Consider the following 57,671-nt stretch of genomic DNA (forward strand, 5'->3'; position numbering starts at 1 on the left):
TCATACCAAATTTCTGGCTGTAAGATATAAAAATCATTATTTTGTTGGTGCCGATAATGGTATTTTTTCGCTGATGTTTAAAGAAACACCAGAGGAGATCGTTGAAATAAACATTATGCAGGATCTTAAATTTTTACATTTCCCATTGGCGGATATTTTTGTAAAAGCGGCATGCCACCTGGCTAAAGGCGGTAAGCTTAATGAGATAGGCATCCCGGTGCAGGACATTGAAAATAAGATGAACCTGCAACCTGTTATCGAAAAAAACCTGATCAAGGGTGTGGTTATCTATATCGATTCGTTTCAAAATGTGATCACCAACATCACCAAGGAATTTTTCAATAGCGTACAGCAGGGGCGTAAATTCGTGTTGAACTTTAAACGGAACGAAACCATCAACCACCTGAGCTGGCATTATAACGAAGTACCCGTTGGTGAAAAATTATGCCTTTTTGGTATAAGCGATCACCTGGAGATAGCCATTAATAAAGGTAACGCCAGTGGCTTACTAGGTTTAAATTTGAATGATAAAGTAATCATTGAGTTTCAGTAGTATTATCATTATGAAAAAATTCTTATTGATCGGCATCATCCTTTTTTTGTTTACTGATTTACAAGCGCAAACAAACGCGCAGGTAAGTGCCGATTCCATCGCTTATCAGTTGCAGCGAAAAAAAATAAACAGTATGCTGGATATGCGCAAAGTACGTTTTGGCCAGTACAGCCAGAGTCTGAATGAACATACCGGGATATTCGGCCTGCAAACAAAAAGCGATATCCGCCGGTCGAACGATATTTTGATGGATATTGTTAAAACTGACGATAACATTTATAAAGAGCTCAAGATCCTGCTGGAATACCGTGCCTTTCAGCAAAGGCAGATCCAAAGTCACTCCAAAGAGGCAGAAACCATCAATCAGAATTATATCAACCTGATCAGCAAGTTAAGGCAGCAAAACGCTGTTTTAAAAGCCAGCGCTCAAAAGGCCGATACCATGCAGTACGTCTATATTTTGATCATTGTTCTCATGATTGCGTCAATTTTATTTCTGATAAGCAAAAAAAGTAAAGTTAAGGTGTAATTTTGCGATCTTAACTATAAATGTATACATGGCAAGAGGACGACTGAATAGTGGCGCTAAAGCAGAAGCAGAATTACCAAAAGCAAAAATAAACCGGCAGAGCATACAGAACATCCGTAAGCTGCTCAACTACATTAAACCTTACCGGGGCAAATTTATAGCCGGACTGATATTTTTGTTTGTATCCAGTCTTGTAGGACTTGCTTTTCCTAAAATCTTAGGTGCTTTGATCGATGCCGCGCAAGGCAAATATCCTAACAGCTATTTACCGCACAGCCTTAATGCTATAGCTCTTGCCGGCTTTCTGTTATTGTTTGGACAGGCCTTTGTTTCCTTTTTCCGGGTGGTTTGGTTTGTTCAAGTGGCTGAAAAGTCATTGGCTGATATCCGTCGCGATACTTATTTTAAGCTGATCACCCTGCCAATGAACTTTTTCGCCAACCGCCGTGTTGGTGAACTGAACAGCCGCATATCAGCTGATCTTTCACAGATACAGGATACTTTAACCACTACTTTTGCCGAGATCATCAGGCAATTGGTGATCATGGTAGGCAGCGTTATTTTGCTGGCCGTAGTATCTATTAAGTTAACCCTGGCTTTACTGGCCATCCTTCCCTTTCTTGTCGGCTTCGCTGTATTTTTTGGAAGATATATCCGCAAACTATCACGTCAGGCACAGGACAGGCTGGCCGAATCAAATACCATTGTTGAGGAAACCCTGCAGGGTATTGCCAACGTTAAAGCTTTTGTGAACGAAGCTTACGAGGCTACCCGCTATGATAAAATTTTACGCATGGTAGTGAACATAGCCGTAAAAGGTGCCAAATTCCGCGGCATATTCGCGTCGTTCATTGTATTTTGCTTGTTTGGCACCTTTGTGGGTGTCATATGGTATGGCTCGGTACTGGTGAGCCACCACGAGATCCTGGTAGGCGACCTGACCACTTTTATCATGTACTCCATATTTGTAGGAGCCGCTATGGGTACCTTCCCTGATCTGTATGCCAACTTGCAAAAAGCTGTCGGCGCGAGTGAACGTGTACTGGAAATACTAGCCGAAAAAGGCGAAGACATCCACATGGTTGAAAACAATAACCAGGTAGATCAAAAAATTAAAGGCAACTTGGCATTTGAAAATGTGGTATTCGCCTATCCTTCCCGTTCGGAATTGACAGTTTTAAAGGGCATTTCGTTTGATGCAGCTGCCGGACAAAAGGTGGCTATTGTTGGGCCAAGTGGCTCCGGTAAATCAACTATGGCATCGCTTATCCTGCAATTTTATCATCCTCAAAGTGGTAACATTTTATTCGATGGTCGTGCTGCTTCAGATTTTTCCATTACCGATATCCGCAACCAGGTAGCCATTGTACCCCAGGATGTCATGCTTTTTGGCGGAACCATATCCGAGAACATAGCCTATGGTCGGCTCAGCGCATCGAAAGAAGATATTATACAAGCTGCTAAACGTGCCAACGCTCACCAGTTCATTACTTCCTTCCCTGAAGGTTATGAGACCGTTGTGGGCGAACGTGGTGTTAAACTATCCGGCGGGCAGCGTCAGCGTATCGCTATAGCCCGGGCATTGCTTAAAAACCCTTCTATCCTGATACTGGACGAAGCTACTTCATCCCTGGATTCTGAATCAGAACGCCTGGTGCAGGAAGCCCTGGAAGAATTGATGAGGGATCGTACATCCATTATCATAGCACACCGCCTGTCAACCATTCGCGAAGCTGATAAGATCATCGTACTGGAAAAAGGCGAGATCATTGAATGTGGTAATCACCTGGAGTTGATTAGCAACGAGCAAGGTCTTTATCGCTATCTGAACCAGTTACAGTTTGATGCGCAGAATGGCTAACTTTCGCTTATTTTATCGAAGATGTTTTACGTTGTGCTTTTTACGTAATACGTAAAAAGCAAAAAAAACAGATTTACAAATTATTATATTACACCACAAACGTAATAGCTATAACATATAAACTAACGTACCACGTATAACGTTATACAACAACCTCAAAAACGTAATACGTATAACGTAACACGTACAACCTAAAAAGTGTACCACGTATAAAAATGAAATTAACCATACACGGGGCAGCCCGGCAGGTAACCGGCAGCATGCATTTGCTGGAGGTTGACCGATATAAGATTTTAGTGGATTGCGGATTAGATTACGAGAAAGACCGCAGCATACAGGATAACGAGAACTTCCCTTTTCGCCCCGAAGAGATCGACGTAGTGATATTAACACACGCGCATATTGATCATTCGGGCAATTTGCCAACACTCATCAGGCTCGGTTTTAACGGCCAGATCCTGTGCACCCCACCTACTGCCGACTTAACCGAGCTATTACTGCTTGACTCAGTTAGCATTTTCATGAATAAGGCTAGTAAAGGCCATAGGAAACGCGGTAAAGGCAAATTCAATACCGGCGGAGGTCCTCAGCCCCTTTACCTGCAAAAACATGTGATGGATGCAGTTGATCGCTTTGTGACCATTGGTTTTAACCGGCCTTTCCGCATCAACGGCAATATTGAGCTCACTTTTATACCGGTTGGGCATTTATTGGGCGCAGCATCGGCAGTGCTACGTATTATCGAAAACGGGGAGGAAAAGTCTATTGCCTTTACCGGTGATATCGGCCGGAAAAACTATCCGGTATTAAATGATCCGCAGGAATTACCTCCTGTTGATTTCCTGGTTTCTGAATCAACTTATGGCGGGCGCTACCACACTAAAGACAAGTCTGTTGAACAAACCCTGATTGAGGTTATTGATAAAGCATGTGTCAAAGAACAGGGGCGGTTAATTATACCCGCATTTAGTATCGGTCGTACGCAATCACTGGTTTACTCTCTTAACAAGATCTTCAGCGAGGGTTTGCTGCCACCGGTTAAGGTGTTTGTAGATAGCCCTATGGCGACCATAGCGACGGGTATTTTCCGGAAATACCATAGTCTGGTAAACCAGGATGCCCAGGATTTCTACAAAGACAAAGGCGACGAGTTTGAGTTCGAAAACCTCACCTATATAGAAAATTTAAAGGATAGCCGCCAGATCTCCAATTATTACGAGCCCTGTATCATCATCTCATCCGCAGGGATGCTGGAGGGTGGCCGCATCCAGGATCACCTGTTTTATAATATCCAGAACTATTACTGTACCATACTTTTTATAGGCTATTGCGCCAAAGGTACTTTAGGTCACCGTTTGTTGCGTGGCGACTCCATAGTACACATCAAAGACCGCGAACTGGCCGTGTATGCAACCATCAAACAAACTGACGTACTGAGTGCCCACGGCGATCATAATGACCTGCTGGAGAACGTAAAACAGCAGGACAAATCAAAGCTTAAAAACGTTTTCCTGGTACATGGCGAAACCGAAAGCATGCAACTACTGGCTAACGACCTGGAACAGAATGGCTATACCGTTACTATACCTGAGAAAGATGTAGTTTACATGCTTTAATTAATATTTAATTATCTTTATAGCTAAACGCTGATCATTAATACTATGGCTATATTGATGGATCCTATAACTCGCAAGCATGTTAGTCGGGCACTTTTTTGTTTTGGTTTTATTGCAGTTTCCTATGGCCTATTACGAAGAGAAAAAGCAATGAAACATACAGTGGTTGTTATTGCCAAAGTTACAGGGTTTCAACACCCTAAAATTGATAGAACTGAAGTAGATATACAATACAATTATGATGGGAAGATGGTAAACAGCGATTTTTCTCTACGTCATCCAGATAGTTTAAAAGTAAATACTAAAATAAGGCTGCTCATTTCAAGTGTATATCCAACTGAATCTCAGTATATAAAATATATTGGAGTTGAAAATCAGTAATTTTTTGCCTTTTCTACTTACCCCAATATTATATCAATTATTTTCAAGTACATAATGGTAAAATGACCGGTGACCGCTATGTTCTGTTTGGGTAAGTGTAAAACCCAACTTCTCAATAACATGAACAGAAGCATCATTCCCTACCTCTATCATGGTAACAATGCGTTTGAGGTGATGGTCATTAAACCCAAAGCTGATCAGGGCGTGGCCTGCCTCGGTAGCAAAGCCATTTCTCCAGTATGGATAGGCAATATAAAGCCCCATGGAGGCATCCCCTGCTATGATCTCGCCATTATGGCCATAGTGAGGATATAAGCCGCATCTGCCAACGTATTGATCACCTACCTTCAATATGGTAGCCCACATGGCCCAGAAACCTTCATGGGGCTGCATGGGGCCATTAATAAACCTGTCTTCGGCCTCTGCCCGGGTGCGGGGCTTACCGCCTACATACCGCCGTACTTCGGGATCCTGCTCCATGGCACAAAAATCGTCCATGTCATCAAGGGTATGCAGCCGGAAGAGCAGCCTTTCCGATTCCAGAATTATTTTTTGTTGGTTTGGTTCCATGTCGTGATCATGGTGAAAACCCTAAGATACAAATCCTGCCCTAAAACTTTTTAAACCTTTAATTTTAACACTTTTCTGCCCGAAATTGGATGAAAATCGCTCTAAAACTGCTTCAAAAACCCTCATTTTAACACTTTTTAACAAATTTTAACGCAGTTTTAAGCAGTTTTGAAAACTTTAAAAAGTATTAAATAATTGATTATCAAATAACTAAATACCAAATGGTCGTTTTTTGGCCTTGTTTTATCCTTAACTAAACAGCCCGGATCTCTTCAAAAAGAGACCCGGGCTGCTATTATTATAAATATACGAAAAATTAAGGAGAATATGAAGTGCGTCGAGGCGTAGCCAGACTTACGAAGTTTTAAAAACTTCGTAAGTCTTTAAGCAACAAAGAAAATAATACTTGTAAACTAAATCATTTAGTCTTATTTTTAACTGTTACCTATTCCTGTTTACTACTGACAGTCAATTTGTTAATTGGCTAATCTGGGCAAGACCACTAAAAAGCCAAACCTGATAAAATCACATTTATGAAACGCAACTCATTCCTCAAATCATGCTTTACTTTGGGTGCAATTGCAGCAAGCCCAATCCCCCTCCTTGCTAAAACTATTTCCAAATTAAGGGTAAATAGCGGGTTTATGGTAGAAGCAGGTAAAAGCCGGACCGAAAAGGGTATTTCGCTTTTAGAAGGAGATACCTTTTATTCCAAAGTGTCAACAAAAGATACCGATGGTGACATTTATGTTTTTGAGTCTACGCGGATTAAGGAAGGCGGCCCCTCACATCATTATCATTTTACGCAGGATGAATGGTGGTACGTATTACAGGGTGAATTTTTGATCAGAATTGGAAATACCACCTACCATGCCAAGACAGGCGACAGCGTTTTTGGCCCCAGGATGGTACCTCATAGCTTTGCCAAAATTGGCGATACAGAAGGCAGACTGCTGCAGTTTTTTCAGCCGGCAGGCAAAATGGAAGAATTTTTTACCAAATTAAGCGAAGGAACAGCCAAAAACATGACTGAGGAACAACAAGACCGATTTCGCGAAGAACATGGCTTTAAACGCGTTGGCCCGCCTATCAAAAACTTTAAAAAATGGTAACCGTATCCCTATAAGTACAAAAATTATGGAAAATATAAAAAACTTGTCGAGATGTAGTCAACCTTACGAAGTTTTAAAAACTTCGTAAGGCTTTAAATAACGCAGGCTTTTATAAACAGCAACTCTTTCGGCATCCCATAAACCAGGGTATACAGCATGAAGGTTAACCTGTCCTGTGGGGTCCTGAAACAAGTTCCTATTCCATAAACCCCTTCCTCCCCTTCCCGAGGGAAGGAATCGCACGGCCCCGGGCTTTTTGGCGATGGCTGTCATGCTGAACTCCGTCGAAGCATAGTGGTGTGGCCTTTGCACTCTACCCTTCGACGGAGCTCAGGGTGACAGCCCAATCTTTTCAGAGGTCACTACTCAAACCAACCAAAAACAAAATAGCCAGGATCATTTACTGATCCCGGCTATTTGCGTTAATTGTAAACCTCGTATTTACTTTTACTTTTTGAAATGGTCAATGATCAGATTGGCCAATTCAACACCTATACGTTCCTGGGCCTCGTTGGTGGCAGCGCCAATGTGCGGGGTAAGGGAAATTTTAGGGTGTTTTAATATTTCTTCGCGCGGAGTTGGTTCATTGTCAAATACGTCAAGAGCCGCAAATGAAACCTGTCCGCTGTTTAAAGCGTCTATCAGAGCCAGCTCGTCAATTAAGCCGCCACGTGAAATGTTCACCAAACCAACACCTTTTTTGGTTTGGGCCAGTTCTTCGGCGCCTAAAAGGGCTTTGTCAATGAATGGTGTATGCAGCGTAATAAAGTCGGCTGTTTTGATCACCTCGTCAAGCGTAGCTTTTTTAACAGCTACTTTTACCGTAGTGCCACCGCCTAAAACGATGTCAAGCTCGGGGTTAAAATCAAAAAGGTCATAAGCTAATACATCCATACCAACACCGATAGCGATTTTTGCTACCTCCCTGCCAATACGGCCAAAACCTACAATACCTAATGTTTTACCGCGCAGCTCGATACCTTTAGCATAAGCTTTTTTCAGATCGTTGAATTTGGCACCGCCTTCAACCGGCATTTTGCGGTTGCTGTCATGTAAAAAGCGTACAGCGCCAAATAAGCTGGCAAACACCAGTTCGGCTACTGATAAGGAAGAAGAAGCAGGCGTGTTATAAACGCTCAAACCTTTTTCCCTGGCGTATTCTACGTCGATATTATCCATACCAACACCACCACGACCAATTACTTTCAGGTTAGGTGTAGCGTCAATTAAAGCCTTGCGAACTTTGGTTGCGCTGCGCACGGTGATGGCATCGTACTCTTTTAATTTTTCAGGCAATTCATCCTGAGGTATATTGTTGGTATCAACAAAAAATCCGGCATCTTCCAACAATTTCTTACCAATTGGATCTATACCATCGTTAGCTAATATTTTGATCATCTTAATTAGGGTCATTGAGTCATTTGTCATTAGGTCATTGCCATTATTAAAATGACTTAATGACCCAATGACCAATGACGGTAAAATTATTTATTGTTCTCTGCAAACTCGTTCATTACATCAATCAGCACTAAAATGCTGCTTAATGGTAACGCGTTATAAATTGAGGCACGGAAACCACCTACGCTGCGGTGACCTTTTATACCTATTATGCCTCTTTCGTCGCATAGTTTTAGGAAAGGTTTTTCCAGCTCAGGGTTTTCCATTACAAAGCATACGTTCATGTTTGAGCGATCTTCAGGAGCAGCTACCGCCTTGAATAACGGATTAGCATCGATAGCATCATATAATACGCGCGCTTTGGTAATGTTTTCCTGCTCAATAGCAGCCACACCACCTTTTGCTTTTAACCATCTAAGCGTTAACATAGATACGTAAATAGCGAAACATGGAGGGGTATTGTACATGGAACCACCTTCAATTTGTGTCTGGTAGTTAAACATTGACGGGATCTTACGGTCAACTTTGCCTAAAATATCATCCTTAACAATAACCAGGGTTACACCGGCAGGACCCATATTTTTCTGAGCGCCGGCGTAGATCAAACCAAAATCGGCCACGTTAACTTTACGGCTGAAAATATCTGAGGACATATCACAAACCACCGGGATAGGCGATTTAGGGAATTCCTGTAATTGCGTACCGTAAATAGTATTGTTGGATGTGATGTGGAAATAAGCGGCATCCGCAGGGATAGTATAATCCTTAGGGATGTAAGTAAAATTGCTCTCTTTTGAAGTAGCCACAATTTCAACCTCGCCAAAGTATTTAGCTTCTTTTAAAGCTTTGTTGGCCCATACGCCTGTTTCCAGGTACGCGGCTTTACCGTTTGATGGCAACAGGTTATAAGGAGCCAAAGCAAACTGTGTGCTGGCGCCGCCTTGTAAAAACAGTACCGAATAACCCTCAGGAACGCTGAATAATTCCTTCACCAAACTAACAGCTTCATCTAAAACTGCCTCAAATTCTTTTGAACGGTGTGAGATCTCCAATAATGACAATCCTATACCATTCAAATCAATTACCGCCTCAGCAGCTTGTTTTAAAACTTCCTGAGGTAAAATGCCTGGTCCGGCACCAAAATTATGTTTCATATAGTTAACAAATTGTAGGTTCTGAATACACGATTAGGAACTTCGTATTTAGTTGGGCCGAAGTTAATTAATTTGACAAAATTTATAGAGATTATTTGCATTTTTTGAAAAAATATACAATTAATCAACAAAAGGCCCTTTGATTGCAAATTTGTAATTTATCCTACTGACTTCGTAGAATTTATTACAATTGTAATAACTTTTCGGGGTATTTAAGGTGAGATATAGCGGCCGAGGGACTGGCCGACGAAAACACAGAACTGCCTGCAACCAACACATTGGCACCGGCATCAACCAGTTTTTGGATGTTATGCTGATCAACACCGCCATCAACCTCAATAAAAAGGTTTGGATTTTTATCGCGGCTCAGTTCTTTCAGGTCCTGTAGTTTTTTGTAGGTGTTTTCAATAAACTTTTGCCCGCCAAAACCAGGATTTACAGACATGATCAAAACCAGGTCCAGATCGGCAATGATATCCTGCAGCAAAGTAACCGGTGTATGCGGGTTCAAGGCCACTCCTGCCCTGCAACCCAGCTCTTTAATAGCCTGTATGGTGCGGTGCAAATGCGGACAGGCCTCATAATGAACTGTAATACCATCAGCACCGGCATCTTTAAATGCTTTCAGATAGCGGTCGGGCTCCACAATCATCAAGTGAACATCAAGCGGTTTGGTGGCGTGTTTTTTGGTAGCACTAACCACCGGGAACCCAAACGATATATTAGGCACAAACATGCCATCCATAATATCAACATGAACCCAATCGGCATCGCTGCTATTGATCATTTCCAGATCGCGTTGCAGGTTTGCAAAATCGGCAGCTAAAATTGATGGTGCTATCAGATGGTTCATATGCAAATATATAAAACCCTCCGGGGCTCTGAAGGCTGAGTTATAAAATTTATGTAAAGTTTTTTTGGGGTTATGACTAAATTAAATCCCATATGTCATTGCGAGGAGGAACGACGAAGCAATCTCCTCGTATGTATAAACGCGAGGAGATTGCCACGCTATCGCTCGCAATGACATAGTTGGGTTTAATATATAAGAGACAAGAAAATTTCAAAGGATAATTCAAAAACTCCCCCTTCAGGGTGCCGGGGGGCTTAATCGCAGTTAAGCAACAGGTCGTAGTATTTTTTCATGAGCACGGTATCGTAGTTTACCAGGGAGCTGTAAGCTTCGGATACCAGTTCGTTCAGGATAGATGAGCCTAATTGTCCGCCTCCATTGGGGATAGAGTCGTAATACACAATGAGATCTTTGACCCTAATGATCTCATATAACAACAGCTGGACAAGGTCGGTTTGCGCGCCCGACTGTATTCCATGCGGATTGTTATTTAGAAAATCTAAAGGATCATTAGTAGAAGAAGTCATGTTTTCTCTCAAGCAGGATCAGACTATGTGGTTTTATCAACTATCTCTCAATTTTACTAAAGTTCAAATAAGCCTGTTTTGTTTTAATTTTTTTTCAAAAAAAACGCTAACAAAACAGACTAAATAACAAAACCCTCGTAACGAGGGTTTTGTATGAAAAAATTCAAATAATTAATTCGCTTTTGGCGCTTCTGGCTTCGGTAATAACACTTTTCTTGAAAGTTTTAGTTTTCCTTGCTTATCAACATCAAGCAATTTAACCCTTACCTCGTCACCAATCTGGAATATACCATCCATCGTTTCGATACGACGGTGATCAATTTCAGAAATGTGCAGTAAGCCATCTTTACCAGGCATAATTTCAACAAATGCACCAAATGGCATAATTGATTTTACTTTACCTTCATATATCTCGCCAACTTCTGGTTTAGAAGCGATATTGCGGATACGAGTTAAAGCTGCATCGATAGAAGCCTTGTTATCGGCAAATACCTGAACAATACCCTGGTTGTCTTTTTCTTCGATAGAGATGGTAGCACCTGTTTCGCGCTGCATTTCCTGGATGATTTTACCACCGGGCCCGATAACAGCTCCAATAAATTCTTTGTCGATTTTAATGGTAACAATACGCGGAGCGTGTGGTTTGTAATCTTCACGTGGCTGGGTAATGGTTTTAGCCATTTCGCCAAGGATATGTAAACGACCATCTTTAGCCTGGTTCAAAGCATTGGTTAACACTTCGTATGAAAGGCCATTGATCTTTAAGTCCATTTGTACAGCAACAATACCATTTTCGGTACCGGTTACTTTAAAGTCCATATCACCTAAATGATCTTCATCACCCAGGATGTCAGAAAGGATAGCATATTTAGTACCCATTTCGTTGGTGATCAATCCCATCGCGATACCAGATACCGGCGATTTGATTTTCACACCAGCATCCATCAGCGCCAATGTACCGGCACAAACTGTTGCCATTGACGATGAACCGTTTGACTCCAGGATATCAGAAACGATACGGATAGTGTACGGATTTTCGTCTTCAGACGGCAATACTTGTTTCAATGAACGCATAGCCAGGTTACCGTGACCAATTTCGCGGCGACCAGCACCACGGTTAGGACGAACCTCGCCGGTTGAGAAACCAGGGAAATTGTAGTGTAAAAGGAATTTCTGGTAACCGTTGATGAAAGCACCATCGATCATTTGCTCATCGTCCTTAGCACCTAAGGTAACGGTGGTTAATGATTGGGTTTCGCCACGGGTGAATACCGCAGAACCGTGAGCAGATGGTAAATAACCAACTTCGCTCCATATCGGGCGGATCTGGGTAGTTGTACGACCGTCTAAACGTTTACCTTCGTCTAATACCAGGTTACGGATAGCGTCATATTCTACATCGTGGTAATATTTTTTGGCCAGGAATTTGGTCACATCATCTATCTCACCTAAAGTTTCGATATATGCGTCACGAACTTCTTTAAATTTAGCACTGCGCTCGTCTTTTGCAGATGCAGAAGAAGCGATAGCGTAAACCTGATCATAAGTAGCAGCGTAGATGGCTTTTTTCAACTCTTCGTTGCTGTTTTCATGGCTGTAAACGCGTTTTTGAGTTTTACCAACTTCAACAGTTAACTCTTTTTGAGCTAAACACTGTAATTTAATAGCAGTGTGCGCGAATTTGATAGCTTCAACCAATTCAGCTTCCTGAATTTCTTTTGATTCACCTTCAACCATGTTGATGTCATGCTCGCTACCTGCAACAATAAATTCTAAAGTTGCATTTTCAAGCTGGCTCAGGGTTGGGTTAATAACTAACTGACCATCAACTTTAGCTACACGAACTTCAGAGATCGGGCCGTTAAAAGGGATATCAGAAACCGACAGGGCTGCTGATGCTGCCAAACCGGCAAGGCAATCAGGCATAATATCTTTGTCGGCAGATATTAAAGAGATCATCACTTGTGTATCAGCGTGATAATCTTCAGGGAACATTGGGCGTAAAGCACGGTCAACCAAACGCGAGATCAATACCTCATAGTCTGATAAACGAGCCTCGCGGCGTAAAAAACCACCTGGTATACGACCAGTGGCTGCGTATTTTTCCTGGTAGTCAACAGAAAGGGGTAAAAAATCAACTCCCTCTTTCGCGTCCGGTGATGATACTACAGTAGCTAATAACATGGTATCACCCATTTTAATTACTACAGAGCCATCGGCTTGTTTGGCCAGTTTACCAGTTTCGATCTCAATGGTGCGGCCGTCACCTAAATCAATAACCTTTTTAATTACGTTTAAACTCATCTTGTTTTTGTTGTGATGCGCTTTTCATCTTTCGGAGCGCACCGGTTTTTTATGTGTGTATAATATTTGTTCAAAAGTAAAAAAGCCATCCTCTAAATCAGGATGGCTTTTAAATAAAAACGGAGATAATTACTTAATGATATCCCTTAGCTGTAAAGCTTTGATGATAGCACGGTATCTTTCAATGTCTTTTTTGAATAAGTATGCCAGTAATGCACGGCGTTTACCTACTAATTTTTGAAGTGATAACTGGGTTGAAAAATCGTGTTTGTTTTTTTTCAGGTGACCAGTTAAGTGTGCAATACGGGTGGTGAATAATGCTACTTGTCCTTCTGCAGAACCTGTGTCTGTAGCACCTTTACCGTGTTTTGCAAAGATCTCTGCCTTTGCTTCTTTACCTAAATACATTACTTGAATAATATTAAAGCGTGAATGATTAATTAATTGTGGGTGCAAAGATAGGTATAAGCTTACATATTTGCAAGGGGTTTAATAAGTAGACTTAATGAGAAAACCAGGTTATTTTTATAGAAGCGTAGCTATAGATATCATTGGGGCGTTGCCTGTGGCCCGGGCTTTCCGCTCATACGGCTGCGGGCCTTAGGCTCAAGGGCCGGTATCCGCTGCAATCCCTAACGCGTGAAGGCGGTAATTAAGCGCACCTGCAATTCAACTCAATCAACCTAATCAACTATATTTGCCTAATGAATACTCCTGCCCAATACAGCACCTTTGAAACCGAACTCCGTGTACGCCCTGATGATATCGACATGTTTCAGCATGTGCATAACAGCAAATATTTTGATTATGTGCTGGCTGCGCGGTATGATCAGATGGAACGCTGCTACGGCATGGCCATGGAAAAATTCATGGAGCGTGGCTTTGGCTGGGTAATACGTATTGCCCATGTAGATTATAAGCGCCCCCTGGCCATGGGCGATTACTTTATTGTAAAAACAGGTATCGAAACCATTAACGAAAAAGGTTGCCGGGTACAATTCAGCATTACCAATAAAGCTACCGGTAAAATAAGCTGCGATGGCTATTTTGATTACGTGATGATTGATATGGCTACTGGTCGCGGTGCTAAGGTCCCGCAAGATGTGATTGAGCATTACCTGATATAGTGATGGCAGAAGCTTGGAGCGTTTCTTTTTACTATCGTAATTAAGTTTTCAACAATGCGCTTTGTATAATATTGATTTAATAGATTAGACAAACTATGGGAACATTATTTAATCAACCAGTTAGAAAATGGTTTGAGTATGATGACAAAGACATTATCAACTTAATCGAAGAAATTAAAAAAATTTCAACTAAAACTAAATTACCAATAGACCAGGTGCTAAAAGTTTATGAAATCAAAGAGTTGGAAAGAAAAAATAATTTATTGAAAGCCAATGGAGACATTTACGATGAACAACAGATGGGTTTTGGTGAATTATTAGAAAAATTAATTTCGAGTATTGATGGATTATCAGAGGGTTTGGAAAGATAAATTAAATAGATAATTCAAGCCTACTCCTTACCCACCACTCCCTCATACCTATAATAGTTATTGAAGAAGAACAGATAGGCAATAACCAGATTCAGTGGAATCAGCGCCCATAGCAGGCGGAACATGATCACCCAAAACAGCACGATGAACAGCCCGAGAATCCATTGCAAGTATTTATCCATATTAAGGCCAAACCAGTAAAGCAGACTGTGGAACAGCAGGGCTATGCTTAAACCAGCCAGCAATAGCTCAACAGCCATTAGCGGATGGAACCTGCTGAAAAGCCACACGCCTTCGGGCAACAACAAAAAGAAATAAACCCCGGCAAAGTTTAAAAACAACCTGAACCTGCTGATAGGTAAATTACGGGCAAAGCTTAGTTTGGTTTCTTCAAAACGACGCTCTTCAAATATCAATATTACATGAGCGGTGATCACCGCCAGTATGGCTATGCCCGCCAAACGGGTATCCGTACTTACATCGGCAAACAAATAAAACACCCCGCTAATGATAAGCCAGGATAGCCCTTTAGTGATAAAGTAAGGTACTTTTTTATCGTCAAAAATATGATAGATATACAGGCTGAAATAAGGCTTGCCCCATTTGCTGCTCCATCTAAGCAATAGTGATTGTTTACTACCATCGATCAGGCCATCCATCACGCGTATATATAGCACGGCGCTGCACCAGATCATTACGCTTAAAAACAGGATGATCACCGCAGGTAGAATATAAAAATGATGTGCAAGCCCTACCCCAACAGCCAGTAACGCATAAATAATGACAGGGGCTAAAATGGCAGCTTGTGTATAACACCAACTTTTACGTTGTTCTGATCTACTCAATGATGTGCTGCTATAAAATAGGAATTGCTTGTCAGGTGCAAAAAGCTGGGTGCTTACATAATGCCAACTTTTGAATATATATATAAGCCAAACCGCCAATACCAATAACAACATTATAGGACTACCGGTCATAGCCAGCATTAACGATTTATGGTAGGTGATGAGTATATTGCCTGGCACGGTACCCACCATTATAAAAAACACAACAAACAATATCCCGGCATGCACCTGGTAAAAGCCACCGGCAAATACTTTAAGCAATACTTTGGTGAGTGGTTGCTGCATCAGGCAATAAATTTGAGGGTTTGATCTTCCACCAGTAATTCGCGGGCTATGGGTAGTTCTGCGTGTTCCAATGCCTGGTGCGATGACAGCAGGAAACTGGTGCCCTCCTGATTATACCGTTCAGCTATCCAGCTATTCAATATTTTTAAAGAAGCGGTATCAATAGTGATCAAAGGCTCATCCAGCAGGATCAGCTTGGGCTTACCCATAAAAGCCAGTACCAGCGATAGCTTTTTAAGCATCCCGCTGGAGTAGGTACCAACCGGTCGGTTTACATAAGCCTGCATCTGCATGGTATCAATATAATGCAGCTCCTGCCCTGCCGGCGCGTCTTTGGCCTGTGCAAATAGCGCTATCAATTCCTTACCCGTTAAAAATTCAGGGAATATGGGTTCTGCCTCGGCAAAGTTCACCAGTTTTCTGTATTCAACCGGTTGCTTTTTGATGCTGATGTTATTATCCAGCAAGATATCGCCCTCAAAAGATAATATGCCTGCGATGGATTTGAGCAGGGTGCTTTTCCCGGAACCATTTACACCTTTTATCCAGTAGATACCCGGATCGATGGAGAGTTCATCAACCTTCAGTGCTGGAAAACCGCCGTATAGTTTTTTGAATTTTTGAAACTTTAACATTGGTAGTTTGATAATGAACTGATAATCTTTGTTACAAAAAAGAGACGCAAATATGCGTCTCTACAATAATTCATTAATTCCGAAATCCTCAGATCGCTCCTTCTATCAGCGTGCTGTAAAACTCACCAAGATCTATACCTGCTGCTCTTACCTGTTGTGGTATTAGGCTGGCGGCCGATTGCCCTGGGGTAGTATTTACTTCAATAAAATAAAAATCGTTTGACCCTTCCAACAGAATAAAATCTATCCTCACCATGCCTTTGCAATTCAGGCGGTTGTATACTTCGGTTACAATACCGGCTATCCGTTCGTTTTGCTCTGCGCTGAGGTCGGCAGGTGTTATTTCTTCCGTTACGCCCGAGGTATATTTGGCCTCATAGTCAAAAAAGTCTTTAGAGGTAATGATCTCCGTTGCGGGTAAAACTGTTATTTTGCCATGCAGGCGGGCTATGCCGATGCTAAACTCCCGGCCTTTGATAAACTCTTCCACCAATATCTGCTGATCTTCATGAAAGGCTTTTTTTAAGGCATCGGGCAAACCAGCTACATTATAAACCTTGCTCATGCCCACGCTACTGCCACCATTATTAGGTTTGATGAATAGCGGAAATTTCAAAGTAGCGGCAATAATGGCCACATCATGCATATCCTTTTCAAACAATCGCATGGAATGAGCGGTGTGCAGGCCATGTATGCCATTTACCAGGGTTTTGGTGTAGGCCTTATTCATGGTGATAGCCGATGTGGTGGCATCGCAGGTATTATAAGGGATGCGCAGCATATCCAAATAGCCTTGTACCTTACCATCTTCGCCAGGGGTGCCATGTATGGTAATAAACGCGAAATCAAATTTTATCTTTTCACCGTTCAGTGTGATGGTAAAATCATTCTTATCCACATCAACCGGACCGTTCTCCGATTCATAAAACCACCTGTCGCGATTAATCAATAAGGTATAAATTTGATATTTTTCGGCTGGCAAAGTATTCGCTATGTTCCTGGCGCTGTTGATAGATACTTCATATTCACCGGTAAAACCACCGGCCAAAAGGGCTATGTTTTTTTTCATTTCGGATATCGGATGTTCGATTTGGGATTTAGTATTTCTGTTTTTATCGCAATTAGATGCTTTCTGTTTTTCGATTTCGAAATTAAGGATAAAAGTGATTAATATACCAGTCACATCAGCAAAAATCCGAAATTGAAATTCCGAAATCCGAAATTATGAGTATGTTTGATACTTAATTTGAAGCAAATACCAATGAGCAAATTTGGGGCTTACTTAAAAACAAAGTCATTTCGCAATAACATCATCATGGCTATTATTTCGGTAATAGTTATCGTTTTAATAGCTTTTTACAGCCTCGGATATTATACCCACCACGGAGCCGGCATACCTGTACCTAAACTCAAAGGACAGCTGATAGACAGGGCTACCGCGATGTTAAAAGAACAAGGCTTTGATTATAAGATCGACTCGGTTTATGTACAGGATGTAGCTCCGGGAACCGTTGTGGAGCAAGATCCAGACCCAGGCACCAACGTAAAGGAAGGCCGTGTTATTTACCTCACGATGGTTACCCTGCAAGCCCCTAATATTTCGCTACCGGATCTGGAACAAAGCAGTTATCGGGAAGCCACAGCAACGCTGTCAAACTATGGTTTAAAAATTGGCGACACTACTTATCGCTCTGATATCGCGCGTGATCGTATCCTGGAAGTTCGTTTTGGCGGCCAGGTGATCAAAGCGGGTACCAAAATACCAAAAGGCTCACGTATTGACCTGGTTTTGGGCGATGGCGAAGGTGCCAGTGAAGTGGAGATCCCGGAACTGGTTAAACTTGATCTGGACGCCGCTCGTTTTGCCATTAAGGGAGCAGGTCTTACTATCGGTACTATTACTTACCAGGGAACTATTACCGACTCTACCAACGTAGTTGTAGTATCGCAATACCCTATGAAAACCGATTCGGCCAGTAAAGCCAGTATTGGTACGCGTATCAACTTAACCGTAACTCAAGGTACCAAAACGCCCGATGCCCCAACAAATTAATGCTGCCGAGTTGTTGGCCCGCCTGAACAATGGTGAGCACCTGAACCTGGTAGATGTGCGCGGGACAATAGAATACCATACCTATAATATAGGTGGGCTCAATATTCCTTTACCACAACTGGAAGAAGTGATTAGTGACTGGGCCTACAACAAAACAGACGAGATCATCGTTATCTGCAAAGTTGGTTTGCGCAGCAAAACAGCTCAAACTATATTGCAGCAAAATGGTTATCTTGATGTTAAAAATTTAAGCGGCGGATTGATAGCCCTCCAAAAATTAAAATAATTGAAAATAAGAATCAAGATATAAGAGTCAAGAATTAAGAAAAACAATAATAGTCTGTTAATTTTGTCTGGGTTTAATATTGATTCAAATCATGCGGATTTTATAATTAACAAAGTTTTGTCCCGTCTTGATTCCTGACTCTTATATCTTGATTCTATAAAATAAATATCTATTTATCATGACTGAACAGAAAGCGCCGTCAAAGGGTATACTCAAAAAATTCATCATAGCCCTGGTGCTCGTTATTATTGTGCTGCTGGGCTTTACCGGTTTCAATTACTACTTAAAATATTTTGGCCCCAACGTTACGGGCAAACAAGAATACCTGTATATACATACCGGCTCCACATATGATCAGGTATTGAAAACCATACAAGAGCAGGATCTGGTGAAAGATACAGCCTCATTTAACTGGGCCGCTGTAAATATGAACTACCCTAAACGGGTAAAACCGGGCCGATACCACCTGCGCCAGGGTATGGGCAACCGCAAGCTGATCAATATGCTGGCATCGGGCACACAAGAACCCGTTCAACTGGAGTTTCATGGTTTAAGGCAAAAAGAACAGTTTGCCGGTTTTATATCCAAAAAGATCGAGCCCGATTCAACCGCTATCATCAATTTATTGGATTCTGCCAGCTATGTGTCTAAATATGGTTTTACTACCGATGATGTGTATACCATGTTCATGCCTAACTCCTACCAATTGTACTGGAATACATCTCCAGAGAAATTCTTTGAAAAGATGTATGCCAATTATCAAAAATTCTGGACACCGGAACGTAAACAACAGGCAGCCGCCCTTAATTTAACCTTGCCGCAGGTATCTATTTTAGCCTCTATTGTTGACGCTGAAGCGTTGCATGATGACGAAATGCCAACTGTAGCTGGTTTGTACCTCAACAGGCTTAAAAAAGGCATGACACTGGACGCAGATCCCACTGTAATCTTTGCCCTGAATGATTTTACTATTAAGCGCGTATTAACCCGTTATCTGTCATATAATTCACCATACAATACTTACTTGCATAAAGGCTTACCTCCAGGACCTATCATGATGCCATCGGTTAATGCGGTAAAAGCGGTATTGAACTATCAGAAGAACGACTACCTTTATATGTGCGCCAAGGCCGATTTTTCGGGCTATCATGCCTTTGCCACCAACGTGGCCGATCATTTGGTGAACGCGCATAAATTTCAACAGGCGCTTAACGAGCGAAAGATCATGCGCTAATGTTTGAGCATACTACTAAAATACGTGTCAGGTACGGCGAAACCGACCAGATGGGCTATATGTATTATGGCAACTATGCCGAGTTTTACGAGGTTGGCCGTGTAGAAATGCTGCGCAGCCTGGGTTTAACCTACAGCGGCATGGAGCAATCGGGCATTATGATGCCCGTGCTGGAGCTCAAATGCAAGTACCTGAAACCTGCACTGTATGATGAAGAGATCAGCATAAAAGTGATCATGGACAAAATGCCCGGCATCCGTATCCATTTCCGGTACGAACTGAATAATCCTAAAGGTGAACTGATCAACCATGGCGAAACCCTGCTGGTATTCATCAACATGAAAACAAACCGCCCATGCCTGCCGCCACAGGATTTCATTGATAAATTAGTACCGTTTTTTAAGTAGATTTGGTTTAATGAGATGGCTGCACCATTTTTTGCTCCGGTTTGGTTTTTACAGATACTTTGTTGACTGGACAAAAGTTATCATTCTGCCGGGCTTTCGTCCTTTGCCCCTATACACGGTTATTGTTTTTTTTTACAAGGAGATCGCCAATAGTTCACTGGTTAACCGTGCATCTTCATTAGCCTACAGCTTTATGCTGGCCATATTCCCGGCAACTATATTTTTGTGTACGCTGATACCTTATATCCCTATAGATCACTTCCAGGTTGAATTATTGCGGATATTATCGACCATTTTGCCTACAAACGCATATCTGGCATTCAGGGACACCCTCATTGATATCATCAAGAATCAAAATGGCAAATTATTATCCTTAGGCTTTTTATCTACACTATATTTTGCCACCAATGGGGTAACCAACCTCATGAAGGCTTTTAATAAATCGTCGCTGCTCAAAGACAGGCGCAGCTGGATAAAAAGACGAGGCGTGGCGCTTATGCTTACTATTGCCATCAGTTTTGCGCTTGTTATAGCCATAGGTATACTTGTAGCCGGGCAAACAGCTATAAAATTCATCAAACGACATTTGATCAGCAAGAGCATTATCTGGCTGTACTCCTTACTCGGTTTGGTGTTGAGCTGGATAGTGATCATCATCATATTTTTTGTAACTGTATCCATTTTATATCGTTATGGGCCGGCTCATAAAAAAAGATGGAAGTTCATTAACCCGGGCTCTGTTCTGGCAACCGGTTTAGCTGTATTAACATCAATAGGATTCTCCTATTATATTAACCATTTTTCATCATACAATAAAGTATATGGCTCCATCGGAACCATCATCGTAGTGATGATCTGGATGTATCTCAATTCGCTAATTTTGCTCATTGGTTTTGAATTAAACGCCAGTATTGAGCTTTCAAAACGCAACATTCGCATCGTAAAACCCCTTCACAACACCTTTCGGAGCAAAAAAACAGACGTTCCAAAAAATTAACCAACTGAGCATCAAATGCTTATTTGCCAATATTAAATAATTGAAAAAAAACGGTAAACAGATTTGTCAATTCGGTTCAGATTTGTACTTTTGTCGCCGGAGAGCTGGCAGAGTGGTCGATTGCGGCAGTCTTGAAAACTGTTGAACTGTGAAAGGTTCCTGGGGTTCGAATCCCTAGCTCTCCGCTCCTTACATCATCAAAAATGAGCAAAACCCTGTAAACCAATAGTTTACAGGGTTTTTTATTTGGCTCAACTGCCCAAAAAACACCAAAAATGCTCAAAAGTTCGTGGCAAAATCGTGGCAATTTTTATTTTGAAGAAAATTGCCACGAATAACCACTTAACTTGCTGACTATCAAGCTGTTCACGAGGTGAACATCTTGATTCCCAACCGCTGTATTTCGACATTTATTCACTCTTAATTGTAGCAATTATGTTGGAAAAAAGCTTTGGCTTACTGTTCTTCCTGAAACAGTCAGGAAACGAGCCTAAAAAGTACATTTATTTACGCATTACCGTAGATGGACACCCGGTGGAACGATCCACCAAAATGCAATGGTGGGAAAACCGCTGGGACCAGGAAAAAGGCCGGGCCACCGGCGTCAAGCAGGATGCCCAGGACTTAAATTTCTACCTGGATACCTTGGCAAACAAAGTATTTAAGGCACGGAAACAACTTATAGAGGATGAGGAAATCATCACCGCAGAGTTGCTTCGCGACATGCTGATTGGCAAGTACCAGCGAAAAACGATCATGGAAGTGTTTGCAGATCATAACAAGCAAATGGAGGCGCTTGTTGGTGTGGACTTCGCTAAGGGTACTTTAGAACGCTATGAGACCTCTTTTGATCATACCAGGGCATTTATGCATTGGCAGTATCAGGTGGAAGACCTAAGTATTCGCAAACTCGATTATTTCTTTATTGAACAATATGCATTCTGGCTGAAAACCGTTCGTAAATGCAATCATAACACTACGGTTAAATACCTCGCTAACTTCAAAAAAATCGTACTGATCTGTGTGAAGAACAAATGGCTGCCTGGTGATCCTTTTGCAAATTTTAAACTGACCAAAAAACCGGTCTTCCGTGAACCGCTTACCGAATGGGAACTAGAGACAATTATTAGAAAGGACTTTGAAAATGAACGCCTGAATAATGTTAAGGACATTTTTTTATTCGCTTGTTATACCGGATTAGCTTACGCGGATGTAAAAAAACTGAAGCGCTCAGAGATTATGAAAGGCGTTGACGGTGAGCAGTGGATATTCACACCACGTCAGAAAACCGAAACGCCCTGTCCCATTCCATTATTACCTGTAGCATTACAAATACTGGATAAATATGCCAGTCATCCAAAATGCGTTAACCAGGACCAGGCTTTACCAACGCTTTCTAATCAAAAAATGAACGCCTACCTGAAGGAGATCGGTGATATCTGCGGTATCCGGTTGGTGCTTACCTTTCACCGGGCACGTCACACTTTTGCAACAACTATCACCTTAAGCAATGGTGTGCCGATAGAAACCGTAGCCAAAATGCTTGGACATACCACACTGGCGCAGACTCAACACTATGCCAAAGTCATGCACGCGAAGATCGCCATGGATATGGCAGCGTTGCGCGAAAAATATGCGGTAACCGCTCCGGATGCGGAATTGGAGGATGTGACGGTGATATTGGAACCGGTTAAACAAATAAAGACGTTACCAAAATACAATTATGTGCTGGTGGCATCGTAGTCGATGAAATTTTATGGTCACATTTTGTGATCTTAAAATGAACCTTAAACAATAAAACTTGAGGTCGCAAAATGCGACCCCAAAGCTAAGGAACGTACCATTTTTAAGGTCGCAAAATGCGACCTTAAAAATGGAGATAATAGTTATTAATCGAATAAACAAACAATTACAATGAAAGATCAAATCTTGCCAGATGAGGCAATCACAAATAAAATTTACTTAATACGGGGACAAAAGGTTATGCTGGATAGCGACCTTGCAGAATTGTATAACACGGAGACAAGAACATTAAAACAGCAAGTGAAAAGAAATATCAATAGGTTTCCTGGCCATTATATGTTTGAACTAACTAAAGCAGAAAACGAAATCTTAAGATCACAAAATGTGATCTTAAGACACGGTGAGCACTCGAAATACCTCCCCTTTGCATTTACTGAACATGGTATTTTAATGTTATCCAGTGTATTGAAAAGTGAACGGGCGGTTCAAATCAGCATCAGAATAATTGACATCTTTGTTAGATTAAGAGAGATCTATGCTGACCAAACGGAAATATGGTTAGCCATAGAAAAAATCAAAGGAAAATTGGATAATCACGATAAAAGCATGGACATCATCTTTAGGTATCTTGATGAATTATCTGATCGGATACCACAGATACCTGAAACTGGGCAAAGAAAAAGAATGGGTTATAAACCATGAGAGGATTGATAAATTGGAAGTCATCATTTGTGACCTCCAATTTACTTTGATCTTAGAAAACCAAATCAGGCTTATCTGATAGCTGGCAGGCAGGCTTTTCGTTAAATCTTTTATTGTTCGTTCTCCACTTGACACAATCATATTGTTACAATTGTTAAGGGCTATGTTTTATAACTTGTACCGGTAAATCCATCCCTATATGTCATTTATGATCAAGGTATTTTGCACCAGCGTTCTGTTATCGCTATATGCGCTGCTTTCAGCGGCACAGCAAGTAGATTATCCTTCCACTGATCAGGTGGCGGCAGATTTTAAAAAGTTACTGGAGAGGCCCCGTGTTCCGCTGAATCCTGCTTTCGAGGTAACCAAAACCGATTCGGTTATCATCGAACATGGTTTTATTTACAGCGAAAAGAGCGAACGGGTGCCTATCCTGATCTATAAACCAACGACGGGAGCCAAATCATACCCGGCTGTTATTTTTTTGCACGGCACTGGTGGAAAAAAAGAGGATAATCAAAAATTCTTATACCAGCTGGTTAAAAGGGGTATTATAGGCGTTTCTATTGATGCGCGCTTTCATGGCGAACGCATTGCCGGGGGCGCACATGGCTCAAAAGAATATGTGGCCGCGGCTACCGCTGCCTGGGAAAATAAAGACAAAGCCCATCAAACCCATCCATTTTTGTTCGACACCGCGTATGACCTATGGCGGGTCACCGATTATCTGATCAGTCGACCGGATGTCGATTCCAATCGACTGGGTATGGGCGGTATCTCTATGGGCGGTATCGAAACATGGCTTGCCGCATCGGCAGATCAGCGGATCAAAGTAATTGTACTGGATATTTCGGTGCAAAGTTTTAGATGGTCTTTAGATAACGATAAATGGCAGGGACGTGCCGGTACGATCCAGGGTGCTCATCTGCAGGCTGCTAATGACCTGGGCGATTCGACATTAAACAAACGGAACGTGAAGGCGGTATGGGATAAATTGCTGCCCCATATTACCGATGAATTCGACTGCCCTTCATTACTACGGCTGATGGCACCACGGCCCCTCCTCGTTGTCGGTACTGAAAACGATCCTAATTGTCCGCTGCCAGGCGCGAATATCGCTTATGGATCAGCCTTACAGGCATATGCCTCTAAGAACGCGACTGACAAAATTAGCCGTGATGTAACCCCAAAACTATTCCACACGTCGACACCCGATCATTTTAAAATGACTCTGGATTGGTTTAGCAAATGGCTGTAGACATCACCTTAAAATATGTCAACATAATTATTGCGGTATTCGCTTGTTATTTAACCTATAATAGTGAGATTTGTCGTTAATTAAATACCTCACCTAATATTAGTATTCCAGAATCCCAATGACTGACATAACTTTACTCCCATTCCAACAATGTTATGATCCATTAGGCTATTTCTACAATCTTTCGTAAGGTGATGAAGTTTGCTGCGAAAACAGACAGGGAGTTGGTCGTGAATATTTTATCAGCATCTTTCGACAAAAATAGAAGTTTCAATACGATCATTAAACAAGACCGAAAAAGAGTAATTCGTATCAAAAAAGTCTTTGAATACTTTTTTGACACCTGGATTGAGCAAGGCGCTATTTATTTATCAGATAATTCAAGGGCATGCGCACTCATTACATTTCCGCACTTGAAGAAAACAACGTTTCGATCTCTGCTGATGGACTTAAAATTGTTATTCCTTATCGGAATTCCAAGCGCAATGAGAGGGTTTGCCAGAGAGGACAAAATTAAAACTAAACACCCTAAAACTCCTTTTTATTATTTGCTATTCATCGGAGTTTTGCCCGAATATCAGGGTAAAGGTATCGGTTCCACCTTACTGAGCGATCTGGTTGAGGATAGTAAAAGGAGGCAACTTCCGATTTATTTAGAGACTTATTTACCTCAAAATATAACCTTATATCAAAAATTCGGTTTTAATATTTTTGATGAACTTGATTTTGGATTTCCAGTGTACTGCATGAAGTTTGACTATAAATAAAGCACACAATTTATACATTATCAAATAATTAACAAGTAACATGATCAGCGCACCACTACACCCACGAGCTTACTTCACAGACCTTTCGTGCTTGTTTTTTGGCACGAGCAGACTTACATAGCTCCCGATAAAAGGGTTATAGGACGGGTTATAAATAATGTATCCGAATTCACGCAGCTGCCGGATAATCTTGTGGTACGTCACAATACTTCCGATATGCGTTTGCCCCATGATCTCGCTGCGTGAAATGGAAACAGGGTTTATTTGACCATTCAACAGCCACTTATGGAACAGGCTCATATATACGCTGAAATGCCAGACATTGATTCTTTGGTCAGCAGCCATTACCCTGAATACCTCATTAAATATGGACTGACTAATCATAGATATTTCCAGCATCAGCCAGCATTTTTTGTATATCCTTGTCACAATAGTAGTAAGTACCTCCAATTTTAGAAAAACGCAGTTCCCTTTTCGCACGCATCCGCAATAGTGTACCTGCGGAAATATTCAGCAGCTTTTTCACTTCTTTGGCTTTCAACCAAACCTTAATATCCTGCTTATCTTTTATCAGCAGGTTTCTAATGTCTTCCAGCAAGTCTCTCCGAAAAACCTGCAGGTCTTCTCTTGTTATGATCTCTACACTCATCTCTCCTCACTTATCTTTATTTGAGAATAAAAGTATACCTACTCAAAGAGCAGGTATACTTTACTGGGGCTGTTCCGTTTAAAGGACGGTTCGTAACGGATATAGCCGAAAGCATTTAAATCTTTCACCGTTTTATGATAGGTTGCATGAGCCGAAATTTTCGCGATCCGCATGACTTCGTGGCTATAAGCACAAAGCGGGTTCAAACACTCATGTTCCTGCCAATACTGCAGCAATGCGGCATAAATCCCGATATGGGTGATACTGACCCGGCCATCTTTTTCAATTGCGGCAAAAAAGTCAGCTAGCGGCTTTATTTTTTCCATATACGTCACCTATTGAATAAATTTCTTTTAAGAAACCTTCATTCGCTGCCTCCTTTTTTCCGTATTATCCTGTTTATTGTCACCAGCCACTTGCTTTTTATCGTCCTTTTGAACTGACTGCTTAACGGAATTTTCCACAGTGTCCTTGAGGTCAGAACTGACTTCCTGTTTTTGCACCTGTACCTGTTTAACCGAAATACGTTGCATATCGGCGTCGTAAAAATCAAAAGTTTTATTCAGCGGATTGGCAGTTATTGACACCTTAACGTCTTGTCCGTCCTGAACGATGGTTGCTTTTTGTGCGTTGCCCTTTTCCAGCGAACCAATCAGCCTGCTCTTCTCATAACTGTCTTCCAATTCTTTCACGGGAAATTTTGAAAGCGCTTTTTCGTGATCCCAAAACAACTTTCGCATCAGGAAATTACCCTGCGCATCCGTTTCTTTAAAATTGAGTGTCGCCCAGGATTTATAGCTTTCATCGGTCGCCTTAAACCTGGCCTCTTCTCCTTCTCCCACCTTTTCCAGCTTTTTAAACTCTTTAAATACTGATCTGTTATTCAACATATTATAACGTTCTTTTAAAGTGAGATTATTCTCCTTACCAATAAAGTAGGTTTGCTTTAGAATATCTTCAGATTGGAGTTGTTTGATCGACAAATCGTAACTGTTAAAAAAGTACAGCTCACCGGTTTTCGATTTTTCGAAATTGAGCGTAGAATTAACCTCGTCCTGACCAAATTTGGTCTGATGCGATAGTTGAAATGCGGGTAGCCCTTGTTCCAGTTTATCTTTTAATTCCTGATCTAATGTTTCGCCGAACCCGGTAAACTTTACCTGATTTTTCAGGTAATCATAATTCTTCATGTTGATTTCCATAATAATTGATTTATTAACTGTTAATTGTTCGTAATTAAAATATGCGGGATAAGTAGTTATCTGCGGTAGATCCAGGCTAGTTTCTTTTAGTCGGTCATCAAATAACACCAACTTGCCCTCGGTCTTCTGATATCTGGCGAATAAAAAATGTTTAAGTTTTATCGGATTTTTCAAATTATTGACCTCCGACACCTGCCATGATTTTATTTTTAGGTCCGTATCATACTGGTAGAAGGCAGTTTTAAGAGTAATCCCGCAGCTGTTGTCCGGCCAACCTTCCGGGTCTATCTGTAATGCCTGATTCTTGTATTGCCCTACAATCAGGTAGTCATGTTGTTCCTGGTTCCCGGGATGTTTTTCAAGCTGGTTTTGCAAAAATGTCTCCGCCTCTTGTATAGAAAAAAACGGCCCATATTGTACTGTGGAATGCCCGATCTCATACACTTGATGCCCGGGGTGATGGTGCCAGATGACATGAAAACGGTCAACATTGACTGACGGATCAAACTGTTTTTCCCATTGTACCGGAACGAATTGTCCTCTTTCTATTGAAGGAGACATATTCTCCGCCGGTTGCCCGTGTAAAAACTCAAGACCGAGATCACTCATTTGTGAACGGATCGAGTTCCATTGTATGTCCCCGATGTTCGGTACCTCATCCCCATCAAATGCTGCCGCTAAGGTTTGCACTGGTAGAAAACGATAATCTGCATTTTCCCAATCCTGAGCCGAAAAATTAAAATTCGTATTGCTGTTATTGCAAAATTCCACTGCTTCCACGACTGAATCAAATCCATGGAAAACATAAAAATCCTTGTCTGCTGCCCAATCGAAGGCAACCCAGTTATACCCCGATTCCTTTGCCTCAGCCAAAAAATCAACGATATTTCGTCGGTTCGATTCTTCTATTTCCATTTTATATAATTAATAGCCTTATTATTATAAATTAATTTTATCTAAACAATTTTATCTGCTGGCTTTGGCTTAGCTTACCTATTTTTGTAAATCCCTGATTCTTTTATTGTCCCGAAGCAATAACCGGTAGCCGTCGTGAAGCTTGGCTTTGATCCGTTTTACTTTCCTGGTGAAAAGACCTTTTGCAGCATTTATTCCTGCTCCGGCTAACTGCGTTCCGACAGAGGGATCAAAACTCATCAGCTCCAGTCCCTGTACACCGTTAGAGGCCCCATCCCTGACGGCATCCCCGGTGATGGCCTCGGGAACACAGATACCTTCCAACCCATCATTCATGTCAAACACGGTTAGATCCACTGGCAAAATACTGTTACCCATTCGAATCAATTTAATCGCCATAGTCAGCCTTTGGTTATACAATTGACCACTTCCATAGATCAATTGTCCTTTGGGGATCAATTGCCCGTTTATCGTTACAGTATCTAATAATTTGATACGAACAACGGTGCCCTCAGTAATCTTTTGTTTGCCTTCTATGACGGCGGGAATAGCTTTGAAGCGGTCATTATTTATGGGTACAGCCTGAGCATTGATCTTTTGGATAACTCTGTCCGGATGCTGGATGTCCAATATTTTTTCAAGTAGGCCACCCATCTGCGCCAGTTCCGGATCTTCATTATTAACCGGCGTATTTTTCGGTGATTTATCTACCTGCGTTTTTCCACCAGGTGTAGCATCTATACTATATTTCGGGGCTTGGGGACGTCTACTGATCACTGTTTGCAGTTGTGCGAGCCGCTGATAGGCCTCATTTACCTTTGCATCGGGGTTACCCTGATAAACCTGTCGGGATGCGTAGTCATTGCGCACTCCCCTACTTGTTGACGCCGGAAAATGTTCCGGGAAACGCAGGCTATCTTCGTTGACTTGATGATAATAGGGATCCGTCCTTTTTTGCTCTTTGATTTTCACAGAATCAGCCGCGGCCTGTTCGTAATAACTCATTTTATTGAATCCCCGGTCATCTTTTAACCTGGCGTTAGGAAGTTGATTGTTTAATCCTTTACGGACATTGGCCTCGGCATTCGATCCTTCCACACCCCCACCACCGAGAATAACAAATAGTAGCGTGGCAAATGGCAGGATAACAGCGGGTAACATTAAAAAGAATTTACGCTGACGGCGCTCTTTGAGCGATAATACTTTTGTTTCCATGATCTTAATTTTTAGGGTAATACCTCAGTCTTGGTTTTAATGGTTGATAATTTTTAAATCTTTGTTTTCCAACGTAATCCATCGCTGGATCAGAAAGCCATGCGGATTATTATCACTGCGCGAAACATTGCGCAATTCTCCTTCCGTGACCAGGCTACGGGTGACGGTACTGGTCGTCCGGATGATCGTTTGTTTCCCGAAAAACCGAAAATGGTAGGGAGCACTCCGTAGGTCAACGAATACGCTATCTGCCTGGACTTGCTGACTGACATTCCCGGCGATGATATTGGCGTAGTAGCCATTTTCAGTCAGGTTATCATATTCCTTTTTGGCGGATTCATCCGCCAGGTAGAGCGCTTTGGTCAGGTTTCCCTGTATAACTTTATCATCAGGAGCAAGCGTAAAGAAGTATTGGTGGAAGGTTTTCACATGGTCCCTGGCTTCTACGCCCAGGTTATCCTTCCGATCTGTTGCCGTTGCTTCCAGTACTTTTCCGTTATATAGTATATAAAGCCTGTTTTGAATGGTGGTGATTAATGACCTGGTCTGATATACGATAAAACCTATCGTAATAAAATAACCGATTGTCAATATGATTGTGAAACCGCGTACATGCTGAAAAGCGGTTTCGATATTGCGCATTTTTCTAAACATAATTCCTCCTGTTATCATCCACTCCTGCGAATATTTTTGATTTTTTTTTCAACTTTTACCTTGATCAGTTTACGATGATCCATTTCCCGCAAGCTTGTCACGGTTGCCCGAATTGCTGCCAGATCCTGAATTAGCTGACTGGCCTGACTGACTTGAGCGAGTACCTTTAAAATAACTTTTCAATAAGGCGCTTCCGGCATAGGTAACCGCCATAGAGGTCAGCGCACTGGCCTTATTAAATAGCGCGTGGCCACCTACATTCATGATATAATTGGCAACACTGGGCACCGTGAAATACCCCACAATTCCAATGAGCAAAAAGATCAGGTAAGCCGTATTCGTACTGTTAAAATCAAGTCCGCTCTGGTTACGCTCCAGGATCATATTTTCCTGGATTTTAGCGATGATCGCCCCAAAAATATTGGCAATGGGCAGCCACATAAAAACATTGACGTACCGGGCAATCCATTGCTTCAGGGTATGCTGAAAACCGTCGAAAACGCTCAATCCAAAACAGAGTGGCCCAAGAATGGCCAGCACAATTAATTTAAATGTCCGGATGGTATCCAGGCAAAGCGCTGCCGCCTGAAACAGCACATTCAATACCTCCGCGATAAACTTCCTGATCCAATTATTGATACTAAAACTTGAATAGGCATCCGAAATGGGATTATTGCTCGTTCCGTTTGCTGTGCTTTGATCAGGATGGCTATATTGATACCATTTATCCGGATCAGCTGTTGTGGACGATGGTTCCTGCCCCTGTGTTCCATCTAATGGCTTGTCTTTCAGCATTCGGGCAATAGCCAGGTTGGATTGAATAACCATGCCCTCGGTTGCCGTAACTACAGGCTGCAGGATTCCGTTGATGAGTGTCAGCACACTTTGGAAAAAAACGATACAAAAACCGAGTATAAATGGCCGCAATAGTGGCAGGACATCGACAGGTTCTGCCGCACTGATGTGTTTCCATATTCTTGAAGCGATGTACCATAGTGCCGCAAATCCGGCAATTCCCCTCGCGATGCCGATCATTCCACGACATAAGGGTAACATTTGGTCGTAAAGCTTTTGCAAGACGCCCTGGAGGCTGTGTAAATCGTCCCCAACACCTGCAGCGCGGGAAATTAAAGGCAAAAACGTTGCCGAGGTTGCCAGTAGAACAACCTTGATTATTTTCTTTTTCATCGTTAAATTACTTGATGCCGTATAAAATTTCTAGGGTTTGGGAATCGTTTGCATTACGGGCCCTTTGCAGCGCTGTTTTATACGCCCGATCGTTAAAACGCCGCAGAAACCCCAGCTGATCATGGCTATCCTGATATAGCTGATCGATGGTCTTTAACCTTTCTGCATCATTCATACGGAGTTTACTATCCGTGATTGCCATCGAAAGATCGTCCAGCGTCTTCAGGCTTTTCCCCACAAGGCGATTGTAAACTTGCGCCATATAACTGATCTCGTCCGGTTTAAAATGGGGATCATGCCGAAACGCGCTCGCGGCTGTTTTGTATTCACTAATAAGCGAGACCTGGTCGTTCATGATGTCCGCGACCCTGGGGTAATTCCGTATAGCCGGACTTACCACCATGAGCCCATCCAGAAATGCTTCATGCAGGTTAAAATTCCCCTGTGATACATCTTTTACCGCAGAATAGCCTTTGTTTAATACTGCATAGCCTTTATACATCTGCTGTAAAATACTTTTAAGACCCGCCAGCTTTTGATAATCCAGCGTGAGTTGCTCCAGGCACTGTGCCACCGACTGTGCCCGGCTGACATTCGCTGTAATACTTAATGACAAAAGCACCATCCATCCAATTTTAAATAACCTGTTCATCTTCCTCTCCTTTCTCTTGTGTTCAATTGATATCGTATACCTCCCGTATCCGCCGTTTTTCCTCTTGGGTCTGTTGCCTTTGCAAGGCCAGGTTATGGCATTCGGTCGTAAAATGCCCGGCAAACGAGCGCCTGTTTTTCATCCGGAGATATAACTGCCTCAACCTTTCGATTCTTTGCTGGTCACTAAACTGTAACTTACCAGGTGTTAACATCTGTATGACGGCATCCAAATCTTCCTGGCTTTCATCCAACAAGTTGGTGTAAACGCTTTGTAAATGGGTATACTCTTCCCGGGTTAACAACTTTTTCTCCTGTTGCCAGGCTATTTCCCTGCTAAACATGTCCACTATCTGCTCCTGTAAATCGTAGACCGCTTTTCCTGTGGGATCAGCCGCTATAACAGGATTAACTTCCTTTAGGGAATGGAAATAGGCAGTATGCAGACCATATGAACCATTCTTTAGCTCATGCGCGGTTTGCAACCCTTTTCCGGCGATTTGATACCCGGATTTGAGTATATGTAAATAGATCTCCAGATCAGCGATCTGTTCCATCATTAGTTTTGTTTTTTTACCTTGCTGGCCAAAAAGCTGGGCATTCGCTTGAGCGATGGTCAGGCTGGTGAAAAGAAAAGTAATTAGCATCGTTTTCATAGGCGTTTCCTTTCGTTTGTTTAATCATAGTTTAGGGCAGACCATATAGCTGCCTTACCGAAAGCCGGTCTTGTTCATCAGTGGCCCTCACCAGACTGATCGTGGCATTTTGCTGATTGAACTGCCGAAGGTGATCGAGGTTTGTTTGCATCGCCTGCGATGCCTGACGAACCTGTTGCATACGCTCGGCATCATCCATTTGCGTGCCCAGGTTGCTTGCCGCCAGGAGTACCTCATCCAGGTTGCGGATACTTTCCTGCACAATTCCATCATAGATATTTTCCATATAAGCGATTTCATCCGGGGAGAAATGTTTGTCCTGCCGAAAAAGCGAATAGGCATGTTGATATTCTACCAGTAATTGTTTTTGTCGGCTAATGATATTCTTCACTTCCGCAAAATCAGCGACGATGCTTTTTACCTGCACCAGTTCCTGGTAGTAGGATCGGTATAAATTTTTCTCTTTATCCAACCAGCCGGATATGTCCTGAAGTTTACCCAGGGAAAGGTTGTTCTCCAATTGTCGCGCTGCATTTTGCAAGGCAATGGTCTGGTTCTGTAACTTTTGAACTTTCAGGTCTATGGCAGTAATAATCTTCTTGATCGCGGAACCAAATAACCCCACAATGGGAATTTGTGCCTGAGCAGGTCTGACCTGTATCAAAAGGCAACATACCAGCAGACTAGTTATCATCCATCTTTTTTTCATGGTCCTATTTATTTTGATAATAGATACTCATCGTCTTTTCGTCGTCGATCCATTCCTCCAGGTACAGTAATTTTTCAGTGGGATCAAAAATCAAGTATCGACTACTTCCAATAGCCATCAGGTGACCGTTGGAATGCCAGCCATAAGTGGCAATCCAATTATTTTGATCCCTAAGCCACCCATTGACATAGAATTGCTGGGTAACCTGGTACATATTCCCTTGCTTTTTAATAGTGATTTTAGTAAGAAAATGGTCCCCCAGCTTTTCGTCGTGCCGCTCGTTAGCATATTCCTTTTTCATCGCTTTTTGACTGGATGCATGTGCCTCACAATATGCTAATGCCATTTTTAACGCCTGCCTGAACCGACAGATCAAGTTTTTCTTGCTCATGATATTATTTCTCAATATTTAACCTCTGTTTTTTGTTGCAGCGACCATTGCTTCAATCCCCCTTTGTACACTGCCATGTTTGGCGGCGAGCTCCAGTATTTCGACCCGTTCCCTGCCCTCGGTGGTGTAAGCATAATATTCTTCCGGACACAACTCGTTTTTGTATACTTTGATGACTTGCCCCCCGATGTCAATAAAGATCTCCCGGTTATCCTTGTTCACCGATAGCAAAATGGTTTTGCCCTTTTCAGACATACCCAGTACATCCTGTAGCTTTTCTATCTTACCCTGGAACTTGCGCATATCCATTAATATTTTGATATCTGCGTTGTTGATGATGGCGTCTTTGATCACCGGTGAGTTGATCAGATCATCGAGCTCTTGTGTACTCACGATGGGGATGCCGTTGAATTTTCGGATCGTTTTAAATGCATAGCGCAGGAACTCAGCCATACCGCTTTTGGCTATGGCCTTCCAGGCTTCATCTATTGTCAACACTTTGCGTACTCCTGGTAACTTGCGCATCTTAGAAATGAACAGCTCGGTTATGATGAGCGTGCATACCGGGAAAAGAATGGGATGGTCCTTAATCTGGTCCAGCTCAAAGACTACAAAGGGCTGACTGAGCAGTTCAAGGTTTTCAGTTGCGTTCAGCAGAAAATCAAATTCACCACCTTTATAGTACGGCCTCAGCACATACAGGAAGTTATCCATATCAAAGTCCCGTTCCTTGACCTGATGGCTTTCCAGCACTTTCCGGTATTCGGTTTCCAGGTAATCGTAAAACGAATTGAAGCCGGGGAATAAGCGGTTATTCCGCGCCAATTGTTCGTAATAGCCCTGCACGGCATTGGATAGCGCCACATATTCAGCCCTGTTAAACGTTTCGTTTTCTCCTTTCCATAAGGAAACCAGTAACGCTTTTAAACTTTCCTTTTTTTCAGTGTCGAGTACATCACCTTTGCCCAGGTAGAACGGGTTAAATTGAATTGGATTAGTTTCTTCATAGGTGAAGTAATAGCCGCCGACAAGCCCGCATAGTCCTTTATAGCTGCCACCAATATCGACGGTGACGCAATGCGCCCCCTGATCATACAGAGAACGAAGAATATGGTTGATCGTCATCGATTTACCGCCACCGGAAGTTCCGCAGCAAAGCACCCCCATATTGGAAGAGATCCCTTCCTTCCGTGGCCCGTCAAAAAGATCCACATATACCGGTTTTCCGGAACGGTCACAAAAACGGATGCCCTCGTTGGGTGCGACGCTTTTATAATTACTCTCCAGGTTCAGGAAGCAACAGGCTTGTTCGGCGAAAGTATCAAAGCTGTCATTTGCCGGAAAATCGCCGCCGTTTCCCGGGATACCGGCCCACCAGATCTGCGGGGCACCCACTGTTTCCCGTTTAGCAGCTGCATCCATAGAAGCCATAGCAGACGCCACCTGGTTTTTCATACCTTTTAGCTCTTCCTGATGATCCGACCAGATCATTACGTTAAAATGCGCTTTGACCGGAAGTCGCTGCTGGCTGATCGCCTCATTTAAAAAATTATTGGTGGCTTCCAGTGAAATCGCATTCTCACGAGAGTAAGCCGAAAGCGATTGCAGCCTGAGCCGCTTTTTTTCCAGCTGCTTAAGCATGGCCTGCCCGTCACCAATAAAAATGTACTGGTTGTAAATATGATTACAGGGTAAGAGTAGCCCCAATCCCGCTGCAAAACTGACCGGAAATTTGGTCTTGTCAGTCGAATACTGGTCATAATTGATCCTCGATCCACATAAGGACGGTAGATCTTCAGCGTCTCCCAATGTGTAAATGGCCACATGTTGATCTCCAATACGGATATCGGGTATGAACTGAATGTCATTATAAGCAACCTGCGACTCCTTTTCTGGAAGAAAGCAATAGCGTTCTATCAATCCTGGCTTTCCGGGATGGCTTTGCAAATCGCTGTTTTTCAATTGGGTCAGTTTGATCAGCCGGCTATCTTCCAGCAATCGTTTAAACTGTCCTGCCAAATCGAGGAAATCTCGTAGGGCAGCGGGTTTTAGGGTTTCCTCCGGTACCAGCGATGGTCGCAGCAAATTCGAAAAAACGGAACTACCAGACCGTCTGCCTGCCGGTTTTTTTATCAGCTGGATATAACATTCATGTTGCAGGAATGGCCTTCCGGTAAAATACCGTTCGCTGCTTTCCGTTAAAAACCCTTTATTTTCAGTATTGGCCTCAACACTATATTGCTTTTTCAGGAACCAGTCCTGCTTGTGTAATACACTGTCTTTGGGTAATACCTTAATGGCTTTTACCCAGGCCTGGTGCAATTGTTCATAATCATCATCTGATAAGGTAAATACCTCGGGCAGCTCCGCCTTATAAACCAAAGTAATTTCGCCCAATTTGGACAAGATACAATCATGTTCGACACCCATAATCGGTAGTAAATCCTTCAACTCCTTTTCCATTTTCACTTATCCTTCTTCAATCATATTACATCCTACCTCAACTCTTCTCATAACCTCTCTCTCCCGATAGCTATTGAGATGGAAAGGTCCAGGATGAGGTCTAAAAATGCGGCCGCTGTCTTGGCCGTATTCGCCTCGCGTTTTCTTCATGCTCCAGCTGTAACTTTTTGCGGTTCTGCTGGATAAGCCTCGGAACGTTTGTTTCACTGAGAGGAATAATTTCCGCTTTAAGATTTGGCTGAATTGGGTACCGGCGCAATAAGGCTTGTTCCTCGATACCATAAATTCGCGCGGTTCCTACCGGGTCAAGGCCTATCTCGTTGGGCAACTGAATCTTGACCACGCTGTCCGGAAATTCTGTCAAACCGGGATCAATGTCTACTACCTGCCTTAAAACGGGATGGTAATAGGCTTCATATTTCCATCCGTCGTGTGTTAAATCAAATGATCTCAGGCTGATAACCGGATGAAAATTATGAGCATGACGCAGCTCTTGCAAACGCAGATCGATGACAAATAACTCCCCGGCAATATTGATCATGGGTAGTGCACCGGCCATTCGCCGGTCCAGAGCTTCCTGATTTACGATAACTTCGAAATCTGTTTTCCCTTTGATTTGTTCTATGGTAAATCCGTATTTAGCGGCCATACCTTCTGGGTCAAGCTCAACCATCTGTGGAATTTTGATCCAGTTCCCGGAGACTGCATTTTCCTGAAGGTGGCTTACCTTGTCATGGGCCAGTTCATAATGGGTTCTCATATCCTTCATATCATCCAAAAAGGATATCTCTGTATTCAGATCGTTCGTTTGCCGCAATACCTGCTGTTCAATATCAACCAGAAAACTGGTCCCTTCAATGGTATAAATGGGCACCTGTCTCAAATTTTTCATCTGCTTTCTCTCCTTATCTACCTATATGTTGAAATATTTTCCGACTAAACGATTTCAATACGAGTGGTATTTGCCGCCTCGCTATCGCCTTCATTAAGCCATGTTCCCCAAATCTCCGGCTCATCGCAAAAATTTTTATGCTGATCAAAACACCGCCTGGGCCTATGATGGTCATTCCTATGATAGCCCCAACACCCAATATATACAGCAGTGCAAAAACAATCATCAACAGGATCACCATTCCGCCGAAATACCATATATATTGCGCTTTCAATCCACGGAACTCGATACTCCTATTAATTCCTTTGTTAATGGTGTAAATGCTGTATTTCATTGCCTGTTATTTTCGTATTCATAATAAACCGTATTGCTCTCTATATACTTAACCCCTTACTCTTCTTTAATTCGACACGTTCACGTGCCTCCGCGGGTTCCCTATCCATACCGTTAACAACTTTTACTGACCTGGTATCAACCGCGGTCTCCGGCGCATTCATTTGGACAATGACCGCATCTAACGACGATGCCTCGGATGGGTTATTCATATCCCGGCTCGCCCGCAATTGTTCATCTTGTAGTTCCTGCTTTTTCTGAATGCTGATAGCAATCTCCCTTTCGAGGCTGCTCAGTGAACCTTTCATTTGCTGTAATTCCGGTTCTTTTTCAAAAGGTTTAGCAATTAATGTTTCGAGTTTGGGGATAAGCTCATCTGCTTCCTGTATTTGTTTTTGATATTTTTCAACCAATCCATCTACCTTATCAATCGCATGCAGGAAATACCGGGCCGCCAACTTTTCACTATCGATATTGGGAATTCCTGAGGCATAGTCATATTTGATACCTGTTTCAGACCTTTCCGCAAAAAGCGAGTTATGATACACAGCAATGATTTTACCTTTGTGCTCAACCATTTCCTTTTCACGCCGGATAAAAAGGTCAAATCCATACTGGGTCCCAATTTTAGTTTTCCCGGTATGCCCGTCAGTTGGTTTCCAGGTTTTATACAACCTGATCAGGTGCGCGCCGATCTCGTCTGTTTTACCAGTTTTCAAACCGCCCAGGTCAATAATATTCAGTTTATTGCCATTTTTATCGAACTTCAGGTGACGTCGGTACACAGCGTGGTCGTTCATTAACCTGTCCCGCATTTGAGCCGAACGTTCCTTCCCGTCATGTAAATTTTTCAACTCGTTACGGGACCGGGCGATCTCCCTGAAATGGGCGGCCTTTAAACTTTCCATAACCGCAATCTTTTTCTCCAGCTTGGTCTTTTCCAGTAAGGAGGTATCCCCGGAAAGAATGGCAATGTATTCTGAGAAGTTCATACCGCTTTTTTCATCCATGGACCCTTCGTCAATGGAGCGTACATGTAAAGCGCAGTTCTTCATTTGGCTGATAAAGGTTTGTTTGTTCTTAAGCAGATTGAACTTGTAATTATCCAGCGATTGTTCAACTGCATAAATAAAGTTCTGTACTTTATTGCCGTAGTCGGATTTGGCCAGTTTATTTCCCTGGCGTGCTCCCCTACCGTTTCTTTGTTCGAGCTCGCTGGGCTTCCAAGGAATATCCAAATGGTGCATGGCGATCACTTTTTCCTGCACATTCAGTCCTGTCCCCGCTTTTTCTGTGCTGCCAATGAGTATTCGAATTTCGCCACGGTTCATTTTCCTGAACAACTCCGGCTTTTGCTTATCGGTCCAGTCATGGATAAAAGTGATGTGACCCGCCGGAATGTTCATGTCCTCTATTAATTTATCCTTCAGCGCGTCATAGATATTAAATACACCAGGCTTCGGTGTTCCGATATCACAAAAAACAATCTGTGTCCCGCGATGAATCTGGCTGTCCCGGTATAATTCGGCAAGTTTCCTGGCGCAAACATTCACTTTAAAGTCAGGGTGGTCTTCATATTTTGCACTATCGATCAGGCGCATATCAGCCGCCATCTTTTTGGCGTAGTTCGTCGCGATCAGCATCCTCCCCTTGTCTTCATCGCCCGTCAGTGGTGCCCGGCCAATCAAGGTAGCATCTCCGTTTTTAGCGAACGTCATCAGGTTCCTGATAAATTCACTTTGTTCCGGCGTAGGCCTGATATTGACCAGTTGCTCTTCCAATTCCGGTTTATCCAGGTTGATATGTCTGGCCGTCTTGTAGTCCGTGATCTCGTTATAAAAAAGCGCCAGTTCCGGAACTTTAATAAAATGGCGAAACCGCTCTTTGGCAATGATCTCATTGGTGACCGAGAATTCGAAATCTGTTGTCTTTTTCGCGAACACAGCCGCCCAACCGTCGAAATTCGAAACTGCTTGGCGTTCCATTTCTTTGGGCCGCAGGTATTTGAAAATAAGATACATTTCTGTGAGGCTATTGGAAATGGGTGTACCGCTCAGGAAGGTGACACAAAGGTCACTGTCAAATCTTTCCTGTAAGGTGCGGACAGCAAACAGCATATTCAACGCCTTTTGACTGCCTTCCATATTTCCCAAGCCCGCTACCCGGTCATGGCGTGTTGTAAAAGTCAGGTTCTTGAATTTATGCGATTCATCCACGAACAGGTGATCGACATCCATTTCCTTGAAATTAATACCCTTGTCCTGCTTGTGTTCTATTTCATACAACAGGCTTTTCAATTTCCCTTGTAAATTGGTTTTGCGGATCTCCAGGCCTTTCAGCATGCGCCGGGAGATCTCCCCTCCTTCTGCTTTTAGTGTTTGCAGATCAAGTTCCGTGTTGTCCAGTTCAGTTTGGAATATCTGTCGTTGGATTTCCGGTGATTGCGGGATCTTGCCAAACTGGTCATGGGTGAGGATGATACAGTCCCAGTTGTTGTTTTTGATCTCATGAAACAACCGGAGCCTTTTAGCGGGCACGAAATCATCTTCGGCCGGGGCCAGGATACGCGCGTTCGGATACGCTTTTCGGTAGGTTTCGGCGATCTGGTTTACATTCGCCTTTAAGGCCAAAATCATCGGTTTATGAACGATGCCCAGTCGTTTCATTTCCTGTGCCGCCACGATCATTGTCAGGGTTTTCCCCAGACCCACCTCGTGATCGATCAACGCTCCCCGGTTCTGCATGATACGCCAGGCGGCGTTCTTTTGGGAGATATACAGATCTTCTATACCTAAAGCCTGTTTATCCAAACCTGGAAAGGTCAGGTGATCGCCGTTGTATTCCCGCAACACGTAACAGTTGAAAGTTTGATTATACAGTTTTTCCAGGAATTTCCTTTCGGTGTCTGGCAGCTCATTTAGCCAGTTTACAAATCCGTTGCGGATACTTTCTATCTTTTGATGAGCCAGCTGTATAGCTTCATTGTCCGGGTAACGTTTAGTTTGCCCGGCACCGAGCGATACCTCATAGCTAAAATAAGGTGTGGTGTTCACCAGCGCATGTTCCAGCAAGGTGTAGGCATAGGTGGTATGGCTCCCTTTCGGACTGACGGCGTACTCCTTGACCACCTTCAGGTTACTTCCCTTCATGCCTACCTTAAAGCTGTCGCTCGATTTCATATAAGTGATCTGAACCGGTAGTTCAAAAAAATCTGTGGCAAAACGTTCATAGTAAGCCATCGGGAACCAACGTTCACCCAGATTAAAATCCAACAGTTCAAATGGAATGACCTCAGGCTGCACTTCGCGGATTGCATCCAAACTGCGTTGTATTTGCAAATCATCCGGCAAGGCAGCAGCTTGTCGTTCTGCCATAGTCAGCTTTTCAACTACGTTCCCGGACAAATAATTATCCACGGTCTCCCAAATGCGGTTTTCCGGGTTAAGATAAATATGCTTTCGCAGGCTAATGATCACTTCATCCGATGTCAGCCCAGTTGCAGAGGCGATAAATGCCAGGTCAACTTTGCCGGTATCATTCAGTCCCCTTGCCAATGCAGATACCGGGTCATCGGTCCTGTATTTTTCCTGTTGCGGAAAGACCGGTCCGTTCAAAATATCGGCAGGCAGATAGGTGTTGCCTTCTTTTCTTTCCAGGGAGGACAATACTTTAAAGCCGTCCAGATGGTCTGCCAGGATCAGTTTTCTGTTGAGCGGGCGGTTGAGTTCTCCGTATTGCAGAACAAATCTTCCATACGCTTGATTCAGCGCTTCCCGGATTGTCGGAAATGCAATTTGCTGACCCGTCTCTTTTTCATGGAGTTCGAGATAGCGATCTCGGATAACCAGGTATTGTTCATAAAAAGCTGGGTTCGTCTGGTCTTCCTGCGCTTGGAATGCCGCACGCACGTGGCTGAGGTCCGGCGCGGAGATCGTCCCGATCGTTCCCTGAAGGCTGACCAGGCTTCCCTCCCGGTGGAATACTTTTAAATCGCGATAATATTGAACCGGGTTTTGCAATAGGGCGAATGCGTTTTTAAGACTTTCGTCCCCGAAATAGAGATAGTCCTGATCATATTCTTTTAGCTGCTCCGATAATATCTTCAAACGGCCGCTTAATTGCGTCCCGGTAATCCAGAATGGAAATGCCGCGATCTCCTGGACGTTACTGATCAGTTTATATAGGTAGCGGCTTTGGGATTCATTTTGCGCGGCCAGCAAAATAATACTTTCATGCTCAGGTCGCTCTGTTGTACTGACCCTGCTGATAATCCGCGCAGTTTGCCTTTTGATCACCCGGTCATCGTGTTCCCGGAGATAGGCCAACGCACGGTTACCCTTATCGGCAGGAGTATTATCGAACAAGCCCAATTGTACAGTCTGTACCACCTCAGGCGATTCCGGCAAGTCTTGATAAGTAAATGTCTTTCGGTGAACGGCGGCCGAATTGATCAACTTCAATTGGCCTTGTTGAAAGGCTAACCGATTCCCCCGCATGGTAAGTGCAAATTTCAGAATCTCGGTCAGTTTGGTTTTGATACCGTCGATTTCATCGTTTTGCCATACCATTTCATGGGCCTGGCCATATTGATTTTTACCTGGTTTGATCTCATCTCCGCAGATTAATTCGGGATGTTTATCCAAATAGGCATTATAGCTGTAAGTACCGAATTCATTCCGGCGCTCAATAGTTTCAATCAGTTGTTCTTCCTCATGTGACAAACGTTCTTTGCCGGTGTCTTTTTGGACAAGCAGTAAATGGCTTGGTGCTTCTGTATTTCCAGTATCCTTCATAAGGTTATCGGGCATCACTACCACACTGATCAGGTTGGCATGATAAAAAAGGTACTCCCTGGCCAGCCGGTTTTCACCACTGTTAAGAAACGCCTGGGTAGTGATGTAAGCCATCAATCCTCCCTCGGCCAGTTTATCTAAACCTTTGGCAAAAAAGTAATTGTGGATCCTACCGCTAATTAATTTACTTGGAAATTCAGGGTCAAAGACCTGAAAATCACCAAAGGGCATATTGCTGACCAATAAATCTGATTGTCCGTTCTCTGATGATGACGTTTCCTCCAAACCACGGATCTGAACCTGCACGGGGATCGGAAGCGTAGCTCCCAGGGCCGTCAGCACCATTCCGGTTAATTTATCTTTTTCTATGGCGGTAACCTGTTGAAGTTCGGGAAAAACTGAAACGGCTTCCGTAACAAATATTCCCGCACCGCTGCTGGGCTCGTACACCCGTTGGGGATGGTATCCACATTCAATTAAAACGCTGTATATTGTCTGTGGAATGATTGCTGGTGTATAATAAGCGGTTAGAATGCTGTTTTTTAATAAATCCAACGTTTCTTTATATTCCAACGCTGTTAATTGATCCCGAAGCAATTCGTGAAGCTCCATGATCGATGGATATAAACGCAGGTCTGCCTGGGACGCATGCATTTCTATCCATTGCTGCTGATCACCGGCCGGGAATAATATGGCTTTAATGCCACCGAAACCAGCGTATTGCGCAAGTACGGCCTGGTCGCCTTCCTGAAGCGGTTCCCCGTTCCGGTAGGCTATCGCCACCTTGATCGCCGCGATATTATTCCTTAATTTTTCAAACTGATGGTAAGCCATTGTTCCGCACTAATCTTTCTACACTTATTTACTTATCGACTCAAGTACTCTTCGATCATGCCCATGATCGCATACTTTAATTCCCGGCTATCTTCGCTCTCCTCGCCAAACTGAAATACTTCGAAAATGGGTTCACAAGCACCGATCAGGTTGATGATCTCATAGGTGAGTATACCCTGATCACTCATGCGCCGAAATTCAGCTTCAAATTCTTCTTCCAGTAGGGCCCGCATATATTCGAAGCGCGATGGCCGCAGGTCCCTTGTCAGTTCCTCCATACACAGTGCCTCGATGACATAGACAGGCCGGTTCTCAGCGAGGAGGCCTTCATACAATTCGGTCACTGAACCAACCTTGTATTCGAGGTAATGATTCAGCCGGTGATCTTCCTGTAAGGAAATCAACAGGTCCAGATGATTTTGAACCAGGTAGCTGTACAGCTTATTGATCAATTGCTCTTTCATATTATAACCCAAAAAATGATTTAATAATAGTGGCCACCACGACCAGAAAAATACAGGAGCCAAACCAGGCGGCAGCAACTTTGGAAGTATCCTGGTCACCCGCATTCCACTTGGAATACACCTTAACGGCACCGATCAGGGCGAGTAAAGCACCGATTGCATACATCAGACTGGTGCCGGATTGAAAATAGCTACGTACCTGCGTGTTGGCTTCGTTAATACCGGCGTTCCCGTCCTGAGCATAAACCGCGAAGTTTATGATTATATAAAATAGGTTCATGATCACCAGCATCGGGATATACTTCTCTCCCAGCCAGGCCTTCCTTTTAAATTTCCCTTTCCACTTTTCCATCTTCACTGATCTTTTCTTTATATTTTATGAATGCTCTCCAAAAGCTTTCTTCTTTTGGTTAAAAATTGAGCAATAGTTTTCCAGCCCATGCCAGGCAACAGCCTTAACATGGTCACATCACCAGGTATTCGTTTTTCAATTACCGGTGTACCGTTATTAAATAATCGCGTGTTTAGCTAAACTCCCGGGTGGTGGTTCCCACCAAAGCGGCGGGAACCGGACCGGGAATCGCAAGCCATGCTAACTGCTCCACCACTGATCTACCTCTTCTTCCGTCAGCACGGCAGTGCCGGTAAGTTCACATTCCGAGACCACCATCTCCACGATTGCAGGACGATGCGGCGAGTTTTTGATCGAATGATGCGTTTGAAAAAGTGCCTTAATTTGTGTTTTTAAAGCATCCGGATAATAGGCTTTGCCAGATGCATCCGAAATACAATTTTTTAAACCGGCGATCAGCTGGTCTGCTTCGCGCATATCCTCGGGATAGTGATTATCGGGAAACTCGGCACTAAGGGTGGCTGGCCCTGTATCTGCAATTCCTGCATCGTATAAAAGCGGGTTTGCGGGTTTTGGAAACATGCCTGTTTGCGTTAAAAAACGATTCCACAATTGCAGGACGTCTATAGCATAAAAGCGTATGCCGATATAGACATAGTAGATAATTAATATGATGATAACGGCCTCCCAATAGCTGGCCCAGGATAGTTGTTTTAACATGATGCTTTTATTTTTAATACATTAATCTGTTTTTATATTCCTTCTTGATGTCTAGCGTGTTTGACGATACAAAGGAACCTAGAACTGCATCACTGTACAAGTCCAACTTTGGATTGTATCCATTTTGTATCCTTGTATCCAATTGATAATCAACTACAAAAAATCAATAATTTTCTTATATCAAGATTTCAATACCGGCGAATCATTTTTGCGGGATGTTGTAGCAAGAGAGTATTCAATCGTCAAGGCAACGAATGGGCAAAAAACAACCTCTGCTTCGAGAGGCCGGTAAAAAGTATCGGAGGGAAATGATAACAATACTTTGACTTAATGTCCGAAAGAGAAGCCCAAAAAGTAACCCATGAGCAGCGCCAGGATAATCAACGCCAACCAGATATATTGACGCTTGAGCAAATTGTTCACCTTTTGTTGAAGATTACTGATATCAGTCTCATGAGCCAGTTTTAGATTTTGCAAACGCATATTCTGTTGTTGCAATTTGGCGAGTGTCCCTCCGACAACGATCGGTCTCTGTTGCTCTGTCTGATAGCGCCTGGTGAAGCCGCCTTCCCTCAGAAACTTTTCACCTTTGAGTTTTAATATAAGTTTCTCGGGTAACTCAAAATCACCATGCTTTCCAGATTCGGCCACTAATCCTTCTCGGGTTAAGGCCTGCACCATGGCAAAAGCCGTAGACTCATCCTGATCGAAAAGTTCAAGCAATTGCAGACGCGTCAGGCTGTCCGGAATACCAAAGGCTTCCAGCATGGTGTCAAGCATCTCGCATTCGTATTCATTCAGGTCTGTCATGATCACAAAAATAACAATATCTTTTGTGTTGATTTAACCTGGGTATCAACTACGATCAGGCAGGTATTCGGGGTACTGACAATGTTAAGCAGTATTGCAAACGGGCTTGAACTGACGGAAATATCAGTAATTAAATGGTATGGTCAGCCCCCCAGTCCCTACCTATCGCCAGAGGTATATGGTACCGGCGGTTTATTTTTAGATCGCAATTGCTATTGGGGAATCATTTGTAGCCCCTGATCTTACTAATCAATTTCTCCAGGGCCTCGATCGCTATTTGTTTATCGTTTTCCTCCGGATGATAGGAATTGCTGCGCATGCTGTCCCATGAAATGTCTTTTTTGTTTTCCGTGGATAAATAAGGAACGACCGTTTTAAAGATCATACTGATAGATTTGGCTACGATAACTTTGGTGTCATCCGCTGCCCGCAAGATAATACCCAATTGATCGACAGTTAACCGGCAAAGCATTTTAAATATTGGTGGGGATGTAATACCTGGTAGGCCTGTATTTTCCGATTTAGACAACAAGGTTCCATATCGCTTTTGAATCTGCTCCTTCAATTCTTCCAGGCATACGATAATCTCCCGGATAATTGGCCGATAAGGGTTATTTATAGCGTAACCTGCTTCATTGATATGCGCCTGGTCAAGCAACAGCTGGACGGCGTGTAGATACCGGTCAGCGACGATCCGAACTTTCCGTTTCGAAAACAATCCAAATGTCGAACTTTTTAACGTTGCAAAGATTCGCCTGGTTTCCAATCGGAATTGTACAGAAAGATCTTGCTGCGGATAATTAATTGATTGTTCACTGACCGCACCTGGTTGAAGTGTAATTTCCACCACCTCATCCATCCATGAAAATGGATATCCTTTTTCATCCCTCATATGTTCCCGTCTCATTTAGGCCGTAGGGGTTCGACCCTGTTAATATTCCTTTTTTACATATTGCACCGGAAAAGATTAACAATCAATAAACAGCCTTGCAAAAACTTAAAAGTTTCAGGTGCTTTTGACATCTTCTCACGTATAATTGGTTGCTGGCACTAACAGCTTGATTTCGGATAATCCGGTGCTGTCATGTCCATCTTATTTATTTAAAAAAGTATTATTCGGAGGCACTGACAAGGATTCACCACATTCTTTTGGTGAGAATGCAGTAAATATCCTTCGCCTTAATCGAATACGGAGCCTGTTATCTATTCGCTGAATCATCATACTTAGGTTTAATGCCCTGCCTCTTCTTGTTGATAACTTCATTTATTGTCGTGGCTATAAGCTTAATATTATATTTATTAATTAATAGTTAACCACAAGGCAAAATTGCAGCTACCACACTGCTTAAACAATACGTATTTTGTCCTATTTAAATACGTCTTTAGGCATATTTTCCATAAATAAATAGGATTTTTTAAGATTCCGGTGCGAAAATCAGCTTGTGGATCAGTTCAACCCGGGAGCTGGCATGGGTTTTATGAAATAGATTTTCGACGTGCTTTTTAACGGTACCTGCCGAAATATTCAGGTTATCTGCGATCGCTTTATTCTTTAATCCTTTATGTATGAATTGCACAATTTCTATTTCTCTTTTGGTCAATCCGTAAGCAATACAATTCGCCTCAAAAAAAGTAGAGCGCTCCTGGCCGTACGATCTCAATGTCACTAAATCTGCGTATTCTTCTCTTGTTCTCCTGATTGCATTCAGGATATATATGATCGTGATCACGATGAATCCAAAATTAGTACATAAGACCTCCGTTAATTGGCTGACCTGGAACCAGGAAAAAACGGTCATAGCCGCCCAGGGTGAAACCGCACCGTAAACTGCGATCTCCTCGATTAAAGTTTTCCGGTCACTGCTTATTTTATAATGTTCATGTATCGCCCTTAATATGACCCACAATAAAATCATGGAATAAAGGAAAGGTACCACCACCCCTAATTTAATATCTACATTAAGATTTTTATTTAATGCGTAGATAATGACGAAAAATAACAGGTAGGGTAACATCAGGAACAAGGGCACACCGTATAGGGCATGCCATCGAAGAGAACGAAGGTTAAATGCTTTATAAAAATAAAACGGAAAATAAGATGCCATCAGAAAGCCGCTGCCATACGCGATAATATTCTGGGTAGTGATGGCCATATCAATTTTCGGATCGGGAAATAATCCGCCGGTAATATTATAGAATAAAAGCAGGGATAATAATATAAAATACCATAAACGAATTTTATCCTCCGGGCGGAATAAATAATAAAAAAACTGGAAGATGAACATCCCCGTTTCCAGTAATATAAATATAAAAGTGACGATGTGGATCTGCGTTCCGAATACCAGCATAATGTTTACTTTAATTCGGTGGATGTTTTAGAAAAAACAGCGTATAGTCCAGTTGGAGCTCACTGTAAATCACAAAACCATGTCTTTCATACCAGGGTATATTCTGTTGCGTCGAAGTCTCCAGGTATACGGGCAGGTTTTTCCCGCCGGCTTCCGCCTGGATCTCTTTCAAAAGTTCAGTACCGGTGCCCTGATGCTGGTGCTCCGGGTCAACTCCGATAAACCAAAGATAAGCCATAGGTATCTTAGGTTGAATGGCTTTGATTTTAGCTTCCCGGGATAATGCATTTGATATGCCCCTTAGGCCGATTGCCTGTACAATGAGTTTAATATCTAAAAAGATTGATTTTAAAGTGGTACGCTTAAGGTGAGGAAAGAGAATTAACGCGCAAGCTTTACGATTGTCCGCTATCCACACTTCACCATAACGAAGGCATACTTCAAAAGAATAATCCATTAGGGCATATATGCCTCTTTCTGGTATCCTGCTATATCTGACAATATAGTTTACACTTTTGTTTTTTTGAAATGACCGTGTTAACAGGTCAATTATTAAAGGCTTGTCTAGGGCAACAGCTTTAATCATTGTGTTAAGATTTGGGGTTGTAAAATAGTAGGAACGTAATATTATTCAATAATGATACACTGATATAAATATTAATTTACATTAAATTAATATTTATAAAATTTAACTGACAAGATAAAAACCATCGAAAACATTGGATTAATCTTTTACCATCAGCAAATGCTGTCGTACTGGTCGACGATAAAACAGCAGTTAATGCCCGGAATCGAATACAAAAGGATAGAACAAGTGGAGTATTAATAGGGATCCAATAAAGAAGTTACCGAAATAGCTAAGGATTTGGACAATGCAAACATCGTTCTGAGGGTTGGATTACCGGTCCCTCTTTCTATTCTACCGACCTGCGATGGTGGGATATTTGCCAGAATGGCTAATTCTAATTGTGTTAGTTTTTTTAAAGTGCGTTGTTGCCTCAGCCTTTCTCCAAAGACTTTACTAACGGCCGCACTTTCGATTTCTATCACAATATCGAAAATGAGGCATATATGTAATATTTAACGACGCATATATGCGCTATTTTCAGATTTTTATTATCTTTATATAGCGACTTTTAAAGACCAGTTATCGAAATTATTTCAGCTATGGACGTACAGATCTTACTCAACCAACCGATTCATGAGCTCGGATTAAGCGAGGAATTTTCGAAGAAATCGGGTAAAATGGGATACCAGACCATGCAGGATGTCATTAACGCCAGGCCCGAAGATCTGTTCAGTAAAGATGATTTTAGTTATACCTGGTTGGGTGAATTAACCAAGTTCCTGATTAAACACCAGATATTACACTTGCTACAACCAGCAGGGGGAAGAAGATACGTTTGAGGATAGTGATTAATCGTTGAAATAGAAGGATCATTTTTCCGCCGGTTACCTGCGTGGTACTATAATATTCCTTGGTGAGGCCTCCCATCGAGATCACTGCCTGTTTTTTAGAGCTGATGTGTTGGGTCACAAATTTGAAGACATCATGTAATGAAGTGCTTCCGAAACATTCGGCTTCATATAAAACCCGTAGCAGGCAGGCAATCTGCGCGACGGAAAGGTTGAGTGTCAATTTAAAAGGGGTAGTGTTTGTTCCTTTTTCGGGTTCGAAACGATGTTGCTCTTCCACATAAATAATCTGCTCACATAACCATTTATCAAGCATAACTACGATGGAGGGAAACTGGGTATGACATAAGGAATTTTCGTAGCCGGTAATAAGTTTCAGTTGATTCCGCTCATCTAACAACAACCGGATTTTATCCTGCGAAGTATCCAGAAAATGCAATTGGTTTCGGATCTGATCAAAACGGTAATCAATATATGGCAGATGATTGAAATTTAAATTGGTTAAAAATTGATTTAGCCGGCATTCATCATAGGCTTCCCTTTCCAGGAACTCAACCAGCTTCCTGACTAGTCGTCCGTAGTAATCTAAGGCGTGAAACGAATAACATCCCTCAAGGCCTGCGGTCCTCATTTCCTGCAAATAAGAATTGATCGATGAACTTTGTTCAACCGGCAAAACAGCATTGCCTATTCTTTCAATTAATAAACCTGTCACGACGGCGTTTTCTTTTAGCTCCTTTCTCCACCAAATTATAGGCGCATATTGTTGCATATTAAAAAAACGGCCATGATTCTCTTTTAAATGGGTGATCAGGCCCAACAACTGATCATTGATTTCCACCAAGATCTCCTGATCCAGATGAAAATGCTCATCATGTTGGGTTGATTGAAAAAGGGTATCAGAAAGTTGACTGATACCCTCTAAATGGAAATAAAAATAACGTTGCAGACTGTGATCGGGAGATTCTGAAAAGTAGGCATTTAACCAAGCCTCCTTCACCTGTTCACATACTTTGCAGATGGCCTGTAGTATCATTGGCCTATCAACTAAGGTAAACGTGTTTCGTTCCGGCTCAGTTAACGTCAAATCATTGACCAGGCTTTTTATCCTCTTCAACTCGTCTCGCAACATAATTTTTATTTTAAAAGAAGTGCGTTGATGCCACAGATTATTTTTTCAATAGATGTGATGTGGTAATCGTCGTAATGGTCGTTGGTTCAGTTGGCGTATCCACTAGCGTACTTGAAATTCCAATAAAATGTACGATTGATTTCGTTTTTTCTTTTGTTGGTTTGTTGCTTTTGATAATCATAATGTTTATTTTTTAATTAAATTAATGTTAAAGAGCTATTTGAAATTATTTTTTATTTAAACGACCGAATTAGCTATTTCAACGACCATTGAGCTATGAAAATTCAAATCCGGAAAATATATAATCCATCTACGAGAACAATTTTTGTCCATATTATTTGCTGGCTGGTATTCATTTTTTATGAACTAAGTTTTCTTTATTTTTCGGGCACTGTATTAGAATCACCCATGGTTTATGTTTTTTATTATTCCATTAACATCTTATTTTTTTACTTTTTTATCGGGGTTCTAAATACCATTTTTAGTGGTAAGAAATACGCAAAAGGCATTTTATTCCTGGCGTTGCTTTTTATCGGCATATTAAGCGTTAAGTTTTTGTTTTCTACTGCTTATTATCATTTACATTTTAATTTTACGGATCAATTTAAAGAACTACAAAAGTTCCTGATTTCTACATTTTACAGAACAGGATATTATGCAACTCTGGCGTCATTCTATTGGGTCGCGGGCCATATCGCTTTTTATAGGAAGCAGTTGTTGGAATCAGAAAAACAGGAGTTAATCGCCAAACAGGAAAAATCTACTGCTGAGATCCGTCTATCAGAAACTCGAAACGCTTACCTTCAGCAACAAATTAACCCACACATGCTGTTTAACGCTTTGAACTTCATTTACAACAGTGTGTATAAACATTCACCAGATGCCTCGCGCAGTGTTTTATTATTATCGGATATGATGCGATATAGTTTGGAGGCCGCTGGCCCGGACAATAAAACATTACTGGAGAATGAAGTAGAACAAATACAAAACCTGATTGAACTTAACCGTCAACGATATGATGAGCCGCTGTTTTTAAAAACGGAGATATCCGATGACCTGCAAAATTACCGGATCTTACCATTAATCCTGTTTACGCTTACCGAAAATCTGTTCAAACACGGCAATCTAAAGGTAGAACAGAGTCCTGCATTACTCCGGATACAGGTTAATGAACAAGGCGAGCTTTCTTATTATATCCGTAATCTTAAAAAATCAGTAAGCGAATTTCAACGTAATAGCCAAATCGGGATACAAAATATCAGAACTCGGATGGATTTTACGTATCCTAACCGTTATTCCTTGACTTTGCTTGACCAGGATGACTTTTTCGAAACAACTTTAAATGTTATTTTATGAATCTGACCTGCTATATATGTGACGATGAATTCCATGCCATTGAAATTTTAAGTGATTTTATTTCCAAAACTAACGGGTTGGAGTTGATGGGATCATCAACAAATCCGTTAAAAGCATTGGAAGAAATTTCATCAGGTATCCCGCCAAACATCACCTTTCTTGACGTGGATATGCCGGAACTCTCCGGACTTGAATTTGCCGGTTTGATCAATAACTACACCGCTGTTATTTTCACGACTTCCTATCGGGAATACGCGGTCGATGCCTTCGAAAAACAGGCGACTGACTATTTATTAAAACCTATTAGTTATGAGCGTTTTCTAAAAGCTATTCAAAAAGTCAGGAATCATTTGCCTGTACCCATTAGCACATCTATACCCGAGGAACCATTCTTATTTGTCAAAGGAGGGATCAAAAACAAGTTTATCCGTATCCAAATTCCGGAGATCAAATATGTCGTTGCTTCACAAAACTATATTGATATTTATGTCAAAGAACAAAAGATTACGACATACATGGGATTGAGCGAAATTTTGAATAAGCTTCCCATTTCATCCTTTCTAAGGATTCATAAATCCTATATCGTTAATCATCATTTTATACATACCGTAGAATATGGTCAGGTAAATATGTCTGATCAAGCCAAATTGCCTATAGGGCGCGTATACCGTAAGGACTTTCATCAAAAAATGAACACCTCTTTTTCTGGTAGCCGTTATGATCAATCCGAATAAATTTACCGACCGGACCTGGCTATCTTTGAACCGATATATTTATGTAAACAATAATATATTAACAACTCTTGTTGCCGCTGATTCGATTTAAAGTTGCGATTCAAATGCATATGGATCAGGTCAGCGATTAACTTGCTCTTTTCTTCATCGGTTTTAGCGATCATCGCCTTTGCGATAATTTTAGTCTGATCAACCAGGTTTTTAAATGCCTTTTCAAGCTCCCTGGTAAGCGTTTGTGCTAATGGGCGTTCCACCAAATCCGTCAGCCCGCCTTTTATTTCCCTGTATTTGCTATCCATATCCTTTCGCAACGTTTTATCTGTTTTATATCCGGATAGAAAGCTTTCCGCCATGTTACCCGTAAATATCCTGGTGTCCACCTGCTCCGCCAGGAAACAATTGATCAAATTAAATGCAGTAAAAAAACCAGCCTCAAACTCTGTTAAATAAAACTCCTCTTTTCCCCTTTCATGCAGCATCTTCAAAACAAAATTGCTGCTCGCTTCAAAATACTGTTCAACTGGCATCATCATGTCGGTTCCATATCGTTCTAACTCCCGCCGATAAGTGTCCCCCTGCAATTCCTTGATCAGCCGCTTTTGCCCGGTAGCATCCAGCTGTTTTCTAAGACCGGTAAGTAAGGTTCCGAGATGACCTCCCTCGGTATTTAACCGAACCCTCAGGTGATAGCCATGCTCATTATAGCGGATAAAGAACCATTTTTTAAGCTGTTTTTGATTTTTGATCAGAAATGGGCGAAGGGTATTAACCAGGATCTGATCGGCGGATTCGGGTGTGCAATAGATCTTAAGGTAAACCCATTCCGATCCCAATGGAAAGTCACGGGTGGCCTGACGATGGTCATTAAAATTACTGTTGGCAGGCATGGCAAAAACACGTTGTCCATGTTTCATAAAGGCCACATACTGCCCAGCCATAGGCCTGCTCCCTACTTTTACCGTCCGATCTGCCAGAAAATATTCCTGTATCATCACCTGTTTTAATCCGCTGATACACGTTAAAAAAAATCCGGCCTCGTCCCGGTTGCCCAGGTCAAATACCAATTGCTGATCGCCATGACCGATACTGATCCGTTGAGGCAATTGGTAACGTGTTCGGAATTCCCGGACCTGTCTGAAAGGATCAGGTTCATGACCTTCCTGCAAGGTCGCTAACTGGCTCATCGAAAATTTCCATTTGGCACAGCACAGGATGACATGCCCGATACAAACCCGGGGATAAAAGTCTAAATCCGGGAAAAACTGTTCGAGATCCAGAGAAAGGCTACTTTTCAATCCCTGGTACTGCAAGTCACCCAGCAAACGGAAAATAGCTAAGGCATTAAGGTGATAATTATACATCGTCGCTAATCTTGGTATCACCCGCTTATTTAAGCGTTTCGATTCCAAAATCAATTCACCACCCCGAACCGATAGGTACAAATCTTCAGGCCTGATCTGCGCCTCGTAGGCTAACGAGGAATAAACATTAATGGGGATTTCATAAGGATAGATCTGTTTTCGCCGGTTGATATTATCTACATGCTGATCCGTTAGTTGAGCGATATCCGCGAAAACAACTCCCGCATTCGACAAAGCTTCCTCATTGGCGATTCGCTGGCTAAGTTCATGGGTTTGCGTACTAAAAATGGAAAAGCGCCCGATTAAAGCTGTCGCTGTAATCCCACCAGCATGTTCAATCACTAATCCATTTTCGGTTTTTCGATACATGACCGTTATCGTAGGGGAATTTGAATTATGGTCTGTTTTATCCAGTTCTGCCAGTTCACTTTCTTTCAGGTTTAATGGAGTGTAATAATCGCGATCGCTGCTCATCCAGATTTTAAACAAGGCCCGGTGTAGCGTAGTCCACTCGTGAGTTGTGAGCAAACTCTCCTCCGCGGGAAACCGGATGTCGTTAAGCAATTCGTTATTTTCGGAGCCCGCCATGAGGTTACTGTAATTAATGCCTGTGTCGGGATCCAATGCCCTCAGTAAAGGCACTTTCTCCAAATCGAACTTGGCGGAAAACTGGGTTATAAATTGCTTCAGGGTAGTTGACTTTCCCGGTACTGATAAAAGTTGCAGTGCTCTTATACCCAATTTTATATCTTCCTGATCATCCAAACCCGGCCCCCCGGATTGATACGGTCTTTCGAGCGCGGCGTAAAATAATTGTTCTGATGCATCTGCACCATCCGTCAAATGTAGTTTTATCGTATCCGAAAGCTTGGAAAGCAGTCCAACCGACTTGACCGGATTTTGTCTTGCTTTCTCCCACCATGCTTCCAAACCAAGGGTATGTGCGCCTATTTCTTTTTTTTCACCAGGGTAAATGATTTTTCCCGTCTCTGGTTTAAAAAGGATCTGCTCTGTTACCAGGTATATTACATACTCCTCTGCTTCATCGGTGGTCCCGCTCAGAAGATGCTGGATCGACTCGCGGAGCCGTCCCATTGGAAAATACCCGTCTTTATTAAACAGGCTTATAACCTTTTGGTAAAAAGGTTCCGCCTTCAGCGCATTAACCGTAAAGTGATATTTTCCTTTTGGATCAGGAATGGACTTGATAAATCGGAATTCATTACCAAAACGATACAAGGTTGGGTTCCTTGTCAGGAGTACGTTATCCCCGTCGTCCTTTACATCGGCATTCAATCGGGCAATTAAGCCCTGGTCCGGATGCAGATGCAAAAACACCTGTTCATCATTTTCCAGATGCACGGTTGCCCCGCTCCCCCATTTCAGGTTAGTGAACGAAGCAAAACTCCCAAATGGAGTCGGCCGGAAACACATGCGGTTATAATATTTATACAGTGTGTTTTTCTCTTTTGCCAACAAACCATTAAAATCAAAATCCTTCCGCTCTAATTGCCTGTAGAAGCCGGGGCTGGCTAACCAAATTGCATTCCTAAATACCTGATCATCAATAATTTCAGACAACCTTTCCATATCATACCTCGCAAAGCTATAATAGGGCGTTCTTAGAAAAAGTTCCGGTAAAAATTCGTATTCCGCATCCATCATTTCAATCCTTAAAAAGGGTATAGTACCTAATTCATACTGTTTTGGCATTTGTCAGGCGCTTTACTTTGTGTCAATCAATTGCCAAAACATGAAAACAATTATCAAATCCATTTTATGTGCCCTGCTGGTCCTTCTATATATCTACGCAGCGACCAGCAAGCTGCTCGATTTTTCGAAATTCCGGCTACAATTGCATAACCAAACCTTTCCGGGCTGGCTTGACGAACCATTGTTATACGGTCTCCCTGCTATTGAAATCTTAACCAGCATATTGCTCTTTTTTCGACGTACTCTATTGATCGGACTTTATTTATCCCTAGGTCTTCTGGTTGCATTCACCGCCTACATTTCTTTGGTCATGCTCCATTTCTGGGAACGGGTACCCTGCTCCTGCGGTGGTATCCTCAGCCATATGTCCTGGCCATCACACCTGGCATTCAACTGGGTATTTATTATCATTAACGTGACCGCTATTTTGATCCATCAGCAAAAAACACCTTCGGTCCACACTCCAGGGACCGGACTGAAATATTACACAGGGGAAGCCGAAAACCTGCGAACAGAGTAGGCTCATTTTATTACCTAAAGTTTTTCGTTCGTTTTTTAGCAAAAAAGCGTTCTGCATCATGAATAATCTAAAAGTAAAACTGTCCCTTTTCGCCATGGTATTGGGTTTGGGTTCTGCGTTCGCTACTGCTAACCTGCACCAACAATTGAACCGGACCTGGGGTAAAGAGGCAGACGGCTCGTACACCGAAGTGACCGGCCAATCCTATCTTTGTACAGAGGATCCAAAAACTTGTACAGCGCAATTCCCGGCAGATGTCAATCCTAATGACCAGGCGCACGATGCGCATCCAGGTACTGTTCCTGAAAGCAATATCGAATTGGGTATCTTCAGCAACTAAACACTTGTTCGGGTTAATACAGCCGGTCTCACCAGACCGGCTGTTTTTGTTTGTGAAATTGTTACCGTTCATTTTGCTTCCAATTGTTGAATTTAAGTTCATCCTGTGCGATCGGATAGGTATAGCGCTTACTACCAGGTTCCAGTGTATAAGTCTGCCCATTGATACTCCTTGTTAAGGTTATCGCGAAACGGGGATCTAGATTGAGACGCCGCAAGTCGTACCACCGCAAGGTCCTTCCCGTTAGTTCCTTACGCCGTTCTGTGATGATCATCCGTAAGGCTGATTCTGCATCACCGGCTACAAATGGCTGAAAAGTTCCCCTTTTCCATCGCTTACTCAGCAACGTATTCAGATCTGCCATCGCTCCTGTGGTATTACCGGCCCTGGCACGGCATTCGGCCCTGATCAGATACAGTTCATCGCTAGCCGGACCTGCAAAGAAGTACAAGGAGCCGGCATAATTCCCCTTAAACCGGTAAGATCCGTCGGGCTGAATCCGGAAGAAGATTACTTTTCGAAGATCGTTTGCCGCATAGGAACGATAAAGCAGGGTATCGGACATCGATACGGCGGCCGATATGCTGTAGGAATAGGGAATTGGTGCCGAATAGAAGATCATTTCCGCGTTTCCTGCGGACAACGCCGCAGGAAACGGTCGTGTTGCTGTGGTGCTCAGCGAATTATAATCAATTAACCCGGGATGCAATTGCAGGCAGGAATCCGCGTAAAGTGCTGCCTGGTTATAATTTCCCATCGACAGATATACCCGCGCTAACAAAGCATATGCAGATGCGACATCCGGTCTGGTCAGATATGTAGTATGCTCAGGTAGCAGTAATCTGGCTCGCTTGAGATCTGCTATCAGCTGATCGTAACTTTCCTGAAGGTTTTTCCGGGAAACCTTTTGAGTGACATCCGAACTGAGCCGGATAGGTATCCCCTCTTTCACTGCGGCGGTACCCGCCTGATAGGGATCCGCAAATAATTGAACCAGGTTAAAGAAGGCATAACCCCGGTGAAAAAAAGCTGTTCCTTCTACCGTGTTTCGTTCTGCCGGACTATCTTTGGAACTGTTAAGGTCCCTTAAGCCGTCCAACACGATATTCGCATAAAATACCTGTTGAAACGGTGTATTCCAATCCGCATTAGTCGCATTTCCAAAAATATCTGCGGCCCAAATATAGCTGTTACGTTCCCCATCCGTATTAAAAGCTTTCCAGCCCGCTTCGGTCGTATAGGTATCACCATCAGCGATGCCGGCCAATCCCGGAGACAGATTAAAAACTTTA

At 42.5% G+C, this 57,671-nt stretch carries 57 protein-coding genes and 1 tRNA gene (2 of these 58 cut by a window edge); 23 read left to right on the plus strand and 35 right to left on the minus strand.

Annotated elements, in window-relative coordinates; genetic code table 11:
* From AC57BQ_RS09160 to AC57BQ_RS09180, 5 genes are all read left to right on the plus strand, one after another.
* Window positions 1–553 carry the 3' portion of an SAM hydrolase/SAM-dependent halogenase family protein gene (locus AC57BQ_RS09160; RefSeq protein WP_090468029.1) on the plus strand. It extends 224 nt beyond the left edge of the window, so the window shows 553 of its 777 coding nt (coding positions 225–777); its start codon lies beyond the left edge, outside the window; it ends in the stop codon at window positions 551–553.
* 10 nt (window positions 554–563) lie between these two features.
* Window positions 564–1,082 (plus strand): hypothetical protein, encoded by a 519-nt coding sequence (locus AC57BQ_RS09165; protein WP_496405977.1) that lies wholly within the window; start codon window positions 564–566, stop codon window positions 1,080–1,082.
* Window positions 1,083–1,110: 28 nt separating this feature from the next.
* Window positions 1,111–2,943 carry an ABC transporter ATP-binding protein gene (locus tag AC57BQ_RS09170; protein ID WP_496405978.1) on the plus strand — a complete coding sequence of 611 codons (1,833 nt, stop codon included), beginning with the start codon at window positions 1,111–1,113 and terminating at the stop codon, window positions 2,941–2,943.
* A gap of 215 nt (window positions 2,944–3,158) precedes the next feature.
* Window positions 3,159–4,559: an MBL fold metallo-hydrolase gene (locus tag AC57BQ_RS09175; protein ID WP_496405979.1), complete on the plus strand. Its 1,401-nt coding sequence runs from the start codon at window positions 3,159–3,161 to the stop codon at window positions 4,557–4,559.
* Between the two features lie 57 nt (window positions 4,560–4,616).
* Window positions 4,617–4,940 (plus strand): hypothetical protein, encoded by a 324-nt coding sequence (locus AC57BQ_RS09180; RefSeq protein ID WP_496405980.1) that lies wholly within the window; start codon window positions 4,617–4,619, stop codon window positions 4,938–4,940.
* A gap of 33 nt (window positions 4,941–4,973) precedes the next feature.
* Here AC57BQ_RS09180 and AC57BQ_RS09185 read toward each other — a convergent pair whose 3' ends face one another.
* On the minus strand, window positions 4,974–5,510 hold the full coding sequence (locus tag AC57BQ_RS09185) for a GNAT family N-acetyltransferase (RefSeq protein ID WP_496405981.1): 537 nt from the start codon (window positions 5,508–5,510) through the stop codon (window positions 4,974–4,976).
* 533 nt (window positions 5,511–6,043) lie between these two features.
* On the opposite strand from AC57BQ_RS09185, the gene AC57BQ_RS09190 reads away from it, so the two are divergent.
* Window positions 6,044–6,622 (plus strand): cupin domain-containing protein, encoded by a 579-nt coding sequence (locus AC57BQ_RS09190; protein ID WP_496405982.1) that lies wholly within the window; start codon window positions 6,044–6,046, stop codon window positions 6,620–6,622.
* A 447-nt stretch (window positions 6,623–7,069) separates the two neighbouring features.
* On the opposite strand, the gene AC57BQ_RS09195 is transcribed toward AC57BQ_RS09190, so the two are convergent.
* The 6 genes from AC57BQ_RS09195 to rpsO all read right to left on the minus strand — a co-directional run bounded on the left by AC57BQ_RS09195 (window position 7,070) and on the right by rpsO (window position 13,266).
* Window positions 7,070–8,020 carry a D-2-hydroxyacid dehydrogenase gene (locus AC57BQ_RS09195; RefSeq protein ID WP_496405983.1) on the minus strand — a complete coding sequence of 317 codons (951 nt, stop codon included), beginning with the start codon at window positions 8,018–8,020 and terminating at the stop codon, window positions 7,070–7,072.
* Window positions 8,021–8,106: 86 nt separating this feature from the next.
* On the minus strand, window positions 8,107–9,174 hold the full coding sequence (gene serC, locus AC57BQ_RS09200; RefSeq protein ID WP_496405984.1) for a 3-phosphoserine/phosphohydroxythreonine transaminase: 1,068 nt from the start codon (window positions 9,172–9,174) through the stop codon (window positions 8,107–8,109).
* Between the two features lie 184 nt (window positions 9,175–9,358).
* Window positions 9,359–10,027 carry a ribulose-phosphate 3-epimerase gene (gene rpe, locus AC57BQ_RS09205; protein WP_496405985.1) on the minus strand — a complete coding sequence of 223 codons (669 nt, stop codon included), beginning with the start codon at window positions 10,025–10,027 and terminating at the stop codon, window positions 9,359–9,361.
* 254 nt (window positions 10,028–10,281) lie between these two features.
* The gene (locus tag AC57BQ_RS09210; RefSeq protein WP_090468044.1) at window positions 10,282–10,554 is read right to left on the minus strand and encodes a hypothetical protein; all 273 of its coding nucleotides are present in this window, start codon (window positions 10,552–10,554) and stop codon (window positions 10,282–10,284) included.
* A 171-nt stretch (window positions 10,555–10,725) separates the two neighbouring features.
* Complete coding sequence (pnp, locus tag AC57BQ_RS09215; RefSeq protein ID WP_496405986.1) at window positions 10,726–12,858, minus strand: polyribonucleotide nucleotidyltransferase; 2,133 nt, start codon at window positions 12,856–12,858, stop codon at window positions 10,726–10,728.
* Window positions 12,859–12,987: 129 nt separating this feature from the next.
* Window positions 12,988–13,266 carry a 30S ribosomal protein S15 gene (rpsO, locus tag AC57BQ_RS09220; protein WP_076379122.1) on the minus strand — a complete coding sequence of 93 codons (279 nt, stop codon included), beginning with the start codon at window positions 13,264–13,266 and terminating at the stop codon, window positions 12,988–12,990.
* A gap of 296 nt (window positions 13,267–13,562) precedes the next feature.
* Between rpsO and AC57BQ_RS09225 the strand changes: the two genes are divergently transcribed.
* Both AC57BQ_RS09225 and AC57BQ_RS09230 read left to right on the plus strand, forming a co-directional pair.
* Window positions 13,563–13,985 carry an acyl-CoA thioesterase gene (locus AC57BQ_RS09225; RefSeq protein WP_496405987.1) on the plus strand — a complete coding sequence of 141 codons (423 nt, stop codon included), beginning with the start codon at window positions 13,563–13,565 and terminating at the stop codon, window positions 13,983–13,985.
* A gap of 95 nt (window positions 13,986–14,080) precedes the next feature.
* Window positions 14,081–14,356: a hypothetical protein gene (locus AC57BQ_RS09230; protein WP_496405988.1), complete on the plus strand. Its 276-nt coding sequence runs from the start codon at window positions 14,081–14,083 to the stop codon at window positions 14,354–14,356.
* A 20-nt stretch (window positions 14,357–14,376) separates the two neighbouring features.
* Here AC57BQ_RS09230 and AC57BQ_RS09235 read toward each other — a convergent pair whose 3' ends face one another.
* The 3 genes from AC57BQ_RS09235 to AC57BQ_RS09245 all read right to left on the minus strand — a co-directional run bounded on the left by AC57BQ_RS09235 (window position 14,377) and on the right by AC57BQ_RS09245 (window position 17,190).
* Complete coding sequence (locus AC57BQ_RS09235) at window positions 14,377–15,486, minus strand: hypothetical protein (protein ID WP_496405989.1); 1,110 nt, start codon at window positions 15,484–15,486, stop codon at window positions 14,377–14,379.
* Window positions 15,486–16,121: an ABC transporter ATP-binding protein gene (locus AC57BQ_RS09240; RefSeq protein WP_496405990.1), complete on the minus strand. Its 636-nt coding sequence runs from the start codon at window positions 16,119–16,121 to the stop codon at window positions 15,486–15,488. Before AC57BQ_RS09240 ends, AC57BQ_RS09235 begins: the two co-directional genes overlap by 1 nt.
* Before the next feature lie 88 nt (window positions 16,122–16,209).
* Window positions 16,210–17,190, minus strand: coding sequence for a D-alanine--D-alanine ligase (locus AC57BQ_RS09245; protein WP_496405991.1), 981 nt, complete (start codon window positions 17,188–17,190; stop codon window positions 16,210–16,212).
* Between the two features lie 192 nt (window positions 17,191–17,382).
* Here AC57BQ_RS09245 and AC57BQ_RS09250 point away from each other — a divergent pair, with 192 nt between their 5' ends.
* From AC57BQ_RS09250 to AC57BQ_RS09295, 10 genes are all read left to right on the plus strand, one after another.
* Window positions 17,383–18,174: a PASTA domain-containing protein gene (locus AC57BQ_RS09250; RefSeq protein WP_496405992.1), complete on the plus strand. Its 792-nt coding sequence runs from the start codon at window positions 17,383–17,385 to the stop codon at window positions 18,172–18,174.
* Window positions 18,158–18,460, plus strand: a complete 303-nt coding sequence (locus AC57BQ_RS09255; protein ID WP_496405993.1) for a rhodanese-like domain-containing protein — start codon at window positions 18,158–18,160, stop codon at window positions 18,458–18,460. The genes AC57BQ_RS09250 and AC57BQ_RS09255 overlap by 17 nt, the downstream gene beginning before the upstream one ends.
* A 178-nt stretch (window positions 18,461–18,638) precedes the next feature.
* The gene (gene mltG, locus AC57BQ_RS09260; RefSeq protein WP_496405994.1) at window positions 18,639–19,694 is read left to right on the plus strand and encodes an endolytic transglycosylase MltG; all 1,056 of its coding nucleotides are present in this window, start codon (window positions 18,639–18,641) and stop codon (window positions 19,692–19,694) included.
* Entirely contained in the window at window positions 19,694–20,101 is a 408-nt protein-coding gene (locus AC57BQ_RS09265) for an acyl-CoA thioesterase (protein WP_496405995.1), read from the plus strand. The genes mltG and AC57BQ_RS09265 overlap by 1 nt, the downstream gene beginning before the upstream one ends.
* A gap of 10 nt (window positions 20,102–20,111) precedes the next feature.
* Window positions 20,112–21,098: a YihY/virulence factor BrkB family protein gene (locus tag AC57BQ_RS09270; protein WP_496405996.1), complete on the plus strand. Its 987-nt coding sequence runs from the start codon at window positions 20,112–20,114 to the stop codon at window positions 21,096–21,098.
* 98 nt (window positions 21,099–21,196) lie between these two features.
* Window positions 21,197–21,283 (plus strand) — tRNA-Ser (locus AC57BQ_RS09275).
* 250 nt (window positions 21,284–21,533) lie between these two features.
* Window positions 21,534–22,841 (plus strand): site-specific integrase, encoded by a 1,308-nt coding sequence (locus tag AC57BQ_RS09280; RefSeq protein WP_496405997.1) that lies wholly within the window; start codon window positions 21,534–21,536, stop codon window positions 22,839–22,841.
* Between the two features lie 171 nt (window positions 22,842–23,012).
* The gene (locus tag AC57BQ_RS09285; RefSeq protein WP_496405998.1) at window positions 23,013–23,543 is read left to right on the plus strand and encodes an ORF6N domain-containing protein; all 531 of its coding nucleotides are present in this window, start codon (window positions 23,013–23,015) and stop codon (window positions 23,541–23,543) included.
* Between the two features lie 199 nt (window positions 23,544–23,742).
* The gene (locus tag AC57BQ_RS09290) at window positions 23,743–24,801 is read left to right on the plus strand and encodes an acetylxylan esterase (RefSeq protein WP_496405999.1); all 1,059 of its coding nucleotides are present in this window, start codon (window positions 23,743–23,745) and stop codon (window positions 24,799–24,801) included.
* Between the two features lie 194 nt (window positions 24,802–24,995).
* Window positions 24,996–25,568: a GNAT family N-acetyltransferase gene (locus tag AC57BQ_RS09295; RefSeq protein WP_496406000.1), complete on the plus strand. Its 573-nt coding sequence runs from the start codon at window positions 24,996–24,998 to the stop codon at window positions 25,566–25,568.
* A gap of 376 nt (window positions 25,569–25,944) precedes the next feature.
* Here the strand turns inward: AC57BQ_RS09295 and AC57BQ_RS09300 are convergent, their stop codons facing one another.
* From AC57BQ_RS09300 to AC57BQ_RS09405, 22 genes are all read right to left on the minus strand, one after another.
* Window positions 25,945–26,217, minus strand: coding sequence for a helix-turn-helix domain-containing protein (locus AC57BQ_RS09300; RefSeq protein ID WP_496406001.1), 273 nt, complete (start codon window positions 26,215–26,217; stop codon window positions 25,945–25,947).
* A 38-nt stretch (window positions 26,218–26,255) separates the two neighbouring features.
* Window positions 26,256–26,543 carry a hypothetical protein gene (locus AC57BQ_RS09305; RefSeq protein ID WP_496406002.1) on the minus strand — a complete coding sequence of 96 codons (288 nt, stop codon included), beginning with the start codon at window positions 26,541–26,543 and terminating at the stop codon, window positions 26,256–26,258.
* Between the two features lie 27 nt (window positions 26,544–26,570).
* Window positions 26,571–28,334: a hypothetical protein gene (locus tag AC57BQ_RS09310; RefSeq protein ID WP_496406003.1), complete on the minus strand. Its 1,764-nt coding sequence runs from the start codon at window positions 28,332–28,334 to the stop codon at window positions 26,571–26,573.
* 78 nt (window positions 28,335–28,412) lie between these two features.
* Entirely contained in the window at window positions 28,413–29,549 is a 1,137-nt protein-coding gene (locus AC57BQ_RS09315; RefSeq protein ID WP_496406004.1) for a conjugative transposon protein TraM, read from the minus strand.
* 36 nt (window positions 29,550–29,585) lie between these two features.
* Entirely contained in the window at window positions 29,586–30,203 is a 618-nt protein-coding gene (gene traK / locus AC57BQ_RS09320; RefSeq protein ID WP_496406005.1) for a conjugative transposon protein TraK, read from the minus strand.
* 69 nt (window positions 30,204–30,272) lie between these two features.
* Window positions 30,273–31,391: a conjugative transposon protein TraJ gene (gene traJ, locus AC57BQ_RS09325; protein WP_496406006.1), complete on the minus strand. Its 1,119-nt coding sequence runs from the start codon at window positions 31,389–31,391 to the stop codon at window positions 30,273–30,275.
* Between the two features lie 7 nt (window positions 31,392–31,398).
* The gene (locus AC57BQ_RS09330) at window positions 31,399–32,043 is read right to left on the minus strand and encodes a TerB family tellurite resistance protein (RefSeq protein WP_496406007.1); all 645 of its coding nucleotides are present in this window, start codon (window positions 32,041–32,043) and stop codon (window positions 31,399–31,401) included.
* Between the two features lie 22 nt (window positions 32,044–32,065).
* On the minus strand, window positions 32,066–32,698 hold the full coding sequence (locus AC57BQ_RS09335) for a hypothetical protein (RefSeq protein ID WP_496406008.1): 633 nt from the start codon (window positions 32,696–32,698) through the stop codon (window positions 32,066–32,068).
* Between the two features lie 31 nt (window positions 32,699–32,729).
* The gene (locus AC57BQ_RS09340) at window positions 32,730–33,407 is read right to left on the minus strand and encodes a conjugal transfer protein TraI (protein ID WP_496406009.1); all 678 of its coding nucleotides are present in this window, start codon (window positions 33,405–33,407) and stop codon (window positions 32,730–32,732) included.
* A gap of 4 nt (window positions 33,408–33,411) precedes the next feature.
* A complete protein-coding gene (locus AC57BQ_RS09345) occupies window positions 33,412–33,798 on the minus strand; it encodes a hypothetical protein (RefSeq protein ID WP_496406010.1) in 387 nt (128 codons plus the stop codon).
* Window positions 33,799–33,816: 18 nt separating this feature from the next.
* Window positions 33,817–36,261 (minus strand): TraG family conjugative transposon ATPase, encoded by a 2,445-nt coding sequence (locus AC57BQ_RS09350; protein ID WP_496406011.1) that lies wholly within the window; start codon window positions 36,259–36,261, stop codon window positions 33,817–33,819.
* 100 nt (window positions 36,262–36,361) lie between these two features.
* The gene (locus AC57BQ_RS09355) at window positions 36,362–37,153 is read right to left on the minus strand and encodes a hypothetical protein (RefSeq protein ID WP_496406012.1); all 792 of its coding nucleotides are present in this window, start codon (window positions 37,151–37,153) and stop codon (window positions 36,362–36,364) included.
* Window positions 37,154–37,166: 13 nt separating this feature from the next.
* Entirely contained in the window at window positions 37,167–37,487 is a 321-nt protein-coding gene (locus tag AC57BQ_RS09360) for a DUF4133 domain-containing protein (protein ID WP_496406013.1), read from the minus strand.
* A 40-nt stretch (window positions 37,488–37,527) separates the two neighbouring features.
* Window positions 37,528–43,113 (minus strand): helicase-like domain-containing protein, encoded by a 5,586-nt coding sequence (locus tag AC57BQ_RS09365; protein ID WP_496406014.1) that lies wholly within the window; start codon window positions 43,111–43,113, stop codon window positions 37,528–37,530.
* Window positions 43,114–43,145: 32 nt separating this feature from the next.
* The gene (locus AC57BQ_RS09370; RefSeq protein ID WP_496406015.1) at window positions 43,146–43,577 is read right to left on the minus strand and encodes a DUF1896 family protein; all 432 of its coding nucleotides are present in this window, start codon (window positions 43,575–43,577) and stop codon (window positions 43,146–43,148) included.
* Window position 43,578: 1 nt separating this feature from the next.
* On the minus strand, window positions 43,579–43,869 hold the full coding sequence (locus AC57BQ_RS09375; RefSeq protein WP_496409465.1) for a DUF4134 domain-containing protein: 291 nt from the start codon (window positions 43,867–43,869) through the stop codon (window positions 43,579–43,581).
* 300 nt (window positions 43,870–44,169) lie between these two features.
* Window positions 44,170–44,649 carry a hypothetical protein gene (locus AC57BQ_RS09380; protein ID WP_496406016.1) on the minus strand — a complete coding sequence of 160 codons (480 nt, stop codon included), beginning with the start codon at window positions 44,647–44,649 and terminating at the stop codon, window positions 44,170–44,172.
* 327 nt (window positions 44,650–44,976) lie between these two features.
* Window positions 44,977–45,459, minus strand: a complete 483-nt coding sequence (locus AC57BQ_RS09385) for a hypothetical protein (RefSeq protein ID WP_496406017.1) — start codon at window positions 45,457–45,459, stop codon at window positions 44,977–44,979.
* 223 nt (window positions 45,460–45,682) lie between these two features.
* Window positions 45,683–46,351 carry a hypothetical protein gene (locus AC57BQ_RS09390; RefSeq protein ID WP_496406018.1) on the minus strand — a complete coding sequence of 223 codons (669 nt, stop codon included), beginning with the start codon at window positions 46,349–46,351 and terminating at the stop codon, window positions 45,683–45,685.
* Window positions 46,352–46,874: 523 nt separating this feature from the next.
* Window positions 46,875–47,807 (minus strand): response regulator transcription factor, encoded by a 933-nt coding sequence (locus AC57BQ_RS09395; RefSeq protein ID WP_496406019.1) that lies wholly within the window; start codon window positions 47,805–47,807, stop codon window positions 46,875–46,877.
* A gap of 10 nt (window positions 47,808–47,817) precedes the next feature.
* Window positions 47,818–48,393 carry a GNAT family N-acetyltransferase gene (locus tag AC57BQ_RS09400; RefSeq protein ID WP_496406020.1) on the minus strand — a complete coding sequence of 192 codons (576 nt, stop codon included), beginning with the start codon at window positions 48,391–48,393 and terminating at the stop codon, window positions 47,818–47,820.
* Window positions 48,394–48,629: 236 nt separating this feature from the next.
* On the minus strand, window positions 48,630–48,857 hold the full coding sequence (locus tag AC57BQ_RS09405; RefSeq protein ID WP_496406021.1) for a helix-turn-helix domain-containing protein: 228 nt from the start codon (window positions 48,855–48,857) through the stop codon (window positions 48,630–48,632).
* Between the two features lie 117 nt (window positions 48,858–48,974).
* Here AC57BQ_RS09405 and AC57BQ_RS09410 point away from each other — a divergent pair, with 117 nt between their 5' ends.
* Window positions 48,975–49,214 (plus strand): hypothetical protein, encoded by a 240-nt coding sequence (locus AC57BQ_RS09410; protein WP_496406022.1) that lies wholly within the window; start codon window positions 48,975–48,977, stop codon window positions 49,212–49,214.
* Here the strand turns inward: AC57BQ_RS09410 and AC57BQ_RS09415 are convergent.
* A complete protein-coding gene (locus tag AC57BQ_RS09415) occupies window positions 49,159–50,340 on the minus strand; it encodes a hypothetical protein (protein ID WP_496406023.1) in 1,182 nt (393 codons plus the stop codon). The genes AC57BQ_RS09410 and AC57BQ_RS09415 overlap by 56 nt on opposite strands.
* Window positions 50,341–51,072: 732 nt before the next feature.
* Here AC57BQ_RS09415 and AC57BQ_RS09420 point away from each other — a divergent pair.
* The gene (locus AC57BQ_RS09420) at window positions 51,073–51,711 is read left to right on the plus strand and encodes a sensor histidine kinase (protein ID WP_496406024.1); all 639 of its coding nucleotides are present in this window, start codon (window positions 51,073–51,075) and stop codon (window positions 51,709–51,711) included.
* Window positions 51,708–52,445 carry a LytR/AlgR family response regulator transcription factor gene (locus AC57BQ_RS09425; RefSeq protein ID WP_496406025.1) on the plus strand — a complete coding sequence of 246 codons (738 nt, stop codon included), beginning with the start codon at window positions 51,708–51,710 and terminating at the stop codon, window positions 52,443–52,445. Before AC57BQ_RS09420 ends, AC57BQ_RS09425 begins: the two co-directional genes overlap by 4 nt.
* 2 nt (window positions 52,446–52,447) lie before the next feature.
* Here the strand turns inward: AC57BQ_RS09425 and AC57BQ_RS09430 are convergent, their stop codons facing one another.
* On the minus strand, window positions 52,448–55,519 hold the full coding sequence (locus tag AC57BQ_RS09430) for a lantibiotic dehydratase (protein ID WP_496406026.1): 3,072 nt from the start codon (window positions 55,517–55,519) through the stop codon (window positions 52,448–52,450).
* Between the two features lie 40 nt (window positions 55,520–55,559).
* Between AC57BQ_RS09430 and AC57BQ_RS09435 the strand changes: the two genes are divergently transcribed.
* Both AC57BQ_RS09435 and AC57BQ_RS09440 read left to right on the plus strand, forming a co-directional pair.
* Window positions 55,560–56,039, plus strand: a complete 480-nt coding sequence (locus tag AC57BQ_RS09435) for a MauE/DoxX family redox-associated membrane protein (protein WP_496406027.1) — start codon at window positions 55,560–55,562, stop codon at window positions 56,037–56,039.
* Between the two features lie 58 nt (window positions 56,040–56,097).
* Window positions 56,098–56,379: a DUF6520 family protein gene (locus AC57BQ_RS09440; protein WP_496406028.1), complete on the plus strand. Its 282-nt coding sequence runs from the start codon at window positions 56,098–56,100 to the stop codon at window positions 56,377–56,379.
* 61 nt (window positions 56,380–56,440) lie between these two features.
* Here AC57BQ_RS09440 and AC57BQ_RS09445 read toward each other — a convergent pair whose 3' ends face one another.
* Window positions 56,441–57,671: the 3' portion of a RagB/SusD family nutrient uptake outer membrane protein gene (locus AC57BQ_RS09445; RefSeq protein WP_496406029.1), read on the minus strand. Its footprint extends 146 nt past the window's final position; only the last 1,231 of its 1,377 coding nucleotides appear in the window; its start codon lies off the right edge, out of view — the gene reads right to left on this strand; the stop codon is at window positions 56,441–56,443.

The organism is Mucilaginibacter sp. BGA-UO-ETr-C110, from assembly GCF_059567985.1.

Excerpts from the sequence above, each read along its gene's own strand:
- AC57BQ_RS09165 (WP_496405977.1), top strand. The coding sequence starts at position 564 with ATGAAAAAATTCTTATTGATCGGCATCATCCTTTTTTTGTTTACTGAT.
- AC57BQ_RS09170 (WP_496405978.1), top strand. The coding sequence starts at position 1,111 with ATGGCAAGAGGACGACTGAATAGTGGCGCTAAAGCAGAAGCAGAATTA.
- AC57BQ_RS09175 (WP_496405979.1), top strand. The coding sequence starts at position 3,159 with ATGAAATTAACCATACACGGGGCAGCCCGGCAGGTAACCGGCAGCATG.
- AC57BQ_RS09180 (WP_496405980.1), top strand. The coding sequence starts at position 4,617 with ATGGATCCTATAACTCGCAAGCATGTTAGTCGGGCACTTTTTTGTTTT.
- AC57BQ_RS09185 (WP_496405981.1), bottom strand. The coding sequence starts at position 5,510 with ATGGAACCAAACCAACAAAAAATAATTCTGGAATCGGAAAGGCTGCTC.
- AC57BQ_RS09190 (WP_496405982.1), top strand. The coding sequence starts at position 6,044 with ATGAAACGCAACTCATTCCTCAAATCATGCTTTACTTTGGGTGCAATT.
- AC57BQ_RS09195 (WP_496405983.1), bottom strand. The coding sequence starts at position 8,020 with ATGATCAAAATATTAGCTAACGATGGTATAGATCCAATTGGTAAGAAA.
- serC (WP_496405984.1), bottom strand. The coding sequence starts at position 9,174 with ATGAAACATAATTTTGGTGCCGGACCAGGCATTTTACCTCAGGAAGTT.
- rpe (WP_496405985.1), bottom strand. The coding sequence starts at position 10,027 with ATGAACCATCTGATAGCACCATCAATTTTAGCTGCCGATTTTGCAAAC.
- AC57BQ_RS09210 (WP_090468044.1), bottom strand. The coding sequence starts at position 10,554 with ATGACTTCTTCTACTAATGATCCTTTAGATTTTCTAAATAACAATCCG.
- pnp (WP_496405986.1), bottom strand. The coding sequence starts at position 12,858 with ATGAGTTTAAACGTAATTAAAAAGGTTATTGATTTAGGTGACGGCCGC.
- rpsO (WP_076379122.1), bottom strand. The coding sequence starts at position 13,266 with ATGTATTTAGGTAAAGAAGCAAAGGCAGAGATCTTTGCAAAACACGGT.
- AC57BQ_RS09225 (WP_496405987.1), top strand. The coding sequence starts at position 13,563 with ATGAATACTCCTGCCCAATACAGCACCTTTGAAACCGAACTCCGTGTA.
- AC57BQ_RS09230 (WP_496405988.1), top strand. The coding sequence starts at position 14,081 with ATGGGAACATTATTTAATCAACCAGTTAGAAAATGGTTTGAGTATGAT.
- AC57BQ_RS09235 (WP_496405989.1), bottom strand. The coding sequence starts at position 15,486 with ATGCAGCAACCACTCACCAAAGTATTGCTTAAAGTATTTGCCGGTGGC.
- AC57BQ_RS09240 (WP_496405990.1), bottom strand. The coding sequence starts at position 16,121 with ATGTTAAAGTTTCAAAAATTCAAAAAACTATACGGCGGTTTTCCAGCA.
- AC57BQ_RS09245 (WP_496405991.1), bottom strand. The coding sequence starts at position 17,190 with ATGAAAAAAAACATAGCCCTTTTGGCCGGTGGTTTTACCGGTGAATAT.
- AC57BQ_RS09250 (WP_496405992.1), top strand. The coding sequence starts at position 17,383 with ATGAGCAAATTTGGGGCTTACTTAAAAACAAAGTCATTTCGCAATAAC.
- AC57BQ_RS09255 (WP_496405993.1), top strand. The coding sequence starts at position 18,158 with ATGCCCCAACAAATTAATGCTGCCGAGTTGTTGGCCCGCCTGAACAAT.
- mltG (WP_496405994.1), top strand. The coding sequence starts at position 18,639 with ATGACTGAACAGAAAGCGCCGTCAAAGGGTATACTCAAAAAATTCATC.
- AC57BQ_RS09265 (WP_496405995.1), top strand. The coding sequence starts at position 19,694 with ATGTTTGAGCATACTACTAAAATACGTGTCAGGTACGGCGAAACCGAC.
- AC57BQ_RS09270 (WP_496405996.1), top strand. The coding sequence starts at position 20,112 with ATGAGATGGCTGCACCATTTTTTGCTCCGGTTTGGTTTTTACAGATAC.
- AC57BQ_RS09280 (WP_496405997.1), top strand. The coding sequence starts at position 21,534 with ATGTTGGAAAAAAGCTTTGGCTTACTGTTCTTCCTGAAACAGTCAGGA.
- AC57BQ_RS09285 (WP_496405998.1), top strand. The coding sequence starts at position 23,013 with ATGAAAGATCAAATCTTGCCAGATGAGGCAATCACAAATAAAATTTAC.
- AC57BQ_RS09290 (WP_496405999.1), top strand. The coding sequence starts at position 23,743 with ATGTCATTTATGATCAAGGTATTTTGCACCAGCGTTCTGTTATCGCTA.
- AC57BQ_RS09295 (WP_496406000.1), top strand. The coding sequence starts at position 24,996 with ATGAAGTTTGCTGCGAAAACAGACAGGGAGTTGGTCGTGAATATTTTA.
- AC57BQ_RS09300 (WP_496406001.1), bottom strand. The coding sequence starts at position 26,217 with ATGAGTGTAGAGATCATAACAAGAGAAGACCTGCAGGTTTTTCGGAGA.
- AC57BQ_RS09305 (WP_496406002.1), bottom strand. The coding sequence starts at position 26,543 with ATGGAAAAAATAAAGCCGCTAGCTGACTTTTTTGCCGCAATTGAAAAA.
- AC57BQ_RS09310 (WP_496406003.1), bottom strand. The coding sequence starts at position 28,334 with ATGGAAATAGAAGAATCGAACCGACGAAATATCGTTGATTTTTTGGCT.
- AC57BQ_RS09315 (WP_496406004.1), bottom strand. The coding sequence starts at position 29,549 with ATGGAAACAAAAGTATTATCGCTCAAAGAGCGCCGTCAGCGTAAATTC.
- traK (WP_496406005.1), bottom strand. The coding sequence starts at position 30,203 with ATGTTTAGAAAAATGCGCAATATCGAAACCGCTTTTCAGCATGTACGC.
- traJ (WP_496406006.1), bottom strand. The coding sequence starts at position 31,391 with ATGAAAAAGAAAATAATCAAGGTTGTTCTACTGGCAACCTCGGCAACG.
- AC57BQ_RS09330 (WP_496406007.1), bottom strand. The coding sequence starts at position 32,043 with ATGAACAGGTTATTTAAAATTGGATGGATGGTGCTTTTGTCATTAAGT.
- AC57BQ_RS09335 (WP_496406008.1), bottom strand. The coding sequence starts at position 32,698 with ATGAAAACGATGCTAATTACTTTTCTTTTCACCAGCCTGACCATCGCT.
- AC57BQ_RS09340 (WP_496406009.1), bottom strand. The coding sequence starts at position 33,407 with ATGAAAAAAAGATGGATGATAACTAGTCTGCTGGTATGTTGCCTTTTG.
- AC57BQ_RS09345 (WP_496406010.1), bottom strand. The coding sequence starts at position 33,798 with ATGAGCAAGAAAAACTTGATCTGTCGGTTCAGGCAGGCGTTAAAAATG.
- AC57BQ_RS09350 (WP_496406011.1), bottom strand. The coding sequence starts at position 36,261 with ATGGAAAAGGAGTTGAAGGATTTACTACCGATTATGGGTGTCGAACAT.
- AC57BQ_RS09355 (WP_496406012.1), bottom strand. The coding sequence starts at position 37,153 with ATGAAAAATTTGAGACAGGTGCCCATTTATACCATTGAAGGGACCAGT.
- AC57BQ_RS09360 (WP_496406013.1), bottom strand. The coding sequence starts at position 37,487 with ATGAAATACAGCATTTACACCATTAACAAAGGAATTAATAGGAGTATC.
- AC57BQ_RS09365 (WP_496406014.1), bottom strand. The coding sequence starts at position 43,113 with ATGGCTTACCATCAGTTTGAAAAATTAAGGAATAATATCGCGGCGATC.
- AC57BQ_RS09370 (WP_496406015.1), bottom strand. The coding sequence starts at position 43,577 with ATGAAAGAGCAATTGATCAATAAGCTGTACAGCTACCTGGTTCAAAAT.
- AC57BQ_RS09375 (WP_496409465.1), bottom strand. The coding sequence starts at position 43,869 with ATGCTGGTGATCATGAACCTATTTTATATAATCATAAACTTCGCGGTT.
- AC57BQ_RS09380 (WP_496406016.1), bottom strand. The coding sequence starts at position 44,649 with ATGTTAAAACAACTATCCTGGGCCAGCTATTGGGAGGCCGTTATCATC.
- AC57BQ_RS09385 (WP_496406017.1), bottom strand. The coding sequence starts at position 45,459 with ATGACAGACCTGAATGAATACGAATGCGAGATGCTTGACACCATGCTG.
- AC57BQ_RS09390 (WP_496406018.1), bottom strand. The coding sequence starts at position 46,351 with ATGAGGGATGAAAAAGGATATCCATTTTCATGGATGGATGAGGTGGTG.
- AC57BQ_RS09395 (WP_496406019.1), bottom strand. The coding sequence starts at position 47,807 with ATGCTGGTATTCGGAACGCAGATCCACATCGTCACTTTTATATTTATA.
- AC57BQ_RS09400 (WP_496406020.1), bottom strand. The coding sequence starts at position 48,393 with ATGATTAAAGCTGTTGCCCTAGACAAGCCTTTAATAATTGACCTGTTA.
- AC57BQ_RS09410 (WP_496406022.1), top strand. The coding sequence starts at position 48,975 with ATGGACGTACAGATCTTACTCAACCAACCGATTCATGAGCTCGGATTA.
- AC57BQ_RS09425 (WP_496406025.1), top strand. The coding sequence starts at position 51,708 with ATGAATCTGACCTGCTATATATGTGACGATGAATTCCATGCCATTGAA.
- AC57BQ_RS09430 (WP_496406026.1), bottom strand. The coding sequence starts at position 55,519 with ATGCCAAAACAGTATGAATTAGGTACTATACCCTTTTTAAGGATTGAA.
- AC57BQ_RS09435 (WP_496406027.1), top strand. The coding sequence starts at position 55,560 with ATGAAAACAATTATCAAATCCATTTTATGTGCCCTGCTGGTCCTTCTA.
- AC57BQ_RS09440 (WP_496406028.1), top strand. The coding sequence starts at position 56,098 with ATGAATAATCTAAAAGTAAAACTGTCCCTTTTCGCCATGGTATTGGGT.